Genomic DNA, 44498 nt, shown 5'->3' with positions numbered 1-44498 from the left:
CTGTTTGATCCACTCACCGCATCGGGTGGGCACGGCCCACATGTTCGGGCCGTGCCCACCCGATGCCCGTTCGACCAGTCTGCGAGAGGAGTCCATCCGACATGACCACGACTACGCTCGAAATCGAGCGCACCCCGCCCGAGAAATCGAATTCCGATGTTCAGCCCGACCGGACTACTCACTCCTGGACGATCTCCGATGACGATGACCACTACTGCTGCCTCGCGTACTGAACACGCCCGAGACCCCCACCCGTCCCGGCCCGCCCGCACTCGCCGCGACGAACGCGGGCGAGTGATGTCGACGACCGCGGGCCGGTGACGTCGCCGAGCGACCCGAGCAATCGCAGCACACCGCGCCCCGCGACCTCGGCTGATCCGGCCGCACCGTAGTCGTGGTCGGTACCTGACGGGAGATTCGAGAGGTTGGGTTCTCCCGCCAGGTACCGGTATCCGACGACCTGCCGTCGCGGCCAGTGCTGAACGCCCGCTTGGGCATACGAACGTGTCAGCCGATGGCAACGGGCCCCTGATCGGGCAGCGTCCCCAGGCATCAGAATGTCCACGCCGCCGACGCTCAAACACCCACACCAGAAGTCGTCGCGAATGTCCGCTTCTAAGGTCTTCCGACACGGCGTCAGGATTCGAGGTGGTCCAGGCCGGGATCCCATCGCTCGGGTGCGAATCGTGTTCGCCTTGTCGGTGGGCAAGGCAAACACGGACGGTCTGGCTAGGGTGTTGCCATGGCTCGCTACGTGATCGACGCCGTCACCCTGCTGCACCTGGTCGATACCGAGGCGCAGGTGGATCCGGGTCACCAGCTGGTGGCGCCGAACTCGATCCGGTCCGAGGTGATGCAGTTGCTGCTGCGGGAAGTGCGGGCGGGCGTACGCGACGAGGACGCGGCGCTCGCCGCTCATGAGCGCATCACCGAACTGAAGATGCGACTGCTCGGTGACCGGGTCTCGCGCCGCACCGCGTGGAAACTCGCTCGCCAGCACGATTGGGACACGCTCGGACCCGCCGAATACCTGGCGATCACGCGGCTGCAGGCCGACGCGCTGGTGACGGTGGACGCCGAGTTCGCTGCTCTGGCCGCGCAATCCGTCCCTGTCGCCGGGCTGCAGCAGCTGCTCGCCCGCGGCTAGGACCGACGGCGAGGCATGCCACCCGCTACATGCGCAGAGCTTCCCGTCCCGCGCCGCCCGCTCAGCTCTGCACCGACGACAGCAGCAGGCCCATCAGGCCGATCTCCTGCCCTTGGCTGCTCCCCATGTCGCGGGCGGCCTGTTTCACGACACCGCCCGTGATCAGTTGATCAGCGGCCTGGGCCATCGCGACACCGCCGAGGTGGTGGCGGCGCATCAGTTGCAGGAACAGCACACTCGCGTCGCGACCGCGGGCGGCGGACAGGGCGTCGAGGTCCGCTTGGGTCGCCATACCCGGCATCGTCGCGGACGGCTGCTGTTGTGGTTCGGCGACGGTGTGGTGATCGGCGGCGGGTGCGGCCTCGTGCATCCACGCCATCGGATCCGGGTTGACCAGGGACGCTCCCGCCAGGCGCAGCCAGCCCTGCATCTGGCCGATCTCGCCGCGCTGGGCGTCTTCGAGCCGGCGTGCCAGGCCCAGCACGGTCGGATCCGCGCCCGGATCGAGTCGGGACACCATGATCAGGGCTTGGGTGTGGTGGGCGAGCATGTCCTGGGCGAAGCCGATTTCGATCGAGGTGAGCACGGGGGCCCGATCCGGTGAATCGGCGACCAGGAGCGGGCGGGTCGCGGCGCCCAGGGTGAACATCAGCGCCGCCACGCCCACGCAGGCCACCGCGGCCCACAGGCGAGTGATCATGAGCCGATGGTGGTGCGTTGATCGGCGGGTGGGGTGTAGACGGCCGCGTCGAGTTCGAGTGTGGAATAGGTGTTGTCGTTGCAGCTGACCCACAGCTGGCGACCGTGCCAGTGGGGCGGTGAGCTGCACCAGTCGGTCGACAGATCACCGTTCACCAATTGGCCCGAGCGTGAGCTCAGCGCTTCACCCGGGTCGAAGTCGCCGCTGTTCAACGCCTGCATGATCGATCCGGCGCTGAGGATCGGCGCGCCGATCACGGATATGAGCTTGTGTGGGGAGTTGGTCAGATCGGCGTTGTCGTTCTTGCGGGCGGGCGGGTTGTAGTAGGCGATCTCCTTGACCTGGAAGGGATCTCGGACATCGAACACGCGAATTCCCGAACCGAACCACGCGCACGCCAGCGCGGTCGGATCCTGTGCGCGGTCCGCGCTGCAGTAGTGCGGGTCGTAGGCGAAGATCGATCCGCCCATGCTCGACGCCAGTGCGGTGTCGAGGTTCTCGGGCAGGTTGATCTCGAGCTTGATCGAGTTCGCTATCCGGGGGCGGCGGTCGTCGGAGATGTCGATGAGTTTCACTCCGCCCGAACCGGCTTCGTCGGGGACGAACAGGTAGGGCGTATCGCCGTAGCGCACGGGAATGGCGTGCTGGGTCGCCCAGCCGTCCGTCCAGGTCGTTTCCGACACGATCGGCACCACCGGTTCGGGCATGCGATTCTGCACGGCCGTGGTGTCCAGCACCGTCATCCCGCCCATGTTGTTGGTCAGGTACAGCCGGGTGCCGTCGTCGTTGAACCCCATGCCGTGCATGGACAGTCCGGGCAAGCCCTGCCAGATGACGTGGGGCCGAGCCGGATCGGTGATGTCCACCGCGCTCACCAGCCCGGGCGCGGTCCCCGACGTCCAGAGCGTGTTGCCGTCGGGTGAGAAGCCGGCCTCGTGGGCGGTGATCGGAAGCGGCTGCGACACATCGCTGCCCGGGCCGGTGTTGAGCAGTCGGGGGTTGCGGCAGTCGGTGAGGTCGTAGATCGACAACAGGCCCGCGCCGGTGAGGAACGGAGCTCCGGCGGCGGCGAGCAGCTTCCGGTCCGGGTGGATCTTCAAGGTTTCCCAGGTTCCGGCGAGCATGGCCGGTTCGGTCAGCGCGCCCGCCAACTGCGGCCGGGTGGGATCGGAGACGTCCAGGACCTGCACGCCGACGGCGGGGCCGGACAGGCTGCCGGGAAAGAAGCTGCCGATGTAGACGCACGAATCGAAGGCGCCCGAGACGACGCCGCCACCGTGGCCGTCGAACTGACCGATGCGGCTGATGTTGCAGTGATATCCCTCGGTACTGCGCCCGTTGTCCCGATCCGCCGCCGGGACGTCGCCCTGTAGTCCCGGCTCCGGAGCCGAGCCCGGGCCGCACGTCGCCTTTGCCGCCGTCGAGCGCGAGATACCGGGCAGGGCTTGGCTATCGGCCAGGCCGTAGGACGCGGTCCCGGCCAGCACGGTCGACAGCACCGCACCCGTGATGGCGACGACGGCGGCGCGCAGCGCGGTGGAGGTACTCATCATGGCTTCCTCGGACTCGCAGCTGCACCGTTGATGCAACAGTAGACATGTCTGGGACATGATGCCGATCACACTGCCGCGCGTCAACAGGTTCGCCGGTTCGGGCTAACGCCTCGGTGCCAGAAGTCGTGGAGCTGTCGTCATCACTCCCCGAGTCGAACCGGCTGTGTGACAGCCAGATCGAGTGGATGAATATCCGCGGCGCGCCACGCGGTGGACAGAGCGTCGACGAGGGCGGGTGGCGTGAGGGCGATTCCGCAGTCTCCCCCACCCGCGCCGGACGTCTTGGCGGCGATGCCGAGATCCCGGGCGAGGGCACGCAGCGCCGCCAGCGCCGGGGTTTCCATCGCCAGCCCCAGGGCGTCGGCGTGACGGCGCAGGTTCTCACCGGCCCGGTTCACCTGTTCGTCCACCGCGGTGTCCGTCCCCGAGCGCAGGGCGGCGGCGATGGCGGCTACGGCGGCATTACTCTCGGCGACGAAACGCCGGTGCGAATCAGCGGCCGCGCGGGTTCGGGAATCGAAGTGCGCCACCAGATCCCGAGTGCTGACCGGCGATCGCGTCCACCCGACCAGCAATCGCAGATCGCGGGGCGGCGGGAGCGGTGTCGCCCGCAGGTGCGGCCAGGGCTGGGCGATCAGTGCCGAGATCTCGGTTCCGGCGGCGAGTAGTTCGCACACCCGCGTGCGGTCGGGCGCGGTGTACGCGACCCAGCCGCCGAGCAGGGAGGCCGCCACATCGCCGCCGGACCCGCGTGGGTCGACCGACATCGACGCCAGCAGAGCGAGTTTCAGTCGCTCCTCGGCGTCCAGTGTCACACCGTAGAACTCGACGAGTGCGCCGACGACGGCGACGGTGACCGCGCCGGAGGATCCCAGACCGTATTTGGCCCCGGAGATCACGTCGTCCAGTTCGGACTCGATCACGAGGTCGAAACCGCCTTCGCGACAGCCGCTTTCGACCGCCAACCGCCGTGCTACCCGAACGGCGGCGAGCACCTGTGCGAGCCGCGGATCCGGATGGCCGTCGGTAATCTCCACCGCGCGTCCGTCGGTGACGCCGCTGGTCACCGTGACCCGGTCGTCCGCCCGTGGCGCGAGCCGCGCGGTGAGGAACCGGTCGACCCCGACCAGCACGGCCGACCCACCGGGCTCGAGCACCGCGTACTCCCCCGCGATGTAGAGCTTGCCGGGAACACGGACCTCGATCATTCGGTCACCACCGCCGCCGCCGGCCCGGGCCCGGCCCGAACCACCTCGCCGACCCCGGCGATGTCGGCGAGCGCCGCCGCGACCCGCGCGGCGTCGGACCGTTCGCACAGCACCTTCACGTTGGGTCCGGCGTCCATGGTGGCGTAGGCCGCGACTCCCTCGGCCCGCAGTTCCACGATCCGGTCCAGCACCCGTAGCGACCCCGGTGCGAAGTAGCGCACCGCCGGGCGCGCTCCGAGCATGCTCGCGTGCATGCCCAGTGCGTTACGCTCGGCGATCTCACCGACCCCGCGCAGGTCACCGACGCCGATCGCGGCTCGCATCTGGGCGAGATCCTCCTCCGCGGACCGCACCCAGGGCAGATAGAACGGGGACGTGCGCATGGTGCGCCGCATGGCTTCTCCGCTCGAGATGGGCTTCTCCGCGGCGCTGACCACGGCCACCACCAGCGCGGGATCCAGGGCGCTCGCGTCCACCGGTTCGGCGAAACTGGACTCGTCACCCGCGGCGCCGTCGCCGATGCCGCGGTGCCACTGCACGAAACCGCCGTGTATCGACCGCGACGCACTGCCGGAGCCGCGACGCGCAAGCCGGGTCAGCGCTCGCCGGTCCAGGTCGAGTCCATATGCACCGGCCGCCGCGACGGCCAGTGCGGCGAACCCCGCCGCCGACGAGGCCAGGCCCGCACCCAGGGGAACCGTGTTGACGGTGATGATCCGCGCGCGCCGACCGTCGTCGGCCCGTGCTCGCACCACGTCCAGGAACCGGGACACCCGGTCGCCGAAGGCGATCGGCGCCCGGGTGTCCCCGAGCCACACCTCATCGCTCACGTAGTCCGCCACCGTGACCGTGGTGGTGGTGCGGTAGATGTCCAAGGTCATCGACAGGCTGCTGGTCGTCGGAAGATGCAGGGCCTCATCGCGTTTGCCCCAGTATTTGATCAGCGCGATGTTCGGATGCGCGGTCGCCGTCGCCGTACTCATGCCCGCCCCGGAACGATGGTGGTCACCACGGTCGCCGAGGTGCCGGACAGTGCCGGGGTCAGCTTGTCGGTGACGACCTCCGGCCCGGCGACCAGGACACAGCCGCCCAATCCGCCGCCGGACAGTTTCGCGCCCCAGGCACCCACATCCAGTGCCGCGGTGACGATCTCCTCGATCGGACCGCTGCTCACCCCGAATTCACGCAGGATCGCGTGATTCTCGGTCATCCCGGCGCCCAGCGCCGGGCCCCATCCGTCGGCGAGCTGCTCGACGGCCGACACGGTCAGGGCCCAAGCCCGCGCGAGCAGCGCCTCGGTCCGATCACCGCCGAGGGCGGCCATCCGATCCCGGACCAGCTCGACCGCCTGGTGGGTGCTCGCCAGCACGCCGGTGTCCACCACCGTGAGCACCATGTCCGCGTCGTGGGCCACCGCGAGCGGGCGCACGTTGCCGGCGTGGAACCACAGCGGCCCCGCCCGGTGGGTGACGGTGCGGGCGTCGATCCCGCTGGCCCTGCCGTGCGCGAAACTCTCACAGCGCTGGATCAACTCGTAGTGTTGATCGGTGCTCAGCACCACCTCGTGCAGATCCGCCACCGCTTCGATGACGGCCCCGGCCAGCGCGGCGCTGGATCCCAGCCCACGTCCCACCGGAATCTCGCTGTGCAGTTCGATGCCCAGGGCCTCGACCGGCACCCCGAGGTGTTCGCAGGTCACCGACACCGCCAGCCGTGGGATGGTCCACGCGTCCAGCTTCGACATCGACATCCGGCCGGCGGTGGCCGACGGCCCCGCTCCGGTGAAGTCGATGCGCACCGGGCCCCGCCGGTGCCGGGCCGCCGCGGTCGCCGTCAGTTCCGGAACCGGCAGCGCGATAGCGGGATTGCCGTAGAGGACCACGTGCTCGCCGAACAGAATCACCTTGGCGTGCGCGGCCCCGTGACCGATCCGGCTCATCGGGCGAGCGCGCGGTAGTCGCGTTTGTCATCGACCACGGCGGCGAAGCGGAACGCGCCGGCGGTGACCGCGTCGAACTCGACATCACCGTCCGACCCGGTCCGGGCCGCCTCGCGCAGTGCGCGATACCGCGCGTAGTCGATGGGTTCGCGGGCGGTGAGCGCGGCACGGTTGGCCGGTCCGCGCAGGTGGTCGCGGTACCCGGGAACAGCTGTGAGAGAGAAGAATTCGGACACGCAGCCGGACCCGTAGCTGAGCATGGCGACGGGCTTGCCGGTCAGGTCCGCGGCGTGGTCGAGCAGTGACAGCCAACCCAGGTACAACGAGGCGGTGTAGCTGTTTCCGATCACCCGGTTGTAGTGGGTGGTGTCGGCCAGATCGGCGGCCACGACCTCCGAAGTCGCTACGCGACCGTTGATTTCGAGCAGCCGGGTGTGCGCCTTGTAGGCCATACGGGTGAAGGGCTGGTGGTAGCAGAAGGCGGCGAACTCGGCGTACGCGTGCCCGCCCTGCGCCTCGTAATCCTTCCACGCGTGCTCCACCGCGTCCAGATACACGCTGATGGAGAGCTTTCCGTCCACGCGCGGTGTCGCTCGGTAGTTGGGCCGCCAGAAGTCCATCACGTTCGCCGTGTACAGCCCCGAGACCGGGTCGAGCACAGCGATGGCGGGATCGGCGGCCACCAGCAGGGCGACCGCCGCAGCGCCCTGGGTGGATTCGCCCGCCGAGTCCAGGTCGTAGGCCGCGATGTCGGAGGCGATCACCAGCACCCGCCGGCTCGGGTCGCGGGCCACCAGCGCGGCCGCGAATTGCAGTGCGGCGGTTCCGCCGTAGCAGGCCTGCTTCACCTCGACCGCCCGGACCGCGGCGGGCAGACCGAGCAGGTCCTGCACGTACACCGCGGCGGCTTTGGAGGCGTCGATGCCGGACTCGGTGGCCAGCAGGATCGTGTGGATGCCCTCGGTGCCGTGCCGCTCGATGAGCTGCCGGGCGGCGGTCGCCGCCAGGGTCACGATGTCCTCGTCGGGTGCGACGACGGTCTGGATATCCTGCCCCAGGCCGATCCGGTACTTGTTCACCTCGACCCCGTGCGCGGCGGCCAGCTCCGCGAGATCCATGGCGTAATGCCCGGTCGCGAAGGCGATGTCGTGAATACCGATCCGTGCGGTCATACCCTGCCCACCTGTTCCTGCGAACGTTCGAAACGAATGTGCGAGCGCATCAGCTCGCCGGGATTGGTCTGCGCCGCCATCAGCGACAACTCGCCGCACAGCACGGTGGCCGCGACGATGGCGGCCAGGCGGCGCGAGTTCACGCCGGGCTCGGCCGGGGCCCGGCAGCCCATCCGGGTCAGATTGGCCTCCACGAAATCCAGGCCCTTGCCGTTGCCGACGGTGCCGACGATCACGTTCGGCAGCGTGCACGAGAAGTACAGCGCGCCATCGCGATCCTCGGCGTGGGTGATGCCCTGCGAGCCTTCGACGATGTTCGCCGCGTCCTGCCCGGTCGCGAGATACAGTGCCAGCAGCATGTTGGCGTAATGCGCGTTGGCGGAACGGATCCCGCCGGCCAGGGTGGTGCCGATCAGGTTCTTGCGCACGTTGAGTTCGGCGATGTCGGCGGCGGTGGTGTGCAGGGTCGACTCGACGATGTCGGCCGGGACCAGGATCTCGGCGACGACGTTCTTGCCGCGGCCCAGGATGCCGTTGACCGCCGTGGCCTTCTTGTCGGTGCAGTAGTTGCCCGACACCGAGCCGTAGCGCAGCGCGGGCAGCACGGTGAGGATGTACTCCAGCAGCGCGTCCGAGGCGAGGGTGGCCATGTTGTGGCCCGAGGCGTCCCCGGTGGCGAATTCGAAGCGCAGGAACAGCAGGTCGCCGACGATCTGGTGGCGCACGTCCAGCAGCCGTGCGAAGCGGCTGCGGGCCGCGACCACCGCCTCGAGTTCGATCCTGTCCTCGGCGAGCCGGCGGACCGCGTCCACCGCGGTCTGCGCGTCCGGCGCCTGCAGCAGCACCGAGCGGGTCATCCGCTCGTCGACGACGGTGACGGCGATTCCCCGCTCACACAGGCGCGATACCTTCGCGCCGCGGGCGACAGACGGCCACAGCGGTGATTCGTAGGTGGCCAGCGGCACCTCGACGGTGCCGGTGACCGCGTTGCCGGACAGGGCCAGCGGCCCGACCCAGCGCAGCGGCACGGGCGCGACTTCTTGTATCGGATTCACGTGGTCCTCTTCTGGTTCGGGTGTCACCGGTCGCGGCGCACGGCGGCGTAGGCCATGGCGCGCAGGTCGTTTCGGGCCTGTTCGGTGGCGCTGCTCGCGGCCAGGGTCTCGACGGCCTGTTCGGTCAGTTCCTCGATCCGGCGCTCGACCTCGCCGGACGCGCCGGTGGCGTGGATCAGGGCCCGCAGTCGGTCGACGTCGGCGTCGGACAGGTCGGTGCCGAGCGCCGATCGAAGCTGTTGCGCGGCAGCGGGATCGGCTCGCTGCAGGGCGGTCGCGACCAGCACGGTCCGTTTCCCGGACCGCAGATCGTCCCCGGACGGTTTGCCCGTGGTCCGCGCATCCCCGAACACCCCCAGGAGGTCGTCGCGGAGCTGGAACGCGAGGCCGATCTTGGCGCCGAATTCGCGGTAGGCCGTGATCAGTTCGGCGTCGGCTCCGGCCAGCGCGGCGCCGAGGTGCAGGGGACGTTCGATGGTGTAGGCGGCGGTCTTGTAGCGGTTCACCAGCAGCGCGGCCCCGACGCTCTCGTCCCCGGCGACCTCGGCTTCGATGTCGAGCAGCTGGCCGGTCAGCACCTCGGTGCGCATGGCCGCCCATACCGGTGCGGCCCGGCCCAGGGCCGCGGGGTCCAGGGCCGCGGAATAGAACATGTCGTCGGCCCAGGCGAGGGCGAGATCACCGAGCAGAATGCCCATCGCGGTGCCGTAGTGCGCGGCGTCCCCGGCGAATCCGGCCGCGGTGTGCCGGTTCGCGAACTGGCGATGCACCGCCGGAGCGCCGCGACGGGTGTCGGACCGGTCGATGATGTCGTCGTGGATGAGGGCGTTGGCGTGCACCAATTCCACTGCCGCACAAGCCTGTATCACCGCCGCGCCGACCGCCGAACCAGCCGGGGCGGCACCGTGCCAGCCGGTCACCGCGAACGTGGGCCTGGTGCGTTTCCCGCCGCCGAGCACGAAGGCCCGAATCACCTCGGCCGCGCGGGCCGCCCCGGGATGGATCGCGCGCACGAATTCCGTTCGCTCGCACAGGAATCGATCGAGCACCGACTCGATCGCCCCGGGCAGGTCCACGGCGGCGTCGATCGACGGCGCGCTCACGCGGTGACCTTTGTCAGCAGCTGGTGCAGCTCGTTGACACGGTGGGCGTCGCAGCCGATCTCGCGCAGGCGTCCCAGGCCGCTCTCGATCGAGGACGCGATCACCGCGCGGACCGCGTCGGGTTCGGCGACCACATCGGCGTAGGTGGTGCGGCCGTTGCCCACATCGAGGTGCCGGTCCTTGCCGCTGATCTCCGGTCCCAGGTGATCGCGGAGATCGTCGGCGAGCTGGAAGGCCACCCCGAGTTCCTCGCACGCGTGCACGAACGCGGTGAGCTCGGTGTCGGCGCGGGCCAGCAGCACGCCCAGCGCCAGCGGCAGGTAGATCGAGTAACGCCCGGATTTGTAGTTGGCGATGCGGCGCAAGATCGCGGGATCGCTTTCGGCGACCGCCGCGGCGGTGACGTCGGCGTACTGCGCGACCACCAGTTCCTGCGACAATTCCGCCCAGAGTGTGCGCAGGGCAGCGTGTTCGGCGCCGACCAGCTCGGCCGCCGCGGCGGCGCAGAGGTCGCCCGCCAGGACGGCCAGAGCGTCACCGTGCCGGCGCGCGGCCGGATCCTCGGTCCCTTCACCGCGGTGTTCGAGCACGTGGACGGTGGCGGTCGACCGGCCGCGACGCAGCATGGCGTTGTCCATCACGTCGTCCTGCAGCAGGCCGAACAGGTGCAGCAGCTCGACCGCCGCCGCCACCGGCACCGCGCGCCGCAGCTCGTCGGTGTCCGCGCCGACCAGCAGCATGCCGTGCAGGACCAGCAGCGGTCGCATCTTCTTGCCCCCGGCCGCGTGCAGGCGCCGGGCCAGTGCGGCCGGGCTGACCGGGGAATCGGCGTAGGGGATGTCGGCCCAGCGGGCGTCGTCGAGTTGGTCGGCGATCACCCGGTCCACCTCCGCCACGAACTCGGCGGGATCGGTGGCGCGCACCCGGCGCGTCCACCGGTCCCAGTGCGGCGCGAGGGCGGTCGAGGCGAATTCGGCGCTGGTCACCAGCGGGCCGAAGACGCTGCCGAACCAGGCCGATACCCCGAGTTCGCGCATGATTTCGGCCAGTTCGGCCGCGTCCACGAATCGCACCGCGCCGACCTCGGCCGGGTCGGGGTCGGGCTGTGCCGCGGTGATGCCGAACAGCACATGGTTGACCTCCCATTCGGTCAGCCCGGTATCGGGATCGCGGAAGCGGTATTCAACGACGGCGGCCTCGCGCAGCTCACCGACGAGGACCCCCAGTTCCTCCTGGATCCGCACCCGCGCGTCCGCGATCGCGGTCTCGCGGGACGCGGGATGCCCGCAGCAGGAGTTCGACCAGACCCCGGGCCAGTGGTACTTCACGGCCGCGCGCTGCTGCAGGATCAGGCGGCCGTCGGGGGTGAACAGGAAGGTCGAGAACGCCCGATGGCGTTGCCCGTCCGCGCTGTGTGCGTGAATCTTGTCGGCCACAACGGTATCCGCGCCGAACTCGTCGACGAGGCGGACTTGGACGTGGGTGTCGATGAGGGTTCCGGCGCTCACGATTCTGCAACCTTTTCCGTGCTCCGAGCGGCCACCGTGTCCCCGGTGCCCGATTTTCCGATTCGTTCGAATACCCACCAGCCCGCGACGGCCGCGACGGCGGAGACGCCGACGGCCACCCAGGAGGCGGCGTGGAAGCCGTCCAGGAACGCGCCCTTGACGATCTCGCTCACCTTTTCGCCGACCGGCGGCGGTAGCTGCTGGGCCGCCTGCACACCGGCTATCACGGAGTCGCGGCTCGCGGCCTCGGCGGCTTCGGGCAGCCGCAGCTCGGCCAGGCCGTCGCCGATCCGGCTCGAATACACCGAGGCCAGAATGGATCCGAGCACCGCCACACCGAGCGTGCCGCCGACCTCGCGGCTGGTGTCGTTCACCGCCGATCCGGCGCCGGCCTGTCCGGTAGACAGATTGCTGAGCACGATGAGCGTCGCCGGGCCGGTGATCAGCGACAGCCCGGCCGCCATGGTCGTCATGGCCACGAAGATGACGCTCCAGTACGGGGTGTCGGTCTCGTAGCGGATGGTCAGCCAGAAGCCGACCGCCATGACCAGCGAGCCGAGCGCGGCGGTGCGGCCCGAACCGAGCTTGGACGCCAGGTACATGCCGGGACCCGCCAGCACCGCCATGACCACGGCGAAGGGCAGGGTGCGCAGTCCCGTCTCCAGGGGCGAGAACTCTTGTACGCCTTGGAAATACTGGGTGACCAGGAAGCAGAAGCCCATGAGGCTGAAGAACCCCATGGCCAGCAGCAGTGCGGCGGCGGCGAACTGACCGTCGGCGAACAGGCGCACCTCGAACAGCGCGTGGTCGTTGCGCAGTTCGGCGATCACGAAGGCGGCCAGGATGCCGAGCGCGACCAGGATGCCGCCCACCGTCCACGGTGAGAGCCAGCCCCGGTGCGGCGCCTCGATGACGCTGTAGACCAGCAGCACCACCCCGGCGGTCGAGAGCAGAACACCGATCAGATCGAACCGGCCGATCTCGGGATTCTTGCTGTTCGGCACCAGAATTCCCACCAGGATCAGTGCGAGCACGCCGGCCGGGATATTGATCCAGAAGACCGAACCCCACGAGAAGTGCTCGAGCAGCCAGCCGCCCAGTACCGGCCCGATCGCGATCGCGATACCGGCGACGGCGGACCAGGCGGCCACCGCGATCGCCCGTTCCTTGGCGTCGTCGAAGAGCACCACAACGATGGCCAGGGTCGCCGGAAACACCAGCGCGGCGAACAATCCCATGCCCGCGCGGGCCAGGATCAGCTCGCCCAGCGATCCGGCGAGGGCGCCGAGTCCGGAGGTGATCGTGAAGCCGACGACGCCGATCACCAGGAGGCGGCGGCGTCCGAACCGGTCACCGAGGTAGCCGCCGGTGAGCAGGAAGCCGGCGAAGATCAGCGTGTACATGTCCACGACCCATTGCAGGCCGGCGTTGTTCGCGTCCAATTGCGTGGCAATCGACGGGAGCGCGACATTGACGATCGTGTTGTCCATGAAGACCAGTAGCTCGGTCAAACACAGTGCGACGACCGCGAGCCAGCGCACCGCGCGGCTGCTGTCGTCGGTCGCCGCGCGCTCGCGGGAGAGAACCATCGTTCACCCTTCCAACCGGGGGTAGTGCTGTTATGTGGTGGCGCCCAGCAGTTTTCGCTGAACCTTGCCGTTGACCGATCGCGGCAGCGCGGGGACGGAGTAGACCGATCGCAGCGCGACCTCGGGTTCGAGACGGCTGTTGACCCACGTCCGGATCGCGTCGAGCGCGGCGGTGGGGGCCGGTTCGGCGAGCACGATGAAGGCATGGGAGGCGAACCCGGCGTCCGGATCGGGAACCGGCGTCACGGCCGCCTCGGCGACCAGCGGATGTCCCTCGAGGATCGCCTCGATGCGGAACGGCGACACCAGGTGGCCGTTGGACTTGTACACCTCGTCACCGCGGCCAAGCAGGCGGATCGAACCGTCGGTGAGCGAGCCGTCGGCGTAGTCACCCGTCCACTGCCAGCCCGCCGCGTCCAGGACCGGCGGCAGCAGTTCGCCCTGCCTGTCGTATCCCAGGAACGATCCACCCGAGAAGGACCGGAACTGCAGCTGCCGGGCCGGGGCGTCCGGCGTCTGATGAAGACGCACCTCGTACCCGGGAAGCACCTCGAATCTGCCGGGGCTGCCGGGGAATTCGCCGAGAATCGCGGTCGCCTCGGTCTGGCCGAAGCCGACGCGCACGCCGATCTCCCAGTCACGCGCGACGCGTTCGCGCGTGCGCTGGTCGAGGCTTTCCCCGACCGAGGTGATCTCGGTCAGGCGCGGGGGCCGGGGCTGTCCGGTATCCAGATTCCGCAGCACCACCGCCGGGGCGCACATCGAGTCCACGGCCGCGGCCTCGGCGAACGCGCGGACATCGGCCGCGGACTTGCGTGCGGGCCAGACCACCACGGTCGCGCCCGCCGTCAGCGGGACCAGCAGCGAACTCCAGAAGAACTTGGCCCAGCCCGGGCTGCTGATGTTGAGGTGGCGGCGGCCGGGGCCGAGCTGCGACCAGAACAGACTCGACAGGTGTCCGATCCCGTGGGTGCGGTGGCTGTGCAGCGCGAGTTTCGGTGCACCGGTCGTCCCGGAGGTGAAGCAGCCGAACGCGGCCAGGTCCGCGCCGCGGCGGGGACCCGGGTCGAATTCGACGCGATCGTCCCAGGCGACCAGGTCCGCCAGGTCCACCGTCCGGACACCGCTGCGCACCCGTTCCGGGGCCGAGGTCACCAGTGCGGCGGGGACCGCGCCGGCGAGCCTGATCGCGAATTGTTCGGGGTGCAGGCCGAAGTGGATCGGTACGCACACCGCACCGCATTTGAGAATCCCGATCAGCGCGGCCCACAGCTCGCACACGCTGTCCGATTCGATGACGACTCGATCACCGGGGCGGACCCCGCGCGCGCGCAGCCGGTGCGCGACGCCGTCGGAGGCATAGCTCAGCTCGTCGTAGGTGATCTCGCGCCACCGCCCGCCGAGGTCGGCTCCCGCGACGGCGATATCGGAATTGCCGTCGGCGACATGGTCGAACCAATCCAGCGCCCAATTGAACAGCGACGCCCGCGGCCAGTGGAACCGGGCCGCGGCACTCGGGTCGTGATAGTTGTTCATCAGGAAGTCGCGGGCGCGGCCGAACTCCTCGGTGTCGGCCAGCGCGCGTTCCGCGTGCCACTCGCGACCGCGTGTCATCGAACCAACTCCCTTGTCGCGGAAATACTTTGGAGGCAGTGGCGGGCGATCCGGTCGGCGTCGGCGGAGAACTCGGACGTGACGCCCGGGCGGCCGTTGCCGATCTGTGTGAACCAGCGGTGCCGTTCGGTGGGGATGCCGATCACGAACAGTCCGGCCACCGGGCTGCCGTCCCGGCCAATGGCTTCACCGGTGTCGAGGCTCGTCTCGCAGGCGCCGGTGTCGACCGCGCCGGTGGCCCCGGCATGCCGGTAGCGGCGCACGAGCCCGTCCGCGAGCAGTTGCCGATCGAGATGGTTCGTGCCCGCGTCCAGACGGAATTGCGTTATCCGCGTGTCGATTACGGTGTCGACCGGGATCGAGCCCGGAACCGCGGGCGACACCACCGACCCGCCGTCGTCGATGAGCCTGGCACCGGGTCCCGCGATGCGCAGTACGCCGGCGCGCAGCAGAGCCAGCAGTTCCAGGTTCCGCCGTGCAGGGGGGCCAGCGGCGAGTATCGAGTACACCGGTGCGAATCGGCCCAGGAAGTCACGCTCGTGACTGACGGGGGTGAGCCCACCCGCGTTCACGGCCGCGCGGATCGACGGGCGCAGGTCGCGCAGGGTGTCCAGGGCGGCCTTGACCGGGTTGGAGACGTTGCCCTGCTGGGCTTCTCGCAGGTCGGCTCGCAGCAGATCGGACACCGCGGTGGACCACTCGAGGCCGGAGGCGAATCGGCGGCCGGTGAACGGGCGTGCCATCGCTTCCAATGCGGGCAGGTCGGTGTCGGCTCCGTGTGCCCTGCCCAGTTCCAGGACCGCGGCGTGCGGATCGAGGGCGGCGGTCAGCAGGCCGACCTCGTCGAGGAAGCTCGCGGCCGCCGACGCCGATCGAGCCGCGATCTGGGTGCGGCAGTAGGTCGCCGCGACCTCGGCCATGACCCACGGGTGCACGTCGCGGTAGAAGTCCAGCTGACCGGACGTGCGCAGGTCGAGCATTCTGGCGACCGTGCACAGGCGCGGGGTGAACGAGAAGCTCGGCGACTTCTCGTTGCGTCCGCGAGCCAGGATCGGCAGCCCGGAACGGGACAGACCGACGATGCGCGGTTCGGCGCCGCTGGCGATGTATTCGAGTTCGCCGGTTGCCGATTCGGCGAATCTGCCGCCGCGGGCCTGGGTGAGCAGCGCGACCACGTCGTGGAACCCCAGGCCCATACCGATCGCGGCGACGGTGGCGTCCGCGCCGATCCGGTCCAGGGGCAGATCGGCGGCGGAGTCGCCGGGGTGGCCGGTGGCCAGCACGACGGCGTCGTAGTCGGCGCTGCCGTCGTGCGTGCGAACCGTGAAATTGTCTGCGCCCGAGTGAACTTCGAGCACGGTGTTGGTGATCAGTCGGACGCGGGTGTTCGCGTGCGCGTTGTCGAGCATCGCCCGGACCGCGAAGTGTAGGTAGTGCCCGTACTGGCGTCGGGTTTCGTAACCGGCGTATTCGGGCCGGCCGGTCGCGGTCGACCACTCCGCGAGCGAGGGGCCCGCGCCTGCCCGGGCGGGTCCGCCGTCGAGAGGTCCGGAAAAGATGGTGACCTCGCCGGAGGGGGTGTTCATCAGCAGGTGCGGGCTCTGCCGGGGATTCCACACGCGCCCGCTGCCCGGTTCGTCCCGGTCGTACAGGTCGATCGTCAGGGGTGCGCTCGCGGCGTGCACGAGCAGGCGTTCCAGCACGGACACCCCGCGCGGACCGCCGCCGACGATGGCCACCGACCGCGCCGAGTCGGGGTGGGGCGCCGCGAACTCCGGCGGCGCGTCGGTGATCACAGCGCGCTCCCCGAGGACAGCACGATGGCGGCGGCGAATCCGATGCTGCCGACGTCGATCGCGAAGAACCCGATCATCCGGGCGCGCAGGGCTTGGCCGCGCAGTACCCCGAAATAGAACTGGATGACGTTCATGACCAGCACGGGCACGACACACAGCACCGTCACGGTGTCGAGCGGGCCGCGAACGAACGGCAGCAGCGTGAGCCCGATCGTCACCACACACTGCGCGGTGAGGAAGACATTGAAGGCGCGCGGGGTGACCAGGACGGCGATGGTGCGCCTGCCGACCGCGGCGTCGCCTTCGCGGTCCGGGATGTTCGCGTACGACACGACGAGCACCAGCCACATGCCCATCAGCAGGCCGAGGGTGAGTGCTGTCGCGCTGATCGTGTGCGCCACAAGCCAATACGGCACAAGTACCGTGCAGGCCGAGACGAAGAACACGACGAATTCGAGACCGCCGGGGTGGTAGCTGAACTTCACACCGGCCGAATACTGGACGGCGAAGACAGACATCAGGATGAACAGCACCACCGCGCCGATCGGGGCGCGCCAGTCCAGCGCCCAGAGCGCGGCGACGCCGAACGCCAGCCCGACGCAGGCGCTGATCGTGGTGAAGACGACGGCCTCGCGTTCGGAGAGAACCCCGGTGAGTAGGGGCTTTCGGCGCGGCGGGCGGTATTCCTCGGTCTGATAGTTCATGGCGTCGCCGCCGTTGCGGAAGCCGATGATGTCGTCGGCCGCGCAGGTCGCGCACTTGATTCCGAGCAGGGTCACCAGGACCAAGCCGAGGGCGAGGGTCTCACGGCCGGTCAGTGTCGTGTCGGCGCGGAGCAGGAGAACCGCGAGCAGCCAGCCGTAGAACTGGTGGTATGCGTCCATTTTGGACAATCGCGCGTAGCCGATGAGTTTCGCGGAGAAGCCTGTCCGGCGAGTTTGCAAATCTACCATTGTGTTTCGAACCAGGACTTTCGTATCGACCGGATCTACCATTCGAGCAGGGCCAGGCCGGCGGCCATCCCGCCGCCGAATCCGGTCAGCAGGATCTTGTCGCCGCGCTTCAATTCAGCTGTGCGAGTCGCGAAATCGAGCGTGATCGGAATCGACGCCGACCCGGTGTTTCCGAATTCTTCGAGCGTGCGGTGTTCGGTGGCGTTCACCAGGCCGAGCTGCGGCACCACCTGGTCGAGCATGACGCCGTTGGCCTGATGGGTGATGAGATGATCGACGTCGGCGGGATCGTGGGCTGCGTCGCACAGGAATTGCTTCACCAGCCCGGGCAGGCGTTCGGTCACGAATTCCCGAACCGCACCGCCCTCCATGGCGAAATAGTGTCTGCCGGTGTCGTTTTCGGACGGACGATACGGCTCTCGGCTGCCACCCGCGGGCACGCGGATCAGGCCGGAGAGCGCACCGAACGTATGCAGTGAGGTGTGCAGAATGCCGCTGTGTCCCGACGCGGGACCCAGCACCACGGCACCGGCGCCGTCACCGAACAGCACCACCGTGCGGCGATCGGCGGGGTTCAGGATTCGCGAGTACACGTCGGCGCCGATGACGAGCGCGTAGCCGCCCGAGCGTGCGATCACCGATTCCGCCGTGTGCAGGGCGAAGACGAATCCACTGCACACCGCGTTCACGTCGAACGCCCAGGCCCCGTCCGCGCCCAGGTTGTGCTGCACGTACGCCGCGGTGGGCGGCTGCGGAGTGTCCGGGGTCGAGGTCGAGACCACGATCGCCGAGAGCTCGCGCGGCTCTATACCGGCCGCGGCCAGCGCCCGCCGCGCCGCGATCGTCGCCAAATCCGAAGTCGCCTCACCGGATTCGGCCCACCGACGCTCCCCGATCCCGGTGCGCTCGGTGATCCAGCCGGGATCGACCCCGGCTCCCGCCGCGACCTCGGCGTTGGTGACCACCCGCTCGGGCAGGTACGCCCCGGTGCCGAGCACGGCCGCCGCGGCACGGCGGCGCTGATCGGGAATCCCCGGGTCGGCGAGCGCGCACCCGCAGTGGCAGTCGGTCTCGGACGAGTTGTCGGAAGTTTTTCGCATGCAGCAGCCATCCCCTGGTTCCGCGAAACAGCACATGTGTCACGACAGCGCTGACGTGATATCCCCGTGCACCGACCCGCCGCCGCAACACGACGATCACCCGCCCGAGGACTTACAAGTTATTTCGAATTCGCACACGACCGCGTCCCCGTCGACCCCTGCCGGTGCTTTACCCGCAGCAGATCCTGGCAGATGCCGGGCGGCCGTGCAAGGTTCTTGTTAACGGTCATTCGCGCGCAAAATGCCCGCTACGTCATCGGTTTGACAGGCCTATGGAGCAATGAGAGGTTTTAGAGCTCATCTTCTCATCGCTATGGACACCACGCCAGACACATTTCTACAAACGACATGAAAACGCTTGTCGCACTACACATGTGGTTACCGACGGGTCACATGCGCTCGATTCCACACAACGCGACCCCGGGTTACTGCAGCCGAAACCCCGGATGGCAGAGCACATTCCGCGAGTGTGTCCACGACGACGACATGGCAACGATCACAAGCGACACGGACGAACATTCACCGGATCCCCACCGTTCGGCCCGACTCCGCGTAGCCCTCCGACACGCCATATCCGAGGCCAAGGTCCGCGAACAGCCCACGTCTCACAGAAGGGCAATTCCGAACGATTCGCGAATCGACAGGGAGGGAGCAGGTTTGGGCCTGACCCGAAGCCTGCTCAGCCCACCGCCACAACACCACCCACGGACGCCAGGTCCCGGGGCGCAGACAAGAGTCCGATTCCGCAGATCAGGTCGGCCCCGAGAGTTCACCGACGGGTCCTGCCGCGGGAGAGCCGACGAGCCTCCGCGCAGAGAACAGGTCGCAGTTCGAGCGGGTACCGGCCGCCGCACGCGGAACCCGAGCGAGACACCGAGTGCACGAACAGGTCTCGGGATGAGAATTACATTCTCTCATTACGCGAATGAGCCTTGACGTTCCTGGGAACGCAGTGCAGATTGGGGGGCAGCACACCGGCGCGGTCGAGCGCCGCGGCACGACGAGAGGGGTCAGTGATGACGGTGCAGGCGGTTCTGGACGAGATCCGGAAGCGGCCGGGTTCCGGGGATGTCATCCCGATCATCGACCCGGTGACCGAGGAGCAGATCACCGAGTTCACCGACTGCGGGGCGGACGGGGTCGACGAGGCGGTCGCGCGGGCCAGGGCGTCGTTCGAGGCGGGGGTCTGGGCGGGGCTGCCGGGGCGCGAGCGGGCCAGAATCATGTGGCGCATCGCCGATCTCATCGACGAGCACGCCGCCGAGTTCGCCGCGATCGACTCCGCCAACACCGGCATGATGAAGCTGCAGTCCGAGATGGTCGTTCCGACCTGCGCGGAGTTCTTCCGGTACTACGCCGGGTGGTGTTCCAAGATCAACGGCACCGCGTACGACGTGCGGACCACCGGCATCGCGACGGACAGTTACGTCGACCTGCACGCCTACACCCTGAAGGAGCCCTACGGCGTCGTCGGGCTGATCTTCCCGTGGAACGGGCCCATCTTCAACGCCTGCGCCAAGATCGCGCCCGCGCTCGCCGCGGGCTGCAGCAGTCTGGTGAAACCCGCTGAGGAGACTCCGCTTTCGGCGCTGCTGCTCGACCGCCTGATCCACGAGGCCGGCGTCCCGGAAGGCGTGGTCAACCTCATCACCGGGTACGGGCACACCGCGGGCGCGGCGATCAGCGCGCATCCCGACGTCGAGAAGGTCGCCTTCACCGGGTCCACCGAGGTCGGCAAGATGATCGTGCAGGCGTCGGCGGGCAACCTGAAGAAGGTGATGCTGGAGCTCGGCGGCAAGTCGCCGGTGCTGATCTTCGACGACGCCGACCTGGACAAGGCCATCTTCGGCGCGGCGATGGGCATTTTCGTGCACTCCGGGCAGGGATGCGTCTGTGGTTCCCGAATCTTCGTGCAGCGCGGGGTGTACGACCGGGTGGTCGAGGGCATCGCCGGGGTCGCGAACTTCATGAAGTACGGCGGCCCGAGCGAAGAGGGCGTCATGAGCGGACCGCTCATCAGCGCCAAGCAGCTCGACCGCGTCCTGGGCTACATCGACGAGGGCAAGCGCGGCGGCGCCGAGGTCGTGACCGGCGGACATCGACTGGACCGCAAGGGGTACTTCGTCCACCCGACGGTGCTCACCAATGTCGATCCCGGCATGCGGCTCTACCGCGAGGAGATCTTCGGCCCCGTCGTCTCGATCATCCCGTTCGACGACGAGGACGAGGCCATCGCGATGGCGAACGACACCAGCTACGGACTCGCGGGCACGGTTTGGACCAACGACATCAGCCGTGGTCACCGGCTGGTCAAACGGCTGCAGGCCGGCAGCGTGCAGATCAACTGCCAGTTGATCTTCGACCACGATGTGCCGTTCGGCGGCTACAAGCAGTCCGGCTGGGGCCACGAGTTCGGTAAAGAGGGGCTCGACGGATACCTCAAGACCAAGTCGGTCTGGGCCCAGCTCTGAGTCCGCGCGGGTCCGAGGGTCTCTTGGGCCCGCACCCGGCGTCGGACCGGTAGCTCACCGCGAGCCCCGGTCCTGTTCGGCGTACACGGCCAGCGCCTGAGCCAGGCTGTCGAACAACCTCAGCATCACGGTCATCCCGGTGACCTCGATCGGGCGGCGCGCCTGCGGCGAGGGCACCACCCACGGCGGGCCGGCACAGGACTGTGCGGCGCGGGCGAGGACGGCGAGCCCGGACGAGTCCAGGAAGACGACCCTCGTCAGATCCACCATGATCGTCGGCGGGTCCTCGTCCAGTGCTCGCCGCAACGCGTCGTCGAGCAGGGGTACGGACAGCACATCCACCTCGCCGGCGGCGACCACGATCGGAACCGGCCCCTCGGTCAGGACCTGCACCCGCAGCAGCTGGGTCGAATTCTCCTGGCTCATAACGTCTCTCCTCGCCGCGCGGACCTCGCCTTCACGCGGACAGCGCACAAACCCACTCGCCAGTACGCGATTCCCCGGTCACGGCTTGCTACACGTTCGAATCCTGACCCGGACCGGCGTTGGCTCCGAGGCCGAAACGACCTGGGCGATAACCGTGTTCACGATCGTCCCGACAGTCACGGTGCTGATGGAACAGCTGCAACCGCTCGTCGCGAGCAGCCGGCGCCGACTACAGCCCGTCACCCCGGCCGGATGGCGGGGACGCCCTGACGGTGGCCCTGTATAGAGGACTCCATGACTCGCATCGCCGTCACGGGGCACATGAACATCACCGCGGACTCGGTGCCGCTCATCTACGCCGAGATCCGCCGGGTGATCGCCGAGAGCGGTGACGGCGCGGACCTGGTCGGTATCAGCTGCATCGCGCGCGGCGCGGACTCGGTGTTTGCCCGGGCCGTGCTCGACGCGGGCGGGCGGCTCGAGGTCGTGGTGCCGGCGCGGAACTACCGTCAGCGCAAGGTCGGGCCCGACCACGCGCCGGAGTTCGACGCGCTGATCGAGGCCGCGAGCAGGGTGCGGGTGATGGACTTCGACGATGCCGGGCGCGACGCCTACGAGGCCGCCAACCGGGTGCTCGTGGGTACGAGCGACCTGTTGATCGCAGTGTGGGATTCGCGGCCGAGCGAGAAGGGCGGCACCGGCACGGTCGTCGAGCTGGCCAACGACAGGGGCCTGCCGGTGTCGATCATCTGGCCCGAGGGCGCGGCTCGGGACTGATCGCGCCGACGCCGTGTGCTAGAGAGGTCTCATGCCCTATGCCCTCACCTACTCCAGCACGGCCCGCTTCGCCCTGGACGAACGCGAGGTGAGCACGCTGCTCGAACGGGCGCGGGAGATCAACGCCGCCGAGCAGGTCACCGGCCTGCTCGTGTACGCCCGGCCGAGCTGGGAGTGGGCCGGGTTCGTGCAAGTCCTGGAGGGCGACCGGGACGCCGTCGAACGCATTTTCGCCCGGATCGAGCGGGACGAGCTGCACACCGGGGTGGTCGTGCTCGGGCGCGGGCCGATCGCCGAACGTGATTACGACGGATGGTCCATGAAGTTCGCGCGGATGGACCACACCCGGTTGCCCGAACTTCTCGGCGAACCCGCAGTGGGTGACCATAATCCGCTCACCGACCCGGAGGTCGCGCGGCGGGTACTGGCCGCCGCCGACTCCGACGGATGACGTACGCAGCCCGCCGTAGATAACGGGAATCGTTTTCGATAATCTGAGTAGATGATCGAATCCTGCTGCGCCCGAATGTAATACGATGCGCGACCGATACCCGACAGGCTCCGTCGCCCGGCACCGGCGAAGCAAGCGGACAAACGCCGTTCTCGAGGCGTTGCGCCGAAGCGACCGATTCCGCACTCCCCGACAGCTTTTCGACGAACTGCGGCTCACCGCGACCGTCTCCATCGGGCGCACGACGCTGTACCGCATCCTGTACAAGCTCGAAGCGCAGGGGATTCTCGAGTCCACGCGCACCGAGGGCGGTGAACTGCTCTACCGCGCCCGAGACGGGAGCGGTACAGGGCACAACATCCTGTGTCGCCGGTGCGGCCGCACCGAACAGTTCACCTTCGACGGACTCAGGCTGCGGATCGAGCGCGCGGCACAGCGGCACCGATACACCGAGGTCACCTATCGCTGGGATATGCACGGCATATGCGGTGACTGCACTCGGCCGGCCGGGTAGCTGTACCCGGCCGGCCTGAGACTCAGATTCCCTGCCGGACAGCGCTTTCGCGATCGGTACTGCCCGCGCCGCTCATCCGGCCGGCCGGTCGAGCGGTATCTCCAGGTGCACTGTCTGGAACTCCGTGTGCGGACCGCGGGCGTCGGCGACGATGTCGCCGAACGTCAGCCAGAACTCCAGAGCGCCGGGGGTGCGCGCATCGGTGTGGAGGTAGAGGCGTTCGAACTCCGGCGTCGCGCGCACGTGGTCGACCGCCGTTCGCACCAGTCGAGTGGCGAGACCGTGGCGGTGGTGTTCGGGGCGCACATAGACCCGGAACAGTTGTGCGGTGGTCTCATCCGGGTAGCGACGGGCCAGTTCGGCGGAATGTGGCGGATGCGCGGGGCCTTGGGCGCGAATGGCCGTGGTGGCCACGATCTCGCCCTCGTGTTCGGCGACCCACAGACGGTTGCGCGGATGGCGCAGATACACGGTGTCCGGATCGATCACATCCCCGTGGTACCGGGGTAGATATCCGTGCCCGAACACGCGGTAGAAGGTGTCGAGCATGACGCTGCGGGCGCCCGGCAGGTCGGCTGCTTCGGCCTGCCGGACGCGGTAGCCGGTGTCGGCGGCGGTCGTCGTCACTTCGCACCGAGTTCGCGGTCGAGCACCTCGAGTCCCTCGACCGCCACCGGGCCCGGGCCCGTGTAGCCGAAGGGCAGCACGATGATTCGGTTGTCCCGAATGGCGCGCAACCCGGCCAGCTCGGGCCGCTGCCGGAGGGCGGTACGGACCGAGTCCGGCGTCTGGTCGGCCTGGGTCAGCAGGATGATGACCTCGGGATCGCGCGCGATGAGGGTTTCGGTGCTGGCCTCGAAGTTCCGCTTGGCGATATCGCCGTAGATGTTGTCCAGGCCCAGGATTCGCATCTGCTCGTCGACGGTGCTCTTGGAACCGTACGCCTTGAGCTGGGCGCCGTCCCGGGACAGGATCAGCGCCGCGGCAGGTGTGCGCTTGGCGACCCCCTGGTGCCGGGCGGTCACGGCGGCAACCCGCTGCTGGAGCGTGGCGACCTCCGCGTCGGCCGCGGCACTCGTCCCGAAAAGCTTTCCGTACAGGGTGATGTCGGCGAAGATGTCGGCGAACGAGCCGGAGGCGTCCGCGCAGTAGCCGCGGGTGACGATCAGCGGAATGTTCACCTTGGCCAGGTCGTCGGCGGTGACCGTGAGCCCTTCGACGCTCACGACCAGATCCGGCGATCTGCTGATGATCTCCTCGCGGGCGAGTTCGGCCGTGGGCGCGGTGATTTCGATGCCCTTCAGCGCGTCGCCGTACTGGCCGGGGAACGACGCGGTCTCGAAGGTGCGGGTGACGATGCGGTCGGCGGCGCCCGCGGCGGCGACCAGGGGCGCGGCGATGGAGGCGACGGTCACGACCCGCTTCGGCGGGGCGTCGAAGGTGACCTCGCGCCCGCAACTCGAGATCGTCATCGGGAAGCCGTCCGCGACGGGTTCGGACACCGACGCGGACGTTCCGCAGCCGGCGACGAGGGCGCTGGTGACCAGCGCGAGTAGCGGCGCCGCCGCGCGGCGCCGGGTACTGACAGGGGTGATCACGGTGATCGTTTTCCTTTCCAGGGGTGAAGAATTCAGGCCGTCGCGCCGGCGCGCAGCCGCCGGACCAGCACGAGCAGCAGTGGCGCGCCGACGGCAGCGGTGACGATGCCGATGGGCAGTTCGCGGGGCGCGAAGACGGTGCGCGCGGCCACGTCGGCGACGACGAGGAACAGCGCCCCGATCAGTGCGCTGACCACCAGGAGATGCCGATGTGTACCGCCGACGCAGAGGCGGGCCACGTGCGGCACGATCAGTCCGACGAAGCCGATCGCACCGGCGACGGCGACCACGGCACCGACGGCGAGCGCTACCGTCAGCAAGGCCCACAGCCGCACCCGGTTCGGTGCGATGCCCAGGGCGCGCGCGGTGTCGTCACCGGCTGCCATGGCATCGAGGCGAGATGCCATGAGCAGCACCGCGATCGCCGCGGTGACGACGACGGCGGCGGTGGTCCCCACCGACGACCACGCCGCCGATGCCAGCGAACCGAGCAGCCAGAACAGCACGGTCCGTGCGGCTTCGGGCCGGTCGGAGGCGAAGACCAGGAAGCTCGTGGCCGCGGAGAAGATGTAGCCGATGGTCACCCCGCCCAGCAGCAGCCGCAGCGAGGTCAGCTGACCGTTCATCCGGGCGATGGCGAACAGCAGTGCCGTCGCGACCAGCGCACCCACGAACGCGCTGGCCGCGAGCGCGGCGGTCGTGGTCGCGGCGGCCACACCGAACAGCAGGTAGACCGCGGCGCCGGTGGAGGCGCCCGAGGTGACACCGAGAATGTGCGGGTCGGCGAGCACGTTGCGCACGATCGTCTGCAGGACGGCGCCCGTGATAGCCAGCGCCGCACCGACGAGCGCGCCGAGCAGCACCCGGGGCACGCGCACCAGCCAGATGATGGAATCCTGCGCCGTGGTCCAGTCGGCGGTCGCGGGCAGGCCGGCCGTGTGGTGACCGATGATCCGCGCGACGGTGCCCGGCGGCACCGACACGGGCCCGAGACCGGCCGCGAACAGCACCGCGACAACCAGTGCCGTACCGAGGCCGCCGATCCACAGCAGGGTGCGGCCCCGGTGCCGGGCATGGTCGAGGTCGTCGGTGACCGAGGTGCCGGGCAGCGTCGTGGTCATCGGGCGGCCTCCTCTCGCAGGTCGGTCTCGGATGGATCGGCGGCGGTGATGTCGCCGGGCTCGGCGGCCGGGCCGAAGAGCAACTGCACGGCACCGAACGCCTCGGTCCGGCGCACGGTGATGCCGTAGACCGGTTCGAGGACCGGCGGTGTCAGCACCTCGTCGACGGTTCCCGCCGCGGCGACCGTGCCCCGGTCGAGCAGCACGAGCCGGTCGCAGTAGCGGGCGGCCAGGTTCAACTCGTGCAGGACGACGATCGTGGTGGTTTCGGTGAGTCCGCGCACCAGGCTCAGCAATTCGTGCTGATAGCGGATGTCGAGGTGGTTGGTCGGTTCATCGAGCAGCAGATGGTCGGCCTGCTGGGCCAGTGCCCTGGCGATGAGTACGCGTTGGCGCTCGCCGCCGGACAGCGTCGCGAACGGGCGATCCGCGAGTGCGCGGGCGCCGACGTGCTCGAGCGCGGCGGCGGACGCGATCCGATCATCGCGTGAATAGCCCTGGAACGCACCGACCCACGGGGATCTGCCGAGCAGTACGGTCTCGGCGACTGTCACCGGCGTATCTGGCGGGGACTCCTGTGCGACGACGGCGAGCCGGGCTGCCATGGCTCGGCCGCGCAGTCCGTCGACCGGTGTCTCATCCACCAGGATCGACCCGCTCACCGGGCGCAGCGCGCGATACATCAGCCGCAGCAGGGTCGATTTGCCCGAGCCGTTGGGGCCGATCAAACCGATGACGCTGCCGGTGTCGGCGCGAAAGGTGATGTCGTCGAGGGTTATTCGGCCGCCGTAGGCGAAGCTGATCTGATCTACGGTGATCAACGAAAGCTGCTCTCTGTTCGAAACGGCTGTGCCGCGTGGTCCGGGCGTGACGCGGGGATCGCCGCCGCACTCTCGGCTGCCTGATTCCGCCTGGCCGGCGCTACGGGATGCCAGGTGTGATGCACCGTGCTCGAGCACGCGAATGTCGCGCAAATTCGCTGTGCGGCAGCGACTTTCTCGCTGTAGCACGGGTCGTCGTCGGCGAGCAGGACGCCGGTTGTGGTACCGCTGTGCGCCACGACCACGCCGAGCGCGCCCGCCGCTCGAGCCGCCTCGATGGTGGCCTCCAGGTGCGGGCGGGCACGCCACCGTGCGGCCAGGACCGCGCTGCGGGTGGATACCGACCCGATTGTTTTCACGTCACCCCGCTCGACGGCGGTGCCGAGCTCGGCCAGCAGCGTGCTGTATTCACGCTTCACTTCGGGGCTGAAATACCTTTCGCGCCGGTTGAATTCGAGGGTGTCGACCGCGCCGCCCTCGTCGCCGGCCACGATCGTCAGCGGAGGGAGGGTGCCCAGCTCGGCGAGCAGTCGTACCTCGCGGTGGAAGTACGCGACCGACCCGGGATACATGACACCGTCGGACGGCTCGATGGCGCGCAGGTCCGCTTCGAGCTCACCGATCGTGACGACGCGGCACTCGGCGTCGGCGACCGCCCGGGCGGTGGCCACCAGATCGGCGGTGGAGCTGGCCAGGCCCTTGCCCTCGGGCAACTCACTGTGCAGGGTGAGTCGCCCACCGCGCAGCAGCGGTGAGCGAGCGACCATCGCCTCGGCCAGCCGCCGCGCCTTCGACTTGTGTTCCGGGACAACGACTACGTCGCCGTCGTGCGGCTCGAAGACCGCGGCCGCACCACGGCGAATGGGCAGGGTGACGAGGAAGTGCCGGTCGTGTTCGGCGGTGACGCCCTGCAGCAGTTCGCCGAAGCTACCGAACGCCCGGCCGACACCGGTGCGCGGCAGCCCGCCGCTATGCGCTTTCGTCATGGGCGGCACCGCCTTTCGTCGCGGAAGACGGAGCGGGTGAGGCGGACGCGACAGGCGGCGTCTGGCCGCCGGGCAGGATGTCGCGCTGATGCAGGCGCAGAATCGCCAGCGCCGACAGCACACCGGCTCCGGCGCAGAGCAGCGCGGGTGGCCACGTCAGCGACCCGCCCGCGCGGTCGAGCACCGCGCCGGTGACCGAGGTCGCCACGACGGTGAACACCCCCGATACCAGGTAGAACGCACCGAAGTAGGTGCCGGTCAGCCGATCTCCGGCGAACCGCCCGATGGCTTCGTTGACGAAGGGGTGCACCGCTGTCACCCCGAGGGCCAGCAGCACGGCGGCCACCACCACCGGCGTGATCCGGACCGCGGCCGATGCGATACCGGTCCCGTCGATCCGTACCAGGTCGTGGGTGCTCGGTGGCAGCAGGAACGCGATACCCATGATCGCCATCCCGAGCGCCATCGCCGGTCCGCGTCGCGGCCTGCGGGACAGAGCGGTGGTGACGCGCACCTGCAAGGCCACGACCGCGATCGTTTCCACCACGAACAGCGTGGCGACGGCCGCGGCGCTGTACCCCGCGCCCGCACTGTCCTGGGCCTGCAGGGTGAACAGGAAGTAGATCTGGCTCTGCAGGGCGAACATCGGCATCAGCGCGAAGGTGAAGGCCAGGAATCGGCGGTCGGTGAACACGGTCGCGAAATCGGCTGTGACGCCGGTGGCGTGCCGGGGCACCGGCCGCGCGGGCAGCAGTCGCCACTGCACGAACGCGAGCACCGCGAAGATCGCCGCCGCGACCACCGCCGTCATGCGGAAGCCCGCCGAGACCAGCACGGTGCCGATCACCGGGCCGATCGCGGCCCCGGCGTTGCCGAACACGTTGAACAGCGCGAAAGCCTGGGCCGAGCGCTCCCCGCTGTCCCGGGCGATGAACGCGCGAACCGCCGGATTGAACAGTGCCCCGGCGAATCCGGTCAGCACCGCCGCGGCCAGCACCACCGGCAGTGACCCGCCGATGGCGAACAGCGCGAACCCGATCGCCCGGATCGTCAGCCCGATCATGATCACGCCGCGCGCGCCGAGTCGATCCGCCGCCGAACCGCCGATCAGGAACAGGCCTTGCTGGCTGAGATTGCGTACGCCCAGCACGATTCCGACGATGGCCGCCGACAGGGCGAGATCATCCAGGAGATAGTCGGCGAGGAAGGGCACGAGCATGTAGAAGCCGATGTGACCGACGAGGTGGTTCACCAGCAGCAGCCGCACCGCCGGGGGCAGCGTTCGAAACGTCGCCACGGTACCGGGGCTCACGCACGCACCTCCGCGGGATCGCGGACGACGGTGCAGCGGCCCCAGCCGTGGACCTCGGTGTGATCGGGCGCGTCGATGGTCAGCGGTTCGGTCGCCGGTGTGCCCAGCAATCCGTTTGCGCGACACCAGGTGTCGTCGTAGATGGTGCGCAGGTAGCGCTGTGGTCCGTCGGGGAACACGGTGAGCACGCGTGTGCCGGGTTCGCGCGCGGCCGCCCAGCCCGCCACGAGTGCCGCTGCGCCGGTGCTCCAGCCGCCGGCAAGCCCGGTGCTCGCCGCCAGTCGGCGACAGGAGGCGATGGACTCGACGGCGCCGACCCAGTGCACCTCGTCGAAGTCGGCGTAGGCGACATTGCGCGGCAGGATCGAACTACCCAGTCCGCGCATGACTCTGCGGCGATCGGGTTGCCCGAAGATCCTGGAGCCGACGGCATCGACGCCGATCACCCGCAGGTGCGGCCAGCGCTCGCGCAGGACACGGGTGAGTCCGGCGCAGTGTCCACCGGATCCGATCGAGGCGACCAGCACATCGACGCCCTCGACCTGGGCCAGGATCTCCTCGCCCATGTCCCGGTAGCCGGCCGCGTTGTCGGGATTGTCGTACTGGTCGGGCCAGTACGCGCCCGGTGACGTGGCGAGCAATTCGGCCAGGCGATCCAGGCGCGCCTGCTGCCATCCACCGAGCGGGTGCGGTTCGGTGACCACGTCGAGCGTGATGCCGTACGCGGAGAACAGCGCGCGCAGGTCCGGTTCGAGTTCGTCGTCGACCACGAGCAGCACCGGATGCCCCAGCGCCTTACCCGCCAGTGCTAGACCCAGACCCAATGTGCCGCTGGTGGATTCGATGATCGTCGCGCCGGGGGCGAGCTCACCGCGCGCGGCCGCGGCCCGCAGCATCGACACCGCGGCTCGCGCCTTCATCCCGGCGACGCTCGCCGATTCGAGTTTGGCCGTGTACCGGTTCTCCCCCGCGCGAACCTGCACCACGGGGGTGTGGCCGATCAACTGCAAGAGCTCGGGTTGCGGTGTCATGCCGGCCCCCGGTACGTGATGATCGTGCTCGGTCCGCCGTCCAGGGAGAAGAACGGGTAGGGCTCGGCCGAGACCGCGTGCACTCCGGCGCCGAGGAACCAGGGCAGCACGGCGCTGCCGGTCTGCGCGAACAGCGCCATCGGAATACCGCGTGTGCGCGCTGTGGCACGGAGGTCGTCGAAAGTGCCGTTCCCCAAGGACATTCCGGTGACAAGCAGGGCGTCGACATCCGCATTCGCTGCATCGACCGATTCGTGAACGGGCTCACCCCATTCGGTGGTTCCGCCCGCGAGATCACAGGGCAGATAGCCGATTCCGCGATTGCGCAGCTCGGCGAGCAGGGATCCCACGACGCCGACGACCAGCACCCTCGTGACGTTCGCGGGCAGCAGATCGATGACGACGGCTGCCCGGCGGCGTGACTTCGTCAGCGATGTCGATCCGTCGATCACCACCGGGGTGCCGTGCGCTCCACCCGCGCGCGGATGAGCGTGCGCGTGCATCAGGTAGGCGTCCAGCGCGGCGATCCTGACTTCGGGCACGGGATGATTCAGGAGTTCGGCCACCGTCGCCGCGACACAGTCGTCGACGAGCTGTTCCGGGGCGGTACCGGGTTCGAGCCCGCACGAGCCGACCGCGGCGCCGACGCGGATGCTGAGCACCTCGTTCCGGTAGCTTCCGATGCGCCCGGCGTGCCGGGTGCCGTAGGTGGTGCGAAACGCCGTCGAGGCGGACAGCTCCGTGGGCAGTGGGCCGAGGCGGCCCGAGCGGGCGACGGCGAGGAGTTCCTCGACCGACGCCGGGCGCGGCACGGTGTCGATCACGCCGCACCGCCCGCGAACTCGAACCGCAGGTCGGCCAGTCGCCGCTGCGCCAGATCGCCCGCGGTGCCGGGCATCTCGTCGACCACCATGACGTGGCCGAGATAGGTGTTGTTGTCGGTCGCGCGCCGCACCTCGATGCCCGGGGCCGGAAGCTTGTGCTCGACGACGGCGGCGTCGGCCGACCAGGACTCGGCGCCGTCGATGCCGGTCAGTCGGCCCGCTCGGTCCGCGACGGCGAAGGCGATCGCCGCGCTCGCGACACCGGTTGCGCGCGAACGCACCTCGGGTTTGCCGCCCGCGACGACGTCCGCGTGGACCGCCGTGAGGTCGATATCCGTGACCCGGCGGATCAGTTCGGTGATGCGGTTGCCCGCGGGCCGCGGATTCACCTCGATCAGGCGGGGCCCGTGCTCGGTCAGCTTGATCTCGGTGTGCGCCACGGTCGCGTCGAGACCGAGCGCGGTCACGGCGGCCACCGCGAGGTCGGCGATCGCGGTCGCGTCCGTCTCGCTCAGCGCGGCGGGGAACATGTGGCCCGCCTCGATGAACGCGGGCGCGCCGGTGATCTGCTTGTCGGTGATGCCGATGACCGTCGTCTCGCCCGCGATGGTCACCGTCTCCACGCTGAATTCGGGTCCGGTGAGGAACTCTTCGAGCAGAATCTCCGACGGGCGGCGCTGGCCTCGGGCGTTGACCGCGAAGCCGGCGATCCGATCGACGGCCTCGCGCAACCCGGTCTCGTCCTCGACCAGGCTCACGAACATGCCGCCGCACAGGTCGATCGGTTTCACCACGAGTGGATATCCGAGTTCTGCTGCCGCACTTCGTAGTTCGGTCCAGTCGGAGGCTACGGCGAACCCGGGGCCCGCGACACCGGCGGCCGCGCAGATCGCTCTGGTCCGGTGTTTGTCGCAGGCGGCCGCCACGGCGTCGCGCGCCGAGCCGGGCAACCCGAGATCGGCGGCGATCGCCGCGACCGTCGGGAGATAGTAATCACACGAGGTCAGTACTCCGTCGAAGCCGAAGACACCGTGCAGGTTCCGCACGTGGGGCAGCAGCGACGCCTCGTCGTTGGTCTCGGCGGTGAAGACGTTGTCCGCAGTGAGCAGCGGGTGCGCGGCCGTGGTCGCGGTACGCAGGTAATGCCCGAGATCCCTGGTCAGAAAGCTGAATCTGTGCCCTGCGGCTTCAATTCCCGCCGGGAGCAGGGTGCTCATCGAGCCGACCCAGCTCTCCACCATCAGCAGATGTCCCATACGACCTCCATACTCGAGCAAGATGTTAATGATAACCATTATCATCTACACTTCGGAAGTCGAACGCCGTCGGCGAACCTCACTCTGGTGGGAATCGCGAGGTCGGCGCGGAAAGTCGTTACCCCGTCCGGGTTTTCGCTCACCGCCACCGCCACGAGAGCTCGATCCGCCGTCCTGCGGCGCGATCGGATGCTCCGCTGACGCGCGCCCGACACCGACCGAACACCCGCGAGAACCAGCGCACCGGGCACACCCGGCGCGCTGACACCGAGAACAAGGAATACCGATGAGGACAATCACCCGAGCCCGCGCGCACCTGACCGCGGGATTGATCGTCGCGGCCCTCGCCGCCGCCACCGGGTCTGCGGGCGCCGCGCCCGAACCCGCCCCCGCCGACGTGATCAACTACGCCACGACCGCCACCGAAACGAACACGATCATCCGGACCGATGCCGGTTCCATGGTCGTCGAGGACGGCGTCTTCAAGGTCAAGGCCGCCGACGGCGCGACCGTCGCGGGCACCGAATTGAACTTCCGGGTAGACGATTTCGTCTTCCCGATCGCCGCCGAGATCACCGACCGCACCGCGACCCTGACGCCGAAGTTCGACATCGCGCACGCGGTCTACAAGCCGGTCGCGCTGCCGTACGAGAACGTGGCGCCGTGGAAGTCCGAATACGATCGCGAAGTGGCCGCGTGGTCGCGCATGACCAGCACCATCTCCCTCGGTGCCAGCATCGCCACCGTGGTCGGCGGCATCGGCGGCGCGGCCCTGGGCTGCGTCGCGGGCGGCATCGCCGGCACGGCCCTGACCGGCGCCCTGGCCACGATGTTCGGCGCGGGCCCCGTCGCCGGCTGCCTCATCGGCGCGGCCGCGACCGGCTTCATCGGCACCGTGGCCGGCCAGATCTTCATCACCGCACCGGTGGCGATTCTGGCTGCGGTGCAGTACTTCACGACCATCAACCAGCCGTTCACCCCGCCCGCGAAGTAGAAGGTAGGGACCGGGTCACGCCCTGATCCCCAGGCGAAACCGGAGGGGTGGCTATCGCGGATCTCGCGGTAGCCACCTCCCGCCTGTTGGCAGGTCGATCCCGATCCCGGTTTCGTTTTCGGAGACCCGCCACAAGACACGGATGGCCTCGAGAGTCTTCTGGCTCCTGCTCACATGGCGTGGGACCGCCGGCCCTCTCGCGACGAACAGCGGAGCACACAACTGCCCTCCCCGCACTGCCGGATCGGTCGCGGCCCGCAGCTGCGGGGCCGCACCGTCGGCCGGCCGCATCCCTACCGCGTGGGTCGCCAGATCCAGAAGCCGCTGGGAAACACCATGTTCCGAGGAGCGAACGCTGGTTGCTGTCAAGTCCGTTCTCGCGGCCCCGGGATGGGCGATGACGCTCGCGCTGCCGACTCCCGCATTGTCGAAGACCTGCTGGAGGCCGAGCCCGAAGTGATAGTTCGCGAGCTTGGCCTGACCGTAAGCCCGCCACGGGCCATAGTTTCCGCGCAGATGGACGTTCTGCGGATCGAGCGGACTCCCGATCCAGCGGGCCATGCTGGTCACGGTGACCACGCGAGATCCTCTGGCGCGCAGTAGTGCCGGCATCAGCAACGCGGTGAGAGTCCAGTGCCCGAGGTGGTCGACCCCCAGTTGCTGTTCGTAGCCGTCGACGGTGTGGGCCTCGGCCGTTCCCATCACGCCGGCGTTGTTGATCAGCAGGTCGATCTTTCGGTGCGTGGCGGTCAGGGTTTGCGCTGCGTGGTGTACCGATGCCTGGTCGGCGAGATCGAGGGGGACAATCTCGACCGTCGCGGCCGGGAGCGTCGACAACAGCGCAGCGCGGGCAGCTTCTGCCTTGCGCTGGTTGCGGACCGCCATCACCACGTGCGCGCCGCGAGCGGCGAGCCGGTAAGCGGTCTCGTATCCGAGGCCACCGTTCGCGCCCGTCACCACCGCCACGCGCCCGCTCTGATCGGGGATACGCGCGGGAGTCCAGGTCATCGCAGCCTCGTTCGTCGGTCGTCGGTCACCTTGAAAACGGTTGTGTCCGGGCGCATCGGGGGCGCGCGCCCGGAATCAGACCGGGCTACTTGCGGATTCGTTCGCCGATTCGCTTGGTGACCGCCGGAATCTTGGAAGCCGCCATCAGTGTCCGGAAGGGCCAGCTGTCATCGCGCGGAAGAATTCCCGCGCGCTGGACGCCATCGAGGAAGTCGTAGAGGGTCTCGCCCTCTTCCATCAGGCCGTCCTGGTTGAAGTGGTAGCGGTCCACCGCCGGCGCCTGGATGAAACGGCCGGTGCCGTAGATCGTCGGTGAGTTCTGGTCGTACGGGTACAGCCGCAGCGGCCCGCTCCAGTGCCCGCTGCCGATGTAGCGGATCACGGTGCGGACGGTGCCGTCGGGCTGCACGTCGATGTAGACCTGGTCCGGGAGCGGGTCGTAGCGCCAGTCCGGGATGGCGTCGAAGAACGCGAAGTTGTATTTGACGAACTCGTCGATGCCGACGATGGTGCGCCCGAACGTGGTGACGTCGGTGTAGCGGATGTCCTGGGCGTAGAGCTCGTCGTTGATGCTCATGTCGCGGACCAGGAAGCTCCACCAATACTTCTTGGCCCACACCATGATCCACGACAGGTCCCTGTCGTGCCGCTCACTCAGGTAGTCGAGCTTGACCGCGAAGTCCGCGAACCACTGCTTGGTGGACGCCTGCAGTTCGGGCTCGGACAGCGCGCGGATCGGGACCGCGCGATTGGAGTCCAGGAACTCCGGCGCGGGTCGCGACAGGCGTGGGCGTGCGAGAGCCTTCTGGAACTCTTCCTCGTCGAACATGTCGATTCCTTCTCTCCGGCGCGGGCGGACAGCCCCTAACTGGAATCACATGATTCCTCTGGAATCAGGTGATGTCAATACGTGGTTCGCGGTCCGTATGCATGCCGTGCCAACTCGTGTCACCACGGTCTATTTGACTGACAACCCCTGGATCCCGCCGGGAGATCACTCGTACGTGTAGTCGTCGAGCGGGAAGGTTCGGCTCGTCCACCAGGCCTGCAGGCCGGTGGTCGGGCGCAGCGAGCTGAAGTCGCCGTGGTGGTCGAAGTAGTAGCTGTTGGCCGAATCGCAATTGCTCACCGCGAGTAGGGAGCTCTGCGCACGGCTGCGAACGAAACGCAGGAAGCGGGCGTTCGCTTCGGCACGTACCGCCACCCGGTCGGCGCCGCGCGAATTGGCTTCGATCAGGACTCGTGCGATGTGATTGGCCTGGTTCTCGACCATCAGGTGGTAGGAGCTGCCGGACCACGAGTAGGGCCCGAACAGCGTGAAGGCGTTGGGCAGCTGCGGGAGACTGACCCCTTCGTAGGACTGCAGCGGTTCATGTTCGTAGAAGTCGGCGAGATCGAATCCGTCGCTGGTGGAGATCGGCGCGCGCCGATAGTTGATCGGTTCGTGCGCGAAGTGAAATCCGGTGGCCAGCACCAGGATATCGATGTCGTGTTCGGTCCCGTCCTTCGTGCGGATCCCGCGCGGGGTGATCCGCTCGATGGATTCGGTGACGAGGGTGACGTTGTCCCGAGCGAAGGTCCGATACCAAGCATTGGAGACACTGGGCCTCTTGCAGCCGAAATCGTAATCGGGAGTGAGTTTTTCACGAATCTCGGGATCTCTGACCTGAGCGAAGAGCAGGGCGCGGCTGGTAGCGGCCAGCCCACGCGCCAGGGGTGCTACCGATGTCCCGTACGCGGCTACGGCCACCAACAGGACTTCGACCTGGGCGGTGAAGGCCAGCCGCAACGCGCTCTGCGCTCCGGGCACGGTCTCGATCGCGCGTTGCACGGGAGCGGGGATGGGCACATCGAGTTTGGGAAGCACATGAATCGGTCGGCGCTGGAAAACCGTCAGATGTTTCGCGTGTTCGGCGACCACGGGCACCAACTGCACAGCGCTGGCGCCGGTGCCGATGACCGCGACTCTCTTGCCCTCCAGATCGCAGTCATGATCCCAGTGCTGGGATTGCATGACGGTACCGGTGAAATCGTCGAGGCCCGCGATGGTGGGGGTACGCGCGTTGACGAACGGACCCAGGGCTCCGATGACGAATCTGGCCGTGATCTCACCGCGGTTGGTTCGCAGGCGCCATAGGCGATCCTCTTCGGACCAGCGTCTTTCGAGGACCTCGGTGCCGAGTTCGATATGCGGTCCGATGTCGTATTTCTCGACGCAGTGATCGATGTACTGCTTGATCTCCCAGCCTTTCGGGAACAGGCGTGACCATCGTGGGTTCTTCTCGAACGAGAACTGATAGCTGAACGAGGGCACATCGGCGCCGACGCCGGGATAGACGTTGTCGCGCCATACTCCGCCGACGTCGTTCCCCCGTTCGAGCACGACGAAGTCGGTAAATCCCTTGCGGCGCAGCGTGATTGCCATGCCGACACCGGATAGCCCCGCTCCGATGACGACGATGTGCCGGTCCGGCCGGACCGAACGGGAGCGGGTGCCGCGGGGAGCTGTCTCGGCGGTCATGAACACGTCCTTCTATCGACAACAAAGAAGCATCGACTGCTTCAAGTTGAAACGGATGATTCAACTTGATGCCGCCCGTTGTCAAGGACCGATCGGTCAGGAGCGCCGCTGCGCAGCCTCCAGCAGGGCGAAGACGACCTCCACGGCGGTGTCGGCGAGGCGATCGCGATCGACGAGCAGCCGCCCGTCGACCCAATCGAGATAGAGGGAAATCAGAGCGCCGCTCAAGGCCGTGGCCGCGAGCGCCACATCCTCGTCGGTTTGCGGGGTGACCGCGCCCGCCTCGGCGCCGAGCAGGGGTACCAGCATCCGCAGGAATGCCGGCGCGCGATCGGACCCATGACGTCGCAGGGTGTCGTCCGCGAGAGGTTCACGCAGGAGTATGCGCGCACGGCGCGGATCCTCCTCGAAGTACGCGGCGCAGATCTCGAAGATCGATCTGATCGCGACACGCAGGCCGGCGTCGGTGCGTACCGGTTGCATGCGCTCGAACAGGCGCAGCTCGACGCGGTCGTAGACGGCGACGATGAGATCCTCGCGCGAGTCGAAGGTTTCGTAGAAGTAGCGAGGACTCAGGTTGACCTGCCTGATCACCGCGCGCATCGTCACCGCCGCCGCTCCTCCGGTGCCCAGGAGTTCCTCGCCGGCGTCGAGCATCTGCTCGCGCCGATCCAGCGAGCGGTCCACGAGCGTCTGGCCGCGCCACTTCTTCGGAGAGTCCATGAGGCAGATCCTCTCATTCGCGATCGACTGGCGGGCGGGCCGACACCGGCCTATTGACATCATATGATTCAAGATGAATCATATGATTCATCATCAGGTCGGTGTCGAAACGCGGTGTCCGCACCCGCTCCCCCGGCTCCACCCGGAACAGCCAGAAAGGCGATTCGGATGACCACCCTTCCCCTACCGCATCACCACACCGGCAGCGGTGCGCGTCGAAGCCCCAGCCCGCAATCCCGGCTCGCCACGTCGTTGGTAAGGGCAGCCGTTCGTCCGGTGCTTCGGCAACTTCCGATCGGAGCGTCACTGTTCCGCACCGCTCCCCTGGTCGATCTCGGCGCGCGCCTTCTTCCTGTGCGGACACCCGTCGACATCGAGGCCATCACTGCGGGAAACATTCGGTGCGAGATCATCCGAGCGGCCGGAGTCGCCCCCGACTTCCAGAGTGGCGCGGTCCTCTACTTCCACGGCGGCGGATTCGTCGCCGGAGGATTCCGCACTCACCGCCGGCTCGCCGCCCTGCTGTCGCAGCACACCGGACTTCCCGTGGTCCAGGTCCGGTACCGGTACCTGCCGGCAGCCACGCTGCCCGAATCGATGAGCGACTGCCTCGCGTCCTACCGGTGGCTGCTCGGGCGCGGCGCCGCACCCGAATCGGTCGTCTTCGCCGGCGATTCCGCCGGGGGCCTGCTGGCAGTGAACACCGCGCTGGGAGCACCGGGGGCCGGGCTTCCCGCACCGGCTGCGGTGATCGCCATCAGCGCCTGGCTCGATCTGGATCTGACCACCAAGCTCGCACACCGCAACGCTGCCACCGAGGCCTACCTGCCCGCGTCCGCGTTCACCCGCATCGCGGAGTTGGGCTGCGCCCGACAGGGACGGGTGGATCCGGAGTTGTCCCCGGTCAACGGGAAGCTCGAAACCCTGCCGCCGACGCTCTTGCTGTGTTGCGATGACGAGTTCCTGCGCTTGGACGCCGAAGTCATGACCGCCCGGCTCGCCGCGGCCAACGTCCCGGTCGAACTGCACATCTGGCACGGCCAGATCCACGCGTTCCCCGTCATCTTTCCGTACCTGCCCGAAAGCAGTGAAGCCGTCGCGGTGATCAGCCGGTTCGCGCGCAAGCACGCGCGGCCGGTATCACCCACAGCCGCCGCCTGAACCAACGCCCCACCCTCACAAAGGAATAGCTCATGTCCATCTCCGCGGCCGCACCGCCGTCCACCACATCACTGCTCACCGAACTGCGCGAACTCGCCGACACGGCCCCCGCACGCGCCGCCCAAGCATGCTGGGAGTACCTGACCGTAGCTTCCGATGCCGACGATCGAGACCTGCTCTCGGCAATGTTCTCCCGGGGCACACCGCCCGCGCTGGACGGCGCCTACGACGGCATCGTCGCCGGCAAGCTGTTCGGATTGCCGGCACTGGCGCTGGCCAACCCGATCATCGCGCTGGAACCGGGCTGGGTGGGCAAGAGCTTCGACGCCCGGACCGGGACCGGAAACAACCGCATGAACCGCAACGCCTACCTGGCACTGCGCGCTCTGCTTCCCCGATATCGCGGCTGGCAGCGAACAGGCAAGGTGTACAACGGAATTCGGTTCGAGTACCGCATCGAGCGCGCCGCACTCGCGCCGTTCGTACAGGTCGCCGCGGTCACCTACACCGCACCCGAACTCGGCAACCCGATCGGACCGCTGTTTCCTATGGACCGAGTCCGCGACGAGATCGTCGAATTGGTCCCCGGGGTGTATCTGGGACGCGCACTGCTGACCTTGCGTAGCAACGAATCCCGTGTTGTCAGCTACTTCGCGATGCGCACGCCGCGGCGCGAGGTGCAGCTGTGATCCGCCTCGACGGCGCCGTCGCCTGCGTCACCGGCGGTGGCCGCGGAATCGGACGCGCGACCGCCGCCGCACTGGCCGCACGTGGCGCTCGAGTCTGGATCGGCGACATAGACATCGACGTGGCGCGCGCGACAGCCGACGAAATCGGCTGCGACGCAGCGCTACTGGATGTCACCGACCCCGCTAGCTTCACCGAATTCCTGAACCTCGCGGGCCGAAGCGGTCCGGTCGACGTTCTGGTCAACAACGCGGGGATCATGCGCTTGAGCCCCTTCCTCGAGCTCGATCTCGCCGGGCACCATCGCGAACTGGCCATCAATGTCGGTGGTGTGGTGAACGGCATGAGCCTGGCTCTGCCGGGCATGGTGGACCGCGGGCGCGGGCACATCGTCAACGTCGCGTCGATGGCAGCCAAGGTAACCACGCCGGGTGTGGCGGTGTATTGCGCGTCCAAATTCGCCGTCGCGGCGCTCTCCCGGGCTGTGCGTGCCGAACTCGTCGGGACCGGCGTGAGTATCACCACCGTGATGCCCGCCGCGGTGCACACCGAACTCACCTCGGGGGTGAACCTGAGCCTGCAACCCACCCTCGAACCCGATCAAGTCGGCCGAGCCATCGTCGACACCGTGCGTCACCGGCGTGCGGAGGTCACCGTCCCACGGTGGCTCGCTCCGATCGGCGCGATCGAGCAGGGAGTCCCCGAAACCGCGCTCAACGCGATAAAGCGCCGTTTCGTCGGCTCCGAACCAGGGCGCTTCGAGGCCGACTCCCGCCGCGCGTACCTGGACCGGCTCACACGCTGACCATCCAGCACGGCGGTCCGGTCCCCGGCGCCGATCGAGCGCAAGGCACTGCGCTGTGGGAGGTCGACACTGCCCTTGCACAACAGTTCCCGGCGGGACACACGACGTCGCCGAGAACCTGACCAGACCGCCCTCGCGTCGATTTCCATTCGACGCGAGGGCATTTCATGTGTGTGCGCTACTTCGCGCCCGTAGGCATCACCCCGTCGAGACCACCGACATCGATAATCTTCCAGCCGTCGTTCTTGTCCAAGGTCACCGTGTAGGTGACCGTTGTCTGGTTGGCCTCGGCGGCCTGGGCGCTGGTCGAAGTCACCGTGACAAAGGTGTGCACCACATACACGCCGGCGTTCTCCGACGAGGTCGTCGCCGCGATCGGCGACGCGCTCGAATGCCAGCGCAGCGGCACCAGAATTTCTTTCAACGTGGGTGCGGTCGCATCGAACTTGGCCGCCAACTGGCTTGCCGTCCCGGCCTTGAGACTGCTCAGCCACGCATCCAAATTCTGGAAGTCGACCGTGGCCGCGCCGACGGCGTAGTCCCGAGCGAGCTGCTCGGCACGGTCGCGATCCGCGGCGGCGGTGCGCTCCGCCGCGAGATCATCGCGGGCGCTCACCAGGAACACCGCCAAGACCGCGGCGACCACTACCAGCGCCGCGCAGGCGATCGCCAGCAGCAGGGTGTTTCTCGACACGACCACGACACCTGTGCGAGGCACCGTGGCCGCCGAATCAGGTTCCGAATCGGTGTCTTCGGTGAGTGTGGCGAGATCGGCCATGGGGTCCTCCGGTTACTTCAGGGTGATACGCAAGTGCACGGTGTCGTCGGTGCCGACCGCGGCGAGCGCTTGTGAAATCAGGGCTCCGAGGTCGATCGATGCCGACGACGGTGTGCCGGCCAACGGGGCCAGTACGGGGGCCAGGCGCGCGAGTTCGGGGCCGTGTTCGTCGAGCCAGGCCGTCGTGCGTTCGAGCACGGGGACGAGTCCGTCGCCTTCGAGATACATGGCCGGGGTGTCGCCGACGTTCGATATGCCGGCCAGCGAGTCCACGATCTCGCTGAAGCGTTGCGCGAACAATGTCCACAGCGGTGCCGCCGACACGGCCGACGGTTCGAACCATTCCATGTCCCCGCCCATGTCCTGCAAGTCCTTCATGAGTTGTTCGAGTTGGGGCATCCGCGCGATCAGGGTGGCGCTGAGTAGTTCGGTCGCGCGGCTCAGAGTCGGAGTCACCGAATCGGTTCCATCGAGGGCGCGGTCGAGGGCGCCGGTCAGGGAGGCGATGACGGCCGGGTCGAGTTCGGAGAGCAGGTGCGTGAGTGAGCGTGCCGCCTGTGACAGTGACAGCGGCTCGCTCACCTGACGGGTGTCGAGTTCTTGTCCGTCCCGCAGGAACGGGCCGGTTGCGGACTCGGGGCTGAACTCGATGTACGGCTCGCCCAGCGCCGACAGTGTCTCGATACGCACTGCGCTGGTGACCGGGATCTGCGGGTGACCGCGCAGTCGCAGAGCCACTTTCACGCGCCGGCCCGTGTAGTCGATGCGCTCGACTTCGCCCACGTCGATGCCGCGCAGCAGCACCGGGGAGCCTTCGGCCAGTGACCCCGACCGTTCGAGCAGCATCGTCACCGTGGCGCGTTGCTCGAACGGGTCGATCTGCGCGATCGACACCGTCAGGTACGCGCTGCCGAACACGAACACCGTGGCGATTCCGAGCAGAGAAGCCCATGTTCCGCGGGTCACCGGACGGCTCCGAGCATGCGCAGGGTCTGCAGCACGACATCGACCTGGTCCTGGGTCGAGGGCTGCGGATTCGCGGCGTCGTCGACGGTGACCGACCGCAGGTTCACCGCCGGTCCGTACCGCACCCACGGAATGATCTTGTCGCGCAGCAGTGCGGTGATCAGGTTCAGGTTCGAGGGCGCGTTCAGGTCGAACGGACGCGAGGTGAACAGCATCGGCATCACCGCCCTGGCGGCGCCATCGGCGCCCTGCAAGGCGGGGGCCAGCCAGGTCAGGGCTCGGCTGATCTCGGCGATTCTGCCGAACAGACCCAGTGCGTTGATCAGCGAGGACACCGCGTCGACGAGCTGACGTACCTCGGTGTCGGTGAGGATGTCAGCGGCCAGCGGCGCCGAGCGTGCGGCGTCGGTGGTGACGTCGGTGAGCCCGGTGAGGAACACATCGACGTCATCGAGGTTCGCGGCCAGATCGTCGGCGTTGAACGCGATGTTCCGTGCGGCTCGTTCGGTGTCGGTGATCTGTTGTGGCAGTGCGGAATCGAGGTCGCGGACCAGGTCCTGGAATCGGTCGATCGCGCCGCCGTTGATGAACGTGGCCAGGATCGCCATGGTGTCTTCGACCTGGTTGGCCGCGCGGGTCCGGGTCAGCGGGATGCTCGCGCCGTCGGCCAGCGTCGGGCCTGTCGCCGCGGGCGGTGGTATCAGCGTGACGTTGATATCGCCCAGCACGGTTTGCTGGCGGAGCTCGGCGCGGGTGGTGGCGGGCAACCGAACCGACTCGCGCAAGCGCAGCTCGACCACGGCGTAGCCCGGGACGAAGGTGGGGGTGGTGACCGGGTCGATGATGGAAACCCCTGCGACCGTGCCGATCTGCGCGCCGTTGGCGAATACCTTGGCTTGTGCGGGCAGATTGAGAACGTCGGTGAACTGGGCTTGCACCCGATAGGTCGGCCCCTGGATGCGGGTTCCGGGGACGGGGATCGTGGCCGGATCGAATCCGCATGCGGACGCCACGAGGGTGGCGGCCAGTACCGCGCCCATTGTCAGATGAGATCGGGTGCTCATCGTGTCACCGCCGATCCGAGTACGAGTTGGGCCAGGTCGATGTGAGGTGTTGCCGCCGAGGGGTCGCACAGGCCCGGGCTCAGTGCCTGCAACGCGGCACACACCGGGGCGGCGTCGGTGGCGTTCAACGCGATTCGCGGTGCAGCGTAGTGGACGGTGACCGCTCCGCTGCCGGGGTCGACGACGTTGCTGAAGCCGTCGGCCAGTGCGGGGATCATCTGCAGGATCTCTTGCATGCCACCGACGTTGACGCTGGCCCAGCGCAGGAGCGGGACGAGCGCGTCGAGTCCGTGTACCAGTTGCCCGCCGGCCAGCATGCTCAGGTCGTTGAGCATCGGCAGGACCCGGCGCAGTGCGTCGCCGAGTTCGACCACCATGGGGAAGAGTTGATTGTCCAGGACCTGGAAGGTCGCCGAGAATCTGGTGAACATCGCACCGATGTCGGTCCATCCGCGGTTGGCGCTGGCGGCCAGCGACGACAGGGCGTCGATGATGCGCCCGAGCCGGGCGATCCCGACGTCCGGGTTGTTCAGGGCGGCACCGAGTGTGGTGATCACGGTGTTGATCCGGTCGCCGGTTCCCGTGCTCGCGTGATCGAGTGTGCGCAACGCGGCACCGATTCCCGGGCCCTGGCCCTGGGAATCGCCCAGCTGCTGTGACAGGTCGGTGAGTGCTTGCAACGCCCGGGACATGCTCTTGGGGGTCAAGGTGCGGGTGATGCAGGTCGCCGGGTCCCACGGTGTGTCGGAGTTCTCGCTCAACAGTGCCAGGTCGCGGTCCGCGACGATGCTGTCGGCGACGGTGGTGGCCGAGAGTTCCGCGCCGAGACGGTGATTGTCGGCGACGGTGAAGTCCACACGCACCGAGTCACCTTGGTAGGTGATCTTCTGCACGGCACCGACCGCAATCCCGCGCAGTGTCACTGTGCTGTGCGGGTAGAGCCCGACCGTGTCGGGCATGATCGCGCAATACGTGCGCGTGCTGTGGGCGGGCCCGGTGTAGAGCAGGTATCCGGCGACGGTGAGGACGGCAATGATCACGGTTCCCGCGATGGAGATCAGTGCTCGTGATCCGAGCAGGCGCACCAGCATCAGCATCCCCGTCCGGGTACCGGCACGCACAGTCCCGAGGAGGGCACGCTCTGCGCGGAATGGTCGATGTCGAGTCCTTGGGGGGTGAGCAGATTCGCGGTGCCCGAGACCAGGGCGCGGATCGAGGCGAGCATCGGATCGAGCCGGTCGGCCAGCTGTGCGAGTTCGGGCCCGAGCTGGGACAACGCGGGAATGAGCGGCTCGAGGGCTTCGGCGTAGGTTCCTTCGAGACCGGCGATGCGTTGCACGACGCTGACGGTCATCGTTCCGGCGGCGCGCATCTCGCTCTGTTTGTCCAGCACGATCGATTCGAGTCTGTTGACGCTGACCACGAATCGGCCCAGCTGGGTCTTGGTCTGTTCCAGCGATCCCGCGTATTCGTCGACGATCGCCAAGGTTTGGGAGATCTGGGAGTTCTGCCGGTCCAGCACGTCGACGAAACTGGTTATCCCGTCGAGCATCTGACGCAGGCTCGCCGGGGCCGCGGTCAGCGCCGCGGCGGTGTCGGTGAGATTGCGGCGCAGCGACGTGCCGTCCAGGGCACTGACCGGAGCGATCGCGTCCTGGAACACTCGCGCCAGGCTGTAGGGCAGGCTGACGCGGTCGGCGGGAATCACGTTCTCGCCCAACGGTTCCTCACCCGCCGGGGTCAGCGCAATGTAGTGTCCGCCCACG

43 protein-coding genes (1 of these 43 cut by a window edge) are annotated in these 44498 nt (G+C 68.3%); 10 read left to right on the top strand and 33 right to left on the bottom strand.

Annotated elements, in window-relative coordinates; translation table 11 throughout:
• The first annotated feature begins 101 nt into the window (after positions 1–101).
• Together ACWIGI_RS33505 and ACWIGI_RS33500 are read left to right on the top strand one after the other, a co-directional pair.
• Positions 102–233, top strand: coding sequence for a hypothetical protein (locus tag ACWIGI_RS33505; protein ID WP_454207191.1), 132 nt, complete (start codon positions 102–104; stop codon positions 231–233).
• Between the two features lie 509 nt (positions 234–742).
• Entirely contained in the window at positions 743–1147 is a 405-nt protein-coding gene (locus ACWIGI_RS33500) for a type II toxin-antitoxin system VapC family toxin (protein ID WP_454207189.1), read from the top strand.
• 61 nt (positions 1148–1208) lie between these two features.
• On the opposite strand, the gene ACWIGI_RS33495 is transcribed toward ACWIGI_RS33500, so the two are convergent.
• The 14 genes from ACWIGI_RS33495 to ACWIGI_RS33430 all read right to left on the bottom strand — a co-directional run bounded on the left by ACWIGI_RS33495 (position 1209) and on the right by ACWIGI_RS33430 (position 18437).
• A complete protein-coding gene (locus ACWIGI_RS33495; protein ID WP_454207187.1) occupies positions 1209–1847 on the bottom strand; it encodes a DUF305 domain-containing protein in 639 nt (212 codons plus the stop codon).
• Positions 1844–3397 carry an LVIVD repeat-containing protein gene (locus ACWIGI_RS33490; protein ID WP_454207185.1) on the bottom strand — a complete coding sequence of 518 codons (1554 nt, stop codon included), beginning with the start codon at positions 3395–3397 and terminating at the stop codon, positions 1844–1846. Before ACWIGI_RS33490 ends, ACWIGI_RS33495 begins: the two co-directional genes overlap by 4 nt.
• 143 nt (positions 3398–3540) lie before the next feature.
• Positions 3541–4608, bottom strand: coding sequence for a phosphomevalonate kinase (locus ACWIGI_RS33485; protein ID WP_454207183.1), 1068 nt, complete (start codon positions 4606–4608; stop codon positions 3541–3543).
• On the bottom strand, positions 4605–5591 hold the full coding sequence (gene mvaD, locus ACWIGI_RS33480) for a diphosphomevalonate decarboxylase (protein ID WP_454207182.1): 987 nt from the start codon (positions 5589–5591) through the stop codon (positions 4605–4607). Before mvaD ends, ACWIGI_RS33485 begins: the two co-directional genes overlap by 4 nt.
• Positions 5588–6547, bottom strand: coding sequence for a mevalonate kinase (mvk, locus tag ACWIGI_RS33475; RefSeq protein ID WP_454207180.1), 960 nt, complete (start codon positions 6545–6547; stop codon positions 5588–5590). Before mvk ends, mvaD begins: the two co-directional genes overlap by 4 nt.
• Complete coding sequence (locus ACWIGI_RS33470) at positions 6544–7719, bottom strand: hydroxymethylglutaryl-CoA synthase (protein ID WP_454207178.1); 1176 nt, start codon at positions 7717–7719, stop codon at positions 6544–6546. The genes mvk and ACWIGI_RS33470 overlap by 4 nt, the downstream gene beginning before the upstream one ends.
• A complete protein-coding gene (locus ACWIGI_RS33465) occupies positions 7716–8774 on the bottom strand; it encodes a hydroxymethylglutaryl-CoA reductase (RefSeq protein ID WP_454207176.1) in 1059 nt (352 codons plus the stop codon). The genes ACWIGI_RS33470 and ACWIGI_RS33465 overlap by 4 nt, the downstream gene beginning before the upstream one ends.
• A 23-nt stretch (positions 8775–8797) precedes the next feature.
• Positions 8798–9877, bottom strand: coding sequence for a polyprenyl synthetase family protein (locus ACWIGI_RS33460; RefSeq protein ID WP_454207174.1), 1080 nt, complete (start codon positions 9875–9877; stop codon positions 8798–8800).
• Complete coding sequence (idi, locus tag ACWIGI_RS33455) at positions 9874–11385, bottom strand: isopentenyl-diphosphate Delta-isomerase (protein WP_454207172.1); 1512 nt, start codon at positions 11383–11385, stop codon at positions 9874–9876. The genes ACWIGI_RS33460 and idi overlap by 4 nt, the downstream gene beginning before the upstream one ends.
• Positions 11382–12974: an MFS transporter gene (locus ACWIGI_RS33450; protein WP_454207170.1), complete on the bottom strand. Its 1593-nt coding sequence runs from the start codon at positions 12972–12974 to the stop codon at positions 11382–11384. The genes idi and ACWIGI_RS33450 overlap by 4 nt, the downstream gene beginning before the upstream one ends.
• 30 nt (positions 12975–13004) lie before the next feature.
• Positions 13005–14588 carry an AMP-binding protein gene (locus tag ACWIGI_RS33445; RefSeq protein WP_454207168.1) on the bottom strand — a complete coding sequence of 528 codons (1584 nt, stop codon included), beginning with the start codon at positions 14586–14588 and terminating at the stop codon, positions 13005–13007.
• Positions 14585–16384, bottom strand: coding sequence for an FAD/NAD(P)-binding protein (locus tag ACWIGI_RS33440; RefSeq protein ID WP_454207166.1), 1800 nt, complete (start codon positions 16382–16384; stop codon positions 14585–14587). The genes ACWIGI_RS33445 and ACWIGI_RS33440 overlap by 4 nt, the downstream gene beginning before the upstream one ends.
• Complete coding sequence (locus ACWIGI_RS33435) at positions 16381–17268, bottom strand: UbiA family prenyltransferase (RefSeq protein ID WP_454207165.1); 888 nt, start codon at positions 17266–17268, stop codon at positions 16381–16383. Before ACWIGI_RS33435 ends, ACWIGI_RS33440 begins: the two co-directional genes overlap by 4 nt.
• Positions 17269–17372: 104 nt before the next feature.
• Positions 17373–18437, bottom strand: a complete 1065-nt coding sequence (locus tag ACWIGI_RS33430; RefSeq protein ID WP_454207164.1) for a 3-oxoacyl-ACP synthase III family protein — start codon at positions 18435–18437, stop codon at positions 17373–17375.
• 1016 nt (positions 18438–19453) lie between these two features.
• On the opposite strand from ACWIGI_RS33430, the gene ACWIGI_RS33425 reads away from it, so the two are divergent.
• Positions 19454–20908, top strand: a complete 1455-nt coding sequence (locus tag ACWIGI_RS33425) for an aldehyde dehydrogenase family protein (protein ID WP_454207162.1) — start codon at positions 19454–19456, stop codon at positions 20906–20908.
• Between the two features lie 54 nt (positions 20909–20962).
• Here the strand turns inward: ACWIGI_RS33425 and ACWIGI_RS33420 are convergent, their stop codons facing one another.
• Positions 20963–21334 (bottom strand): STAS domain-containing protein, encoded by a 372-nt coding sequence (locus ACWIGI_RS33420; RefSeq protein WP_454207161.1) that lies wholly within the window; start codon positions 21332–21334, stop codon positions 20963–20965.
• A 294-nt stretch (positions 21335–21628) separates the two neighbouring features.
• On the opposite strand from ACWIGI_RS33420, the gene ACWIGI_RS33415 reads away from it, so the two are divergent.
• The 3 genes from ACWIGI_RS33415 (at position 21629) to ACWIGI_RS33405 (ending at position 23076) form a co-directional block, all read left to right on the top strand.
• Positions 21629–22111: a hypothetical protein gene (locus ACWIGI_RS33415; protein ID WP_454207159.1), complete on the top strand. Its 483-nt coding sequence runs from the start codon at positions 21629–21631 to the stop codon at positions 22109–22111.
• A 31-nt stretch (positions 22112–22142) separates the two neighbouring features.
• Entirely contained in the window at positions 22143–22562 is a 420-nt protein-coding gene (locus ACWIGI_RS33410; protein WP_454207157.1) for a BLUF domain-containing protein, read from the top strand.
• An 85-nt stretch (positions 22563–22647) separates the two neighbouring features.
• Positions 22648–23076, top strand: coding sequence for a Fur family transcriptional regulator (locus ACWIGI_RS33405; RefSeq protein WP_454207156.1), 429 nt, complete (start codon positions 22648–22650; stop codon positions 23074–23076).
• Positions 23077–23148: 72 nt separating this feature from the next.
• Here ACWIGI_RS33405 and ACWIGI_RS33400 read toward each other — a convergent pair whose 3' ends face one another.
• The 9 genes from ACWIGI_RS33400 to ACWIGI_RS33360 are packed head-to-tail and all read right to left on the bottom strand — an operon-like array spanning position 23149 to position 32025.
• Positions 23149–23703, bottom strand: a complete 555-nt coding sequence (locus ACWIGI_RS33400; protein ID WP_454207154.1) for a GNAT family N-acetyltransferase — start codon at positions 23701–23703, stop codon at positions 23149–23151.
• Positions 23700–24674 carry an ABC transporter substrate-binding protein gene (locus tag ACWIGI_RS33395; RefSeq protein WP_454207153.1) on the bottom strand — a complete coding sequence of 325 codons (975 nt, stop codon included), beginning with the start codon at positions 24672–24674 and terminating at the stop codon, positions 23700–23702. The genes ACWIGI_RS33400 and ACWIGI_RS33395 overlap by 4 nt, the downstream gene beginning before the upstream one ends.
• A 32-nt stretch (positions 24675–24706) precedes the next feature.
• A complete protein-coding gene (locus tag ACWIGI_RS33390; protein WP_454207151.1) occupies positions 24707–25795 on the bottom strand; it encodes a FecCD family ABC transporter permease in 1089 nt (362 codons plus the stop codon).
• Positions 25792–26616, bottom strand: a complete 825-nt coding sequence (locus ACWIGI_RS33385) for an ABC transporter ATP-binding protein (RefSeq protein ID WP_454207150.1) — start codon at positions 26614–26616, stop codon at positions 25792–25794. The genes ACWIGI_RS33390 and ACWIGI_RS33385 overlap by 4 nt, the downstream gene beginning before the upstream one ends.
• On the bottom strand, positions 26613–27602 hold the full coding sequence (locus ACWIGI_RS33380) for a GHMP family kinase ATP-binding protein (RefSeq protein WP_454207148.1): 990 nt from the start codon (positions 27600–27602) through the stop codon (positions 26613–26615). Before ACWIGI_RS33380 ends, ACWIGI_RS33385 begins: the two co-directional genes overlap by 4 nt.
• Positions 27586–28914, bottom strand: a complete 1329-nt coding sequence (locus tag ACWIGI_RS33375; RefSeq protein WP_454207146.1) for an MFS transporter — start codon at positions 28912–28914, stop codon at positions 27586–27588. Before ACWIGI_RS33375 ends, ACWIGI_RS33380 begins: the two co-directional genes overlap by 17 nt.
• Positions 28911–29945, bottom strand: coding sequence for a PLP-dependent cysteine synthase family protein (locus ACWIGI_RS33370; protein ID WP_454207144.1), 1035 nt, complete (start codon positions 29943–29945; stop codon positions 28911–28913). The genes ACWIGI_RS33375 and ACWIGI_RS33370 overlap by 4 nt, the downstream gene beginning before the upstream one ends.
• Positions 29942–30769, bottom strand: a complete 828-nt coding sequence (locus ACWIGI_RS33365; protein ID WP_454207142.1) for a hypothetical protein — start codon at positions 30767–30769, stop codon at positions 29942–29944. The genes ACWIGI_RS33370 and ACWIGI_RS33365 overlap by 4 nt, the downstream gene beginning before the upstream one ends.
• Positions 30766–32025: an ATP-grasp domain-containing protein gene (locus tag ACWIGI_RS33360; RefSeq protein ID WP_454207140.1), complete on the bottom strand. Its 1260-nt coding sequence runs from the start codon at positions 32023–32025 to the stop codon at positions 30766–30768. Before ACWIGI_RS33360 ends, ACWIGI_RS33365 begins: the two co-directional genes overlap by 4 nt.
• A gap of 286 nt (positions 32026–32311) precedes the next feature.
• Here ACWIGI_RS33360 and ACWIGI_RS33355 point away from each other — a divergent pair, with 286 nt between their 5' ends.
• Positions 32312–33019 carry a hypothetical protein gene (locus ACWIGI_RS33355; RefSeq protein ID WP_454207138.1) on the top strand — a complete coding sequence of 236 codons (708 nt, stop codon included), beginning with the start codon at positions 32312–32314 and terminating at the stop codon, positions 33017–33019.
• A gap of 51 nt (positions 33020–33070) precedes the next feature.
• On the opposite strand, the gene ACWIGI_RS33350 is transcribed toward ACWIGI_RS33355, so the two are convergent.
• From ACWIGI_RS33350 to ACWIGI_RS33335, 4 genes are all read right to left on the bottom strand, one after another.
• Positions 33071–34027: an oxidoreductase gene (locus tag ACWIGI_RS33350; RefSeq protein WP_454207136.1), complete on the bottom strand. Its 957-nt coding sequence runs from the start codon at positions 34025–34027 to the stop codon at positions 33071–33073.
• Positions 34028–34112: 85 nt separating this feature from the next.
• Entirely contained in the window at positions 34113–34856 is a 744-nt protein-coding gene (locus ACWIGI_RS33345; RefSeq protein WP_454207134.1) for a nuclear transport factor 2 family protein, read from the bottom strand.
• A gap of 165 nt (positions 34857–35021) precedes the next feature.
• Positions 35022–36548 carry a flavin-containing monooxygenase gene (locus ACWIGI_RS33340; protein ID WP_454207132.1) on the bottom strand — a complete coding sequence of 509 codons (1527 nt, stop codon included), beginning with the start codon at positions 36546–36548 and terminating at the stop codon, positions 35022–35024.
• Between the two features lie 96 nt (positions 36549–36644).
• Positions 36645–37271, bottom strand: a complete 627-nt coding sequence (locus ACWIGI_RS33335) for a TetR/AcrR family transcriptional regulator (protein WP_454207130.1) — start codon at positions 37269–37271, stop codon at positions 36645–36647.
• Positions 37272–37625: 354 nt separating this feature from the next.
• On the opposite strand from ACWIGI_RS33335, the gene ACWIGI_RS33330 reads away from it, so the two are divergent.
• Genes ACWIGI_RS33330 through ACWIGI_RS33320 form a run of 3 tightly spaced genes read left to right on the top strand, consistent with a single transcriptional unit; the run spans position 37626 to position 39924 of the window.
• The gene (locus ACWIGI_RS33330) at positions 37626–38432 is read left to right on the top strand and encodes an alpha/beta hydrolase fold domain-containing protein (RefSeq protein WP_454207128.1); all 807 of its coding nucleotides are present in this window, start codon (positions 37626–37628) and stop codon (positions 38430–38432) included.
• Positions 38433–38464: 32 nt separating this feature from the next.
• Positions 38465–39121 (top strand): hypothetical protein, encoded by a 657-nt coding sequence (locus ACWIGI_RS33325; protein ID WP_454207126.1) that lies wholly within the window; start codon positions 38465–38467, stop codon positions 39119–39121.
• Positions 39118–39924, top strand: coding sequence for an SDR family oxidoreductase (locus tag ACWIGI_RS33320; protein WP_454207124.1), 807 nt, complete (start codon positions 39118–39120; stop codon positions 39922–39924). The genes ACWIGI_RS33325 and ACWIGI_RS33320 overlap by 4 nt, the downstream gene beginning before the upstream one ends.
• 178 nt (positions 39925–40102) lie before the next feature.
• Here the strand turns inward: ACWIGI_RS33320 and ACWIGI_RS33315 are convergent, their stop codons facing one another.
• The 5 genes in view from ACWIGI_RS33315 to ACWIGI_RS33295 are tightly spaced (at most 12 nt apart) and all read right to left on the bottom strand, a layout consistent with a single transcriptional unit that may run on beyond the window.
• A complete protein-coding gene (locus ACWIGI_RS33315; RefSeq protein ID WP_454207122.1) occupies positions 40103–40702 on the bottom strand; it encodes a hypothetical protein in 600 nt (199 codons plus the stop codon).
• A gap of 12 nt (positions 40703–40714) precedes the next feature.
• Positions 40715–41668, bottom strand: coding sequence for an MlaD family protein (locus tag ACWIGI_RS33310; RefSeq protein WP_454207120.1), 954 nt, complete (start codon positions 41666–41668; stop codon positions 40715–40717).
• Positions 41665–42732, bottom strand: coding sequence for an MlaD family protein (locus ACWIGI_RS33305; protein WP_454207118.1), 1068 nt, complete (start codon positions 42730–42732; stop codon positions 41665–41667). The genes ACWIGI_RS33310 and ACWIGI_RS33305 overlap by 4 nt, the downstream gene beginning before the upstream one ends.
• Positions 42729–43829 (bottom strand): MlaD family protein, encoded by a 1101-nt coding sequence (locus ACWIGI_RS33300; RefSeq protein ID WP_454207116.1) that lies wholly within the window; start codon positions 43827–43829, stop codon positions 42729–42731. Before ACWIGI_RS33300 ends, ACWIGI_RS33305 begins: the two co-directional genes overlap by 4 nt.
• On the bottom strand, positions 43823–44498 hold the 3' portion of the coding sequence (locus ACWIGI_RS33295; protein WP_454207114.1) for an MlaD family protein. 323 nt of this gene lie beyond the right edge of the window; 676 of the gene's 999 nt are visible here — the last part of the coding sequence; its start codon lies off the right edge, out of view; it ends in the stop codon at positions 43823–43825. Before ACWIGI_RS33295 ends, ACWIGI_RS33300 begins: the two co-directional genes overlap by 7 nt.

Source organism: Nocardia sp. NPDC055321 (assembly GCF_053645575.1).
This window is presented reverse-complemented; position numbering and strand designations above follow the sequence as displayed.

Coding starts and splice junctions, on each gene's coding strand:
- ACWIGI_RS33410 (WP_454207157.1), top strand. CDS start 22,143: ATGCCCTATGCCCTCACCTACTCCAGCACGGCCCGCTTCGCCCTGGAC.
- ACWIGI_RS33305 (WP_454207118.1), bottom strand. CDS start 42,732: ATGAGCACCCGATCTCATCTGACAATGGGCGCGGTACTGGCCGCCACC.
- ACWIGI_RS33450 (WP_454207170.1), bottom strand. CDS start 12,974: ATGGTTCTCTCCCGCGAGCGCGCGGCGACCGACGACAGCAGCCGCGCG.
- ACWIGI_RS33335 (WP_454207130.1), bottom strand. CDS start 37,271: ATGGACTCTCCGAAGAAGTGGCGCGGCCAGACGCTCGTGGACCGCTCG.
- ACWIGI_RS33505 (WP_454207191.1), top strand. CDS start 102: ATGACCACGACTACGCTCGAAATCGAGCGCACCCCGCCCGAGAAATCG.
- ACWIGI_RS33495 (WP_454207187.1), bottom strand. CDS start 1,847: ATGATCACTCGCCTGTGGGCCGCGGTGGCCTGCGTGGGCGTGGCGGCG.
- ACWIGI_RS33430 (WP_454207164.1), bottom strand. CDS start 18,437: ATGCGAAAAACTTCCGACAACTCGTCCGAGACCGACTGCCACTGCGGG.
- ACWIGI_RS33325 (WP_454207126.1), top strand. CDS start 38,465: ATGTCCATCTCCGCGGCCGCACCGCCGTCCACCACATCACTGCTCACC.
- ACWIGI_RS33315 (WP_454207122.1), bottom strand. CDS start 40,702: ATGGCCGATCTCGCCACACTCACCGAAGACACCGATTCGGAACCTGAT.
- ACWIGI_RS33360 (WP_454207140.1), bottom strand. CDS start 32,025: ATGGGACATCTGCTGATGGTGGAGAGCTGGGTCGGCTCGATGAGCACC.
- ACWIGI_RS33485 (WP_454207183.1), bottom strand. CDS start 4,608: ATGATCGAGGTCCGTGTTCCCGGCAAGCTCTACATCGCGGGGGAGTAC.
- ACWIGI_RS33435 (WP_454207165.1), bottom strand. CDS start 17,268: ATGGACGCATACCACCAGTTCTACGGCTGGCTGCTCGCGGTTCTCCTG.
- ACWIGI_RS33420 (WP_454207161.1), bottom strand. CDS start 21,334: ATGAGCCAGGAGAATTCGACCCAGCTGCTGCGGGTGCAGGTCCTGACC.
- ACWIGI_RS33415 (WP_454207159.1), top strand. CDS start 21,629: ATGACTCGCATCGCCGTCACGGGGCACATGAACATCACCGCGGACTCG.
- ACWIGI_RS33345 (WP_454207134.1), bottom strand. CDS start 34,856: ATGTTCGACGAGGAAGAGTTCCAGAAGGCTCTCGCACGCCCACGCCTG.
- ACWIGI_RS33425 (WP_454207162.1), top strand. CDS start 19,454: ATGACGGTGCAGGCGGTTCTGGACGAGATCCGGAAGCGGCCGGGTTCC.
- ACWIGI_RS33470 (WP_454207178.1), bottom strand. CDS start 7,719: ATGACCGCACGGATCGGTATTCACGACATCGCCTTCGCGACCGGGCAT.
- ACWIGI_RS33445 (WP_454207168.1), bottom strand. CDS start 14,588: ATGACACGCGGTCGCGAGTGGCACGCGGAACGCGCGCTGGCCGACACC.
- ACWIGI_RS33300 (WP_454207116.1), bottom strand. CDS start 43,829: ATGCTGATGCTGGTGCGCCTGCTCGGATCACGAGCACTGATCTCCATC.
- ACWIGI_RS33355 (WP_454207138.1), top strand. CDS start 32,312: ATGAGGACAATCACCCGAGCCCGCGCGCACCTGACCGCGGGATTGATC.
- mvaD (WP_454207182.1), bottom strand. CDS start 5,591: ATGAGTACGGCGACGGCGACCGCGCATCCGAACATCGCGCTGATCAAA.
- ACWIGI_RS33490 (WP_454207185.1), bottom strand. CDS start 3,397: ATGAGTACCTCCACCGCGCTGCGCGCCGCCGTCGTCGCCATCACGGGT.
- ACWIGI_RS33500 (WP_454207189.1), top strand. CDS start 743: ATGGCTCGCTACGTGATCGACGCCGTCACCCTGCTGCACCTGGTCGAT.
- mvk (WP_454207180.1), bottom strand. CDS start 6,547: ATGAGCCGGATCGGTCACGGGGCCGCGCACGCCAAGGTGATTCTGTTC.
- ACWIGI_RS33405 (WP_454207156.1), top strand. CDS start 22,648: ATGCGCGACCGATACCCGACAGGCTCCGTCGCCCGGCACCGGCGAAGC.
- ACWIGI_RS33370 (WP_454207144.1), bottom strand. CDS start 29,945: ATGACACCGCAACCCGAGCTCTTGCAGTTGATCGGCCACACCCCCGTG.
- ACWIGI_RS33340 (WP_454207132.1), bottom strand. CDS start 36,548: ATGACCGCCGAGACAGCTCCCCGCGGCACCCGCTCCCGTTCGGTCCGG.
- ACWIGI_RS33350 (WP_454207136.1), bottom strand. CDS start 34,027: ATGACCTGGACTCCCGCGCGTATCCCCGATCAGAGCGGGCGCGTGGCG.
- ACWIGI_RS33380 (WP_454207148.1), bottom strand. CDS start 27,602: ATGACGAAAGCGCATAGCGGCGGGCTGCCGCGCACCGGTGTCGGCCGG.
- ACWIGI_RS33390 (WP_454207151.1), bottom strand. CDS start 25,795: ATGACCACGACGCTGCCCGGCACCTCGGTCACCGACGACCTCGACCAT.